At 37.0% G+C, this 57671-nt stretch carries 58 protein-coding genes (1 of these 58 cut by a window edge); 31 read left to right on the top strand and 27 right to left on the bottom strand.

The genetic code is table 11. The features are described 5' to 3' along the window. A protein-coding gene (locus SOM16_RS18760; RefSeq protein ID WP_320465532.1) for a fimbrillin family protein crosses the window boundary here: on the bottom strand, positions 1–224 show its beginning. It extends 1225 nt beyond the left edge of the window; only the first 224 of its 1449 coding nucleotides appear in the window; its start codon is at positions 222–224; its stop codon lies beyond the left edge, outside the window. Positions 225–243: 19 nt separating this feature from the next. After that, entirely contained in the window at positions 244–1896 is a 1653-nt protein-coding gene (locus tag SOM16_RS18755; RefSeq protein ID WP_320465531.1) for a fimbrillin family protein, read from the bottom strand. Between the two features lie 483 nt (positions 1897–2379). Here SOM16_RS18755 and SOM16_RS18750 point away from each other — a divergent pair, with 483 nt between their 5' ends. The 18 genes from SOM16_RS18750 (at position 2380) to SOM16_RS18665 (ending at position 23198) form a co-directional block, all read left to right on the top strand. Further along, positions 2380–3522: a clostripain-related cysteine peptidase gene (locus tag SOM16_RS18750; protein ID WP_320465530.1), complete on the top strand. Its 1143-nt coding sequence runs from the start codon at positions 2380–2382 to the stop codon at positions 3520–3522. A gap of 570 nt (positions 3523–4092) precedes the next feature. Next, entirely contained in the window at positions 4093–4983 is an 891-nt protein-coding gene (ilvE, locus tag SOM16_RS18745; RefSeq protein WP_320465529.1) for a branched-chain-amino-acid transaminase, read from the top strand. Positions 4984–5068: 85 nt separating this feature from the next. After that, a complete protein-coding gene (locus SOM16_RS18740) occupies positions 5069–5647 on the top strand; it encodes an O-methyltransferase (protein ID WP_320465528.1) in 579 nt (192 codons plus the stop codon). 37 nt (positions 5648–5684) lie between these two features. Then, entirely contained in the window at positions 5685–7367 is a 1683-nt protein-coding gene (gene ilvD, locus SOM16_RS18735; RefSeq protein ID WP_320465527.1) for a dihydroxy-acid dehydratase, read from the top strand. A gap of 77 nt (positions 7368–7444) precedes the next feature. After that, entirely contained in the window at positions 7445–8005 is a 561-nt protein-coding gene (locus SOM16_RS18730; protein ID WP_320465526.1) for an ORF6N domain-containing protein, read from the top strand. Positions 8006–8022: 17 nt separating this feature from the next. Continuing rightward, positions 8023–9774, top strand: coding sequence for a biosynthetic-type acetolactate synthase large subunit (gene ilvB, locus SOM16_RS18725; RefSeq protein ID WP_320465525.1), 1752 nt, complete (start codon positions 8023–8025; stop codon positions 9772–9774). An 83-nt stretch (positions 9775–9857) separates the two neighbouring features. Continuing rightward, positions 9858–10496, top strand: coding sequence for an acetolactate synthase small subunit (ilvN, locus tag SOM16_RS18720; RefSeq protein WP_316763511.1), 639 nt, complete (start codon positions 9858–9860; stop codon positions 10494–10496). A 90-nt stretch (positions 10497–10586) separates the two neighbouring features. Next, complete coding sequence (locus SOM16_RS18715; RefSeq protein ID WP_320465524.1) at positions 10587–11051, top strand: DinB family protein; 465 nt, start codon at positions 10587–10589, stop codon at positions 11049–11051. A 348-nt stretch (positions 11052–11399) separates the two neighbouring features. Beyond that, entirely contained in the window at positions 11400–12881 is a 1482-nt protein-coding gene (gene ilvC, locus SOM16_RS18710; protein ID WP_320465523.1) for a ketol-acid reductoisomerase, read from the top strand. Between the two features lie 85 nt (positions 12882–12966). After that, the gene (gene leuC / locus SOM16_RS18705) at positions 12967–14373 is read left to right on the top strand and encodes a 3-isopropylmalate dehydratase large subunit (RefSeq protein ID WP_320465522.1); all 1407 of its coding nucleotides are present in this window, start codon (positions 12967–12969) and stop codon (positions 14371–14373) included. Positions 14374–14440: 67 nt separating this feature from the next. Further along, positions 14441–14728, top strand: a complete 288-nt coding sequence (locus SOM16_RS18700; RefSeq protein ID WP_320465521.1) for an antibiotic biosynthesis monooxygenase — start codon at positions 14441–14443, stop codon at positions 14726–14728. 72 nt (positions 14729–14800) lie between these two features. Continuing rightward, the gene (locus SOM16_RS18695; protein ID WP_320465520.1) at positions 14801–15490 is read left to right on the top strand and encodes a class I SAM-dependent methyltransferase; all 690 of its coding nucleotides are present in this window, start codon (positions 14801–14803) and stop codon (positions 15488–15490) included. Between the two features lie 64 nt (positions 15491–15554). Next, positions 15555–16142: a 3-isopropylmalate dehydratase small subunit gene (gene leuD / locus SOM16_RS18690; protein ID WP_320465519.1), complete on the top strand. Its 588-nt coding sequence runs from the start codon at positions 15555–15557 to the stop codon at positions 16140–16142. Positions 16143–16223: 81 nt separating this feature from the next. Further along, a complete protein-coding gene (locus SOM16_RS18685) occupies positions 16224–17720 on the top strand; it encodes an ATP-binding cassette domain-containing protein (protein ID WP_320465518.1) in 1497 nt (498 codons plus the stop codon). 54 nt (positions 17721–17774) lie between these two features. After that, on the top strand, positions 17775–18875 hold the full coding sequence (gene leuB, locus SOM16_RS18680; RefSeq protein ID WP_320465517.1) for a 3-isopropylmalate dehydrogenase: 1101 nt from the start codon (positions 17775–17777) through the stop codon (positions 18873–18875). Then, the gene (locus SOM16_RS18675; protein WP_320465516.1) at positions 18875–20380 is read left to right on the top strand and encodes a 2-isopropylmalate synthase; all 1506 of its coding nucleotides are present in this window, start codon (positions 18875–18877) and stop codon (positions 20378–20380) included. Before leuB ends, SOM16_RS18675 begins: the two co-directional genes overlap by 1 nt. Before the next feature lie 1078 nt (positions 20381–21458). Next, the gene (gene ilvA, locus SOM16_RS18670; protein WP_320465515.1) at positions 21459–22709 is read left to right on the top strand and encodes a threonine ammonia-lyase IlvA; all 1251 of its coding nucleotides are present in this window, start codon (positions 21459–21461) and stop codon (positions 22707–22709) included. 138 nt (positions 22710–22847) lie between these two features. Then, complete coding sequence (locus tag SOM16_RS18665) at positions 22848–23198, top strand: cupin domain-containing protein (RefSeq protein ID WP_320465514.1); 351 nt, start codon at positions 22848–22850, stop codon at positions 23196–23198. Between the two features lie 245 nt (positions 23199–23443). Here the strand turns inward: SOM16_RS18665 and SOM16_RS18660 are convergent, their stop codons facing one another. Further along, a complete protein-coding gene (locus tag SOM16_RS18660; RefSeq protein ID WP_320465513.1) occupies positions 23444–24007 on the bottom strand; it encodes a DUF4230 domain-containing protein in 564 nt (187 codons plus the stop codon). Positions 24008–24139: 132 nt separating this feature from the next. Between SOM16_RS18660 and SOM16_RS18655 the strand changes: the two genes are divergently transcribed. After that, positions 24140–24550 carry a hypothetical protein gene (locus SOM16_RS18655; RefSeq protein ID WP_320465512.1) on the top strand — a complete coding sequence of 137 codons (411 nt, stop codon included), beginning with the start codon at positions 24140–24142 and terminating at the stop codon, positions 24548–24550. A 6-nt stretch (positions 24551–24556) separates the two neighbouring features. On the opposite strand, the gene SOM16_RS18650 is transcribed toward SOM16_RS18655, so the two are convergent. Continuing rightward, the gene (locus tag SOM16_RS18650; RefSeq protein WP_320465511.1) at positions 24557–25552 is read right to left on the bottom strand and encodes an ABC transporter ATP-binding protein; all 996 of its coding nucleotides are present in this window, start codon (positions 25550–25552) and stop codon (positions 24557–24559) included. Positions 25553–25697: 145 nt separating this feature from the next. Here SOM16_RS18650 and SOM16_RS18645 point away from each other — a divergent pair, with 145 nt between their 5' ends. Both SOM16_RS18645 and SOM16_RS18640 read left to right on the top strand, forming a co-directional pair. Next, on the top strand, positions 25698–25955 hold the full coding sequence (locus tag SOM16_RS18645; RefSeq protein ID WP_320465510.1) for a DUF6364 family protein: 258 nt from the start codon (positions 25698–25700) through the stop codon (positions 25953–25955). After that, the gene (locus SOM16_RS18640; RefSeq protein ID WP_320465509.1) at positions 25952–26368 is read left to right on the top strand and encodes a type II toxin-antitoxin system VapC family toxin; all 417 of its coding nucleotides are present in this window, start codon (positions 25952–25954) and stop codon (positions 26366–26368) included. The genes SOM16_RS18645 and SOM16_RS18640 overlap by 4 nt, the downstream gene beginning before the upstream one ends. 59 nt (positions 26369–26427) lie before the next feature. Here the strand turns inward: SOM16_RS18640 and SOM16_RS18635 are convergent, their stop codons facing one another. The 15 genes from SOM16_RS18635 to hemA form a co-directional block, all read right to left on the bottom strand. Continuing rightward, entirely contained in the window at positions 26428–27243 is an 816-nt protein-coding gene (locus SOM16_RS18635) for an outer membrane beta-barrel protein (protein WP_320465508.1), read from the bottom strand. 99 nt (positions 27244–27342) lie between these two features. Next, positions 27343–28095, bottom strand: coding sequence for a hypothetical protein (locus SOM16_RS18630; RefSeq protein WP_320465507.1), 753 nt, complete (start codon positions 28093–28095; stop codon positions 27343–27345). Then, positions 28076–28645: an RNA polymerase sigma factor gene (locus SOM16_RS18625; protein WP_320465506.1), complete on the bottom strand. Its 570-nt coding sequence runs from the start codon at positions 28643–28645 to the stop codon at positions 28076–28078. The genes SOM16_RS18630 and SOM16_RS18625 overlap by 20 nt, the downstream gene beginning before the upstream one ends. Before the next feature lie 301 nt (positions 28646–28946). Continuing rightward, a complete protein-coding gene (locus tag SOM16_RS18620) occupies positions 28947–30104 on the bottom strand; it encodes a hypothetical protein (protein ID WP_320465505.1) in 1158 nt (385 codons plus the stop codon). 147 nt (positions 30105–30251) lie between these two features. Next, positions 30252–30806 (bottom strand): CopD family protein, encoded by a 555-nt coding sequence (locus tag SOM16_RS18615; RefSeq protein ID WP_320465504.1) that lies wholly within the window; start codon positions 30804–30806, stop codon positions 30252–30254. A 24-nt stretch (positions 30807–30830) separates the two neighbouring features. Continuing rightward, positions 30831–31115, bottom strand: a complete 285-nt coding sequence (locus tag SOM16_RS18610) for a type II toxin-antitoxin system YafQ family toxin (RefSeq protein ID WP_320465503.1) — start codon at positions 31113–31115, stop codon at positions 30831–30833. Further along, positions 31116–31328: a hypothetical protein gene (locus SOM16_RS18605; RefSeq protein ID WP_320465502.1), complete on the bottom strand. Its 213-nt coding sequence runs from the start codon at positions 31326–31328 to the stop codon at positions 31116–31118. A 58-nt stretch (positions 31329–31386) separates the two neighbouring features. Continuing rightward, a complete protein-coding gene (gene hemE, locus SOM16_RS18600) occupies positions 31387–32412 on the bottom strand; it encodes a uroporphyrinogen decarboxylase (protein ID WP_320465501.1) in 1026 nt (341 codons plus the stop codon). A gap of 184 nt (positions 32413–32596) precedes the next feature. Further along, complete coding sequence (locus SOM16_RS18595) at positions 32597–33112, bottom strand: hypothetical protein (protein ID WP_320465500.1); 516 nt, start codon at positions 33110–33112, stop codon at positions 32597–32599. Further along, a complete protein-coding gene (locus tag SOM16_RS18590) occupies positions 33112–33816 on the bottom strand; it encodes a response regulator transcription factor (RefSeq protein WP_109926856.1) in 705 nt (234 codons plus the stop codon). Before SOM16_RS18590 ends, SOM16_RS18595 begins: the two co-directional genes overlap by 1 nt. Before the next feature lie 8 nt (positions 33817–33824). Next, positions 33825–34691 (bottom strand): sensor histidine kinase, encoded by an 867-nt coding sequence (locus SOM16_RS18585; protein WP_320465560.1) that lies wholly within the window; start codon positions 34689–34691, stop codon positions 33825–33827. Positions 34692–34818: 127 nt separating this feature from the next. Beyond that, the gene (gene hemL, locus SOM16_RS18580; RefSeq protein WP_320465499.1) at positions 34819–36189 is read right to left on the bottom strand and encodes a glutamate-1-semialdehyde 2,1-aminomutase; all 1371 of its coding nucleotides are present in this window, start codon (positions 36187–36189) and stop codon (positions 34819–34821) included. Between the two features lie 172 nt (positions 36190–36361). After that, positions 36362–37330: a porphobilinogen synthase gene (gene hemB / locus SOM16_RS18575; protein ID WP_320465498.1), complete on the bottom strand. Its 969-nt coding sequence runs from the start codon at positions 37328–37330 to the stop codon at positions 36362–36364. A 245-nt stretch (positions 37331–37575) separates the two neighbouring features. Next, positions 37576–39165: a hydroxymethylbilane synthase gene (gene hemC / locus SOM16_RS18570; protein WP_320465497.1), complete on the bottom strand. Its 1590-nt coding sequence runs from the start codon at positions 39163–39165 to the stop codon at positions 37576–37578. Positions 39166–39481: 316 nt separating this feature from the next. After that, positions 39482–40708: a glutamyl-tRNA reductase gene (gene hemA, locus SOM16_RS18565; protein ID WP_320465496.1), complete on the bottom strand. Its 1227-nt coding sequence runs from the start codon at positions 40706–40708 to the stop codon at positions 39482–39484. 104 nt (positions 40709–40812) lie between these two features. Between hemA and SOM16_RS18560 the strand changes: the two genes are divergently transcribed. Together SOM16_RS18560 and SOM16_RS18555 are read left to right on the top strand one after the other, a co-directional pair. After that, positions 40813–41211 carry a DoxX family protein gene (locus tag SOM16_RS18560; RefSeq protein WP_320465495.1) on the top strand — a complete coding sequence of 133 codons (399 nt, stop codon included), beginning with the start codon at positions 40813–40815 and terminating at the stop codon, positions 41209–41211. 101 nt (positions 41212–41312) lie between these two features. Then, positions 41313–42137, top strand: coding sequence for an alpha/beta hydrolase (locus tag SOM16_RS18555; protein WP_320465494.1), 825 nt, complete (start codon positions 41313–41315; stop codon positions 42135–42137). Between the two features lie 16 nt (positions 42138–42153). Here SOM16_RS18555 and SOM16_RS18550 read toward each other — a convergent pair whose 3' ends face one another. Both SOM16_RS18550 and ispG read right to left on the bottom strand, forming a co-directional pair. Beyond that, entirely contained in the window at positions 42154–43428 is a 1275-nt protein-coding gene (locus SOM16_RS18550; RefSeq protein ID WP_320465493.1) for a mechanosensitive ion channel family protein, read from the bottom strand. 51 nt (positions 43429–43479) lie between these two features. Further along, positions 43480–45465, bottom strand: coding sequence for a (E)-4-hydroxy-3-methylbut-2-enyl-diphosphate synthase (gene ispG, locus SOM16_RS18545; protein WP_320465492.1), 1986 nt, complete (start codon positions 45463–45465; stop codon positions 43480–43482). Between the two features lie 163 nt (positions 45466–45628). Between ispG and SOM16_RS18540 the strand changes: the two genes are divergently transcribed. After that, a complete protein-coding gene (locus SOM16_RS18540) occupies positions 45629–46825 on the top strand; it encodes an ATP-binding protein (RefSeq protein WP_320465491.1) in 1197 nt (398 codons plus the stop codon). A gap of 24 nt (positions 46826–46849) precedes the next feature. On the opposite strand, the gene SOM16_RS18535 is transcribed toward SOM16_RS18540, so the two are convergent. From SOM16_RS18535 to SOM16_RS18520, 4 genes are all read right to left on the bottom strand, one after another. Then, positions 46850–47458, bottom strand: a complete 609-nt coding sequence (locus SOM16_RS18535) for an RDD family protein (protein WP_320465490.1) — start codon at positions 47456–47458, stop codon at positions 46850–46852. Between the two features lie 86 nt (positions 47459–47544). Further along, positions 47545–48525 carry a LiaF transmembrane domain-containing protein gene (locus tag SOM16_RS18530; protein ID WP_320465489.1) on the bottom strand — a complete coding sequence of 327 codons (981 nt, stop codon included), beginning with the start codon at positions 48523–48525 and terminating at the stop codon, positions 47545–47547. Between the two features lie 5 nt (positions 48526–48530). Continuing rightward, positions 48531–49229: a PspC domain-containing protein gene (locus SOM16_RS18525; RefSeq protein WP_320465488.1), complete on the bottom strand. Its 699-nt coding sequence runs from the start codon at positions 49227–49229 to the stop codon at positions 48531–48533. 19 nt (positions 49230–49248) lie between these two features. Further along, positions 49249–49938 (bottom strand): SDR family oxidoreductase, encoded by a 690-nt coding sequence (locus tag SOM16_RS18520; protein ID WP_320465487.1) that lies wholly within the window; start codon positions 49936–49938, stop codon positions 49249–49251. Positions 49939–50083: 145 nt separating this feature from the next. Between SOM16_RS18520 and SOM16_RS18515 the strand changes: the two genes are divergently transcribed. The 7 genes from SOM16_RS18515 to SOM16_RS18485 all read left to right on the top strand — a co-directional run bounded on the left by SOM16_RS18515 (position 50084) and on the right by SOM16_RS18485 (position 55716). Further along, the gene (locus SOM16_RS18515; protein ID WP_029284070.1) at positions 50084–50818 is read left to right on the top strand and encodes an MlaE family ABC transporter permease; all 735 of its coding nucleotides are present in this window, start codon (positions 50084–50086) and stop codon (positions 50816–50818) included. Next, positions 50818–51570, top strand: a complete 753-nt coding sequence (locus SOM16_RS18510) for an ABC transporter ATP-binding protein (RefSeq protein ID WP_320465486.1) — start codon at positions 50818–50820, stop codon at positions 51568–51570. The genes SOM16_RS18515 and SOM16_RS18510 overlap by 1 nt, the downstream gene beginning before the upstream one ends. A gap of 21 nt (positions 51571–51591) precedes the next feature. Then, on the top strand, positions 51592–51837 hold the full coding sequence (locus SOM16_RS18505; protein WP_320465485.1) for a type II toxin-antitoxin system VapB family antitoxin: 246 nt from the start codon (positions 51592–51594) through the stop codon (positions 51835–51837). Then, positions 51838–52227: a type II toxin-antitoxin system VapC family toxin gene (locus SOM16_RS18500; protein ID WP_320465484.1), complete on the top strand. Its 390-nt coding sequence runs from the start codon at positions 51838–51840 to the stop codon at positions 52225–52227. It begins immediately after the preceding gene. Beyond that, entirely contained in the window at positions 52224–53105 is an 882-nt protein-coding gene (locus SOM16_RS18495; RefSeq protein ID WP_320465483.1) for a class I SAM-dependent methyltransferase, read from the top strand. Before SOM16_RS18500 ends, SOM16_RS18495 begins: the two co-directional genes overlap by 4 nt. A 95-nt stretch (positions 53106–53200) precedes the next feature. Continuing rightward, positions 53201–54247 carry a hypothetical protein gene (locus SOM16_RS18490; RefSeq protein ID WP_320465482.1) on the top strand — a complete coding sequence of 349 codons (1047 nt, stop codon included), beginning with the start codon at positions 53201–53203 and terminating at the stop codon, positions 54245–54247. A 65-nt stretch (positions 54248–54312) separates the two neighbouring features. Beyond that, positions 54313–55716 (top strand): hypothetical protein, encoded by a 1404-nt coding sequence (locus SOM16_RS18485; RefSeq protein ID WP_320465481.1) that lies wholly within the window; start codon positions 54313–54315, stop codon positions 55714–55716. 160 nt (positions 55717–55876) lie between these two features. Here the strand turns inward: SOM16_RS18485 and SOM16_RS18480 are convergent, their stop codons facing one another. Continuing rightward, entirely contained in the window at positions 55877–56965 is a 1089-nt protein-coding gene (locus SOM16_RS18480; protein WP_320465480.1) for an acyl-CoA dehydrogenase family protein, read from the bottom strand. Positions 56966–57034: 69 nt separating this feature from the next. Then, positions 57035–57655, bottom strand: coding sequence for a nicotinamide riboside transporter PnuC (gene pnuC / locus SOM16_RS18475; RefSeq protein ID WP_320465479.1), 621 nt, complete (start codon positions 57653–57655; stop codon positions 57035–57037). Positions 57656–57671: the final 16 nt, after the last annotated feature.

Below are 57671 nucleotides of genomic sequence, written 5' to 3'. Positions count from 1 at the left end.
TTGGATAAACCACTGCCAGTTTTCATAAAAACACCGATGGCATCATTGGCCTCCCAGGTATCGTTAACGGCCTTGGTTTTGATCTGACCATTTATACTCGAAGAAAATTTAACAGCGGTGCTGCTTTCAGGGTTTGTAGGTTCAGTTGGGCTGTCTTTTTTACAAGAGCTGCTCATTACAAACAGCGTGATTGCTGTTGCAAATAAAATGTTTTGATTTTTCATGTTCGTTATTTAGTAGATTTTATTTCCAGATATTGTTATCAATAGTGCCTTTAACTGTTTCAGATAGTTTAGGGAAAAAAGTATAGCCTGTTTCTTTTTCAATCTCGCTTACACTAATGCGATAAGAATTATAATTGGTTGATGAAGGAATAACCTGGTTATTAATTTTAAAAGCGATAGTATAATAGGTGTTGCCCTTTTTCATGGCAAGCGCTTTATAGTAATATTTTGGAATAGCCGATCCTTTTAAATAGGTAATATTTTGATCAGTAGCGGTAGTAATTCCTGCCCCTGTAACCACATAAAGCGTATCGCTTTGCGCAGTCCATGTTCTTACCTGTTGCTCCAGGTTATTCCAGATTCCCTGGTTCATAGAGGAAACCTGGGCAGTCATGTTAGAATAATAAAAAGTGGTTGCATTTAATTCTCTTGTAGCAGTACGGTCTCCACTTGGAATCTGGTGACCACGATCGTATCCATTCCCAAATGAACTACTTAAGTTTACCTGATCGCTGGAAGAAATTGCCGGATCAAATGCCCAGGCATCCGTACGACCAGAACTTCCAATATAAGAAGCATGCAGTGGATAAGCTACCCAATAGGCCATTTTATACCTTTTATCATATAACATCGAATAGTTTCTTACGCCAGTTCTACCTGGAAAGCCATGTGCAACATATAATGTGTTATTATCTGTGTTAACAATGGGTGTTTCCATATAACCATATTGTGCCGGCGGATTAATTACGGTTTCCTGATCAAGACTATATGAACCAGAAGGTACTGCATTCCAGTTCGTAATTACGGCTTTCAAGGCAGCTGCAATGCCTGTGCTTCCGCCTCCTTCACCTTTTAGTTCAATTTCATAACTGTATTTTTTTCCCTTTTCGAACTTAGTATTAGCAGGTAAACTCCAAGTAAAAGTTTTTGTGCCGATGGCAAATACCACCTTAGTGTTGGTTTCATCTGTGGTTGGAATCAAAATCGCTTCAGATACTACCGTGATATCTTTAATACCAGTTTTAGCTAAAATAGTAGTTTTCTGATCTTGCACGGCGATAACTCCACTGGCCAAATCGAAGTCGGCTTTAGATTTTACACCTGTAATGCTGGTAGAAAGTCCATTTAAATCTGTAACACCGGCACCATTTTTAACAGTGATTTCAATTTTCGATAATTGGTGCGAAAAAACAAGATTAGTATTGGTGCTGGTTTTGCTCAAGCCAGTTGCATTGTTGGCATACATTAAATCAATTGCACCTTGATTGCTTTGATTCTCAATATCTACAGCATAACTATTCGCTGAAACTGCTTGCTTAAATGGATAATAAGCGACAAAATCTACCGCACTTCCGTTTTCTGGATAAAATAAAGATTGATCTAATGCCGATGGTTTAAATTCACCATCTCCATTGGTAGTATAAGATTTGTTTGCCGAAACCACATTGGTAAAACCCGTTCCCGTTTTCATGAAAACACCAATTACATCATTGGCATCCCACTTATTATCGGTAGCCTTCGTTTTAATCTGTCCCTCAATAGAAGAAGAAAAACGAACTGCTGTTCGGTTATCAATTATTACCTCCGGATCTTTTGGGTTGTCTTTTTTACAAGCTGTTGCAAAAAGTACGAGCGCAACAATTGAAGCAAATTGTAAATTTTTAATTTTCATTAATTTGTGATTATGTTAAGGATTGATTGATTTGAAACTGGAAGTCTCCAAGATTTGCGGAGAGAAAGATTGCGTTAAGTGATTTTGGATGACTTGAACATCCCGGTAAGAAGATGATTTGTTAAATAATATCACAAAGAACGGTCTGTAAGAAAGGCTTTTGGTTAAGCTAAAAAGAAGAATTTGTTAAGGTTTTGGCTAAATAAAGTGAAACTATAATTATCAGTTAACATTGTAATTAGTAGACGCGAGCAGTACTATTTAAGTTAAAAACTGCCTTTAATGAGTCGAATAATTATACAATGTTCTCTACTGCAAACCTTTAATAATTTAAAGCCTTATCATGATTCAAATTTAAAGTCATCGTTTGTGGTGAAATCGTTAGCGAAAAAAATAAACAGCAAACGGAAAGTGAAAACTGAAAAGTAACCTTTAAGCACACGAAACAGAAAATTAATTAATTTGTGGCTGAAATAACCTGCCATGATTATCCATAAACGCTTGCTGCTCATCTTATCTTTCCTCATTGTTACCACCTTAAATTTTTCCTGCAAAAAACAGGAAGATCTCCCCTCTGAGAAAATAAAGGCAAAAAAAATGGTGCTTGTATATATGGAAGCAAATAACGATCTCCGTTATGAAGCCTTAACAAGCATCAACAGGATGGAAAAAGGTGCCAAAGATATTGATGGTGTATTATTGGTCTACATTAAAACAAGCAGTGTTCGATCATACTTATTAAAAATAAAATACGATCCGGATGAAAACAGAATTGTCAGCGATACAGTAAAAACTTATCAAAGTACTGCAACATCCGACCCGGAATTTCTAAAGGATGTGGTAAACGATGCACAAAACGAATATCCGGCAGAAACCTATGGATTAATTTTATGGTCTCATGCTACCTCTTGGGCACCTCCTGCAAATGCAATGATTAAAACAAAATCATTTGGACGAGATAACGGGCAGGAAATGGATATCATAGACTTAAAAAATGCATTACCAAACAACCTGGAATTTCTTATTTTCGACGCCTGTTCCATGGGTGGTGTAGAAGTGCTTTATGAGTTTAAAGATAAAGCCAAATATATTATCGCTTCGCCTGCCGAAACCATTGCCGAAAGTTTTCCTTACCAAAATATCACGCCTTACCTTTTTAAAGGTTCAGACCAGTTAAAGGATATTGCACAAGCTTATTACGATTATTATAATAGTTATACTGATGACAGGCAATCCGCGACAGTTGCATTAATCAATACCAGTGAGCTTACACAATTAGCTTTTGAGATGAAATCTGTCATGCTTAAAACCAAAGTTTATGGCGATCGGTTTAAAAGCGAAAATGTTCAGCGTTTGGATTTTACAGCAGGTTTCCCTGTTGCAAATTATGATTTCGGCGATTTTTTAAATCACAACTGGCAACCAGATCAGCTTAAAGATATTTACGCGCAATTAAATAAGGTTATTTTGTATAAGGCAAACACCTCAAATTTTCTTGGAAAACCGATCAAAGCATTTTCGGGGATTACTTGCTACATTCCTGATCTTAACGATCGCAATTTAACTTACTACAAAAGATTGCAATGGTACACCGCGAGCGGTTTTAGTATCCCTTTCGAAAAGTAGTATTATCAATTTGCCAAAATAATAAATGCCCATGCCGTAAGCTATTATTTATACGATCCCTGACTTAAATTTTTATTTCAAATTACCCGTTAATTTTCAAATTAATTTAGCGTAGAAACTAATTTTAGGCAGAAAACCATAATATTTGCAATGCAAGCATAACAAACATACCGTATACCGTTTTGATATTCAGTCTACACCCGTCGGCATTAAATCACTAAATCCACAAACAAGCAGAATAACATTGCGATGTAAGACTATATATTAAAATTATATTCTGATTTCATTTTTTTTCATTTTCCCTTGCATATTAATAAACCAAAAACTAAATTGGTTTTATAAACAATAAGGCAATAATGGCATTATCAAATAACACATTTACAATTAATTCTACTGCAAGCATTGTGGGAAGCATTGTGTTACTACCTGTCATTTTACTTAACCTCCTACTCCTAAATATTTTACTGGACAAGAAATAGGGTAGCTTATAAATAGAATTAAAAAACTAAAATATACTTAAAGCGTCCCGATACAAACGGGACGCTTTTTTTAAATAACAAAACAGGTATTATGAAATACTATAATTCTAATACGATTATTTACCTTGATGGGAAGTTTGAAAAAGCTGCCGATAGTAGCACTGACTTATACGGGCAGTCGTTACATTATGGTTATGCTGCTTTCGAGGGAATCAGAGCTTACAAAACGCACAATGGCAATCGCATTTTCAAAGCAGCCGCTCACTTTGATCGTTTAGAACGCTCTTGTAAATTGGCTAATATTCCTTTCCCGTGGGATAAACAAGAACTCATTAAAGAAACTTATAAATTACTTACACTGAACAAACTTAAAGACGCTTACATTCGTCCTTTGGTTTTTTGTCACCCTAATATGAAATTGAATGAGCCCACTGGTGTATCAATTTTCATTTGCGCCTGGGATTGGGATGCCTATTCAGGAAATAAATTATTAAAATTAACCATTTCAGATTACGAAAGACCCAATCCAAAATCAACGCCAATGGAGGCTAAACTGAGCGGAAATTATATCAACTCCATCTTAGCTACCACAGCCGCCAATATTAAAGGTTACGATGAGGCCTTACTCCTTGATATGAATGGATTTGTTGCCGAGGCATCCGGTGCAAATATATTTATTGAAAAAGATGGTAAAATTTACACTCCATCTGTAGGCAACATTTTACCAGGAATTACCAGAGCAACAGTTAAAGAACTCTGCACAGTTTTAGACATTGAATGCATTGAGAAAAATCTGACGGTAGAAGACTTGAAGAGTGCAGATAGCGCATTTTTGTGTGGAACAGCGACAGAGGTTGCAGGTATTGCTTCAATCGATGATATTGTTTTCCGCAGTTTGTGGAGAGAATCTATCGGTTACACCATACAACGGGCCTATAAAAATCTTGTATTGGAGAAAGTAAATTACGAGGTGATTATTTAGTGGCCAGGATCAACTAGCGGGTTTCAAGTAGCAAGACCTAAAAACACCATTGTAACTAACAGAAAAATAATATACATTTTAAACAATGAATCAAAAAGTCAATCAACAGTTTCCAAAATCTTATGATCAGATTGACGAAGCAACAAAAGCTTCTGGATTTGATATGGCTTCTGATGTGTTGACTTGTTCATTATTAAGAACGCTTGCTAGTTCAAAACCTAGTGGTAATTTTTTAGAATTAGGCACTGGCACTGGCTTGTCTACATCATGGATACTAGATGGAATGGATGAAAATTCAAAGTTGGTTTCGGTAGATAATAATGAAAAATACATAAATATTGCTAAAAGCTTTTTAGAAGCGGATAACCGTTTGACATTAGTTTCTTCTGATGGTGGTGAATGGATGGCAAAAAATAAAAAAAATAAATACGATTACATATTTGCTGATACCTGGCATGGAAAATATTTGCTTTTAGATGAAGCAATCGCGATGCTCAACAAAGGAGGACTTTATATCATAGACGATATGTTACCTCAACCCAATTGGCCACATGGTCATCAGGAAAAAGTAAATCAACTAATGAATGATTTAGAATCCAGAACAGATTTCCACATAACCACCCAGGCTTGGGCAAGTGGAATCGTAATCGGAGTAAAAAAATAGATCATAACTAACAGAACCAGAATATACATTTTGAACAATGAGCGAATTAAACAAGTACAGTAAAACATTTACACAAGATCCTACACAACCAGCAGCGCAGGCCATGCTTTATGGAATTGGCTTAACCGATGCTGATATGGCTAAAGCTCAGGTTGGTATTGCAAGCATGGGTTATGATGGTAACACCTGCAATATGCACCTTAACGACCTCGCGAAGGATGTAAAAGCAGGGGTCTGGAAAAATGATTTAGTGGGCTTGGTTTTTAATACCATTGGTGTAAGTGATGGGATGAGCAACGGAACTGATGGAATGCGTTACTCGTTGGTTAGTCGTGATGTAATTGCCGATAGTATTGAAACCATCTGTGGTGGTCAGTATTACGATGGGATTATTTCCATTCCAGGTTGTGATAAAAATATGCCTGGTGCTATTATGGCGATGGCACGTTTAGATCGTCCATCGATTATGGTTTATGGCGGTACAATTGCTCCGGGCCATTATAAGGGTGAAGAATTAAACATTGTTTCTGCATTCGAGGCCTTAGGTCAGAAAATATGCGGCAACTTATCGGACGAAGATTATCAGGGCATTATCAAACATACTTGCCCGGGTGCGGGTGCTTGTGGTGGCATGTATACTGCCAATACAATGGCATCGGCAATAGAAGCTTTAGGGATGAGTTTACCTTACTCTTCTTCGAATCCAGCCATTAGTCCAGAGAAAAAACAAGAATGTTTAGATACTGGAAAATACATCAAGGTTTTGCTGGAGAAAGATATTAAACCATCTGATATCATGACGAGAAAAGCATTTGAAAATGCCATTCGTTCCATTATCATTTTAGGTGGAAGTACGAACGCAGTGTTACACTTTATCGCAATGGGTAAAGCCATCGGTGTTGAAATTACACAGGATGATTTCCAGAAGATGAGTGATATAACTCCTGTATTGGCAGATTTTAAGCCAAGCGGAAAATATTTAATGCAAGATTTACATCAATATGGCGGGATCCCTGCCGTGTTGAAATACATGTTAGATGAAGGTTTACTGCACGGCGATTGCTTAACCGTAACTGGCAAAACAATGGCCGAAAATTTAGCTGATGTAAAATCGATTATGGATTATGATCAGAAGATTATTCAGAAATTAAATAACCCGATTAAAGCAACCGGTCACTTACAAATTCTTTATGGAAATTTAGCTGAAAAAGGATCTGTAGCAAAAATTTCGGGTAAAGAAGGTGAGAAGTTTGAAGGTCCGGCACGTGTATTTGATGGTGAACATGATTTAATTGCTGGTATTTCCAGTGGTCGCGTTCAACCTGGCGATGTGATTGTAATTAAAAATTCTGGTCCTGTAGGCGCTCCGGGTATGCCTGAAATGCTAAAACCAACTTCAGCAATTATTGGCGCTGGTTTAGGTAAATCTGTAGCTTTAATTACCGATGGTCGTTTCTCTGGCGGAACACATGGTTTCGTAGTGGGGCACATCACTCCAGAATCTTACAAAGGTGGTTTAATTGGCTTGGTAGAAGACAATGACCCAATTTTAATTGATGCTGTAAATAATATCATTAGTCTTCAGGTGAGCGAAGAAATTATCGCAGCGCGAAGAGCGAAATATGTTCAACCAGAATTAAAAGTAACAAAAGGTGTATTATTTAAGTATGCCAAAACAGTTTCAGATGCCGCAAGTGGCTGTGTAACTGATGAATATTAATTCCCTATCCTCCTGAAGGGGGAAGAGAAAGGCAAGAAGTCATCCCGACTATAAATTAATATTTAAATGAAAACGATATGCAAATTATTAAAAGCATAGAAAGTAGAATTTATGTAATTCGGGGTGAAAGAGTAATGCTAGATTTCGATTTAGCATCGCTTTATGAAGTTGAAACTAAAGTTTTAAATCAGGCAGTAAAACGAAATATCATGCGCTTTCCTGAAGATTTTATGTTTCAACTTACATCAAAAGAATGGGAAGGTATCCAGTCACAAATGGTGGTGATAAATAACCCCAACTTGAAGTCACAAATTGTGACTTCAAGTTGGGGCGGCACCCGAAAGATGCCTTATGCCTTTACAGAACAAGGTGTAGCCATGTTAAGTGGTGTTTTGAAAAGTGAAAAGGCAATTAATATGAATATTGCCATCATGAGAGTGTTTGTAGATGTTCGGAAAATTTTGCTGAAACAAAGTAGCATTAACGAGCAACTAACAGAAATTAAAGAACGGATAGGTGAACACGATGTTCAGTTAAATGAACTTTATAATGCAATGGAGAATTTAGTTGATGAAAAAATTGCTCAATTGAAGTGGAAAGACAGGGAGAAGATTGGGTTTAAGATTAAAGAAAAATAGAACCGTAAAAACATATTATGGAAACTGCACAAGATACAATACAACAAACTGAGGCTAAAGCAGAGGCCTCTAAATCCTTATTTAAAGGAACGGGCTCTCAGGTTTTGTTGAATGGATTAATTGAAGAAGGTGTTAGCACCATTTTCGGTTATCCTGGCGGAGCAATCATGCCCATTTACGATGCACTTTATGATTACGCTGATAAATTACAGCATATTTTGGTCCGTCATGAACAGGGTGGAATCCATGCGGCGCAAGGTTTTGCAAGAGCCAGCGGAGAAGTGGGTGTTGTTTTTGCCACCAGCGGACCGGGCGCAACGAATCTGGTTACCGGCTTGGCTGATGCACAAATTGACAGTACCCCCTTAGTTTGTATCACCGGACAAGTTTTTGCCCATCTTTTAGGGACTGATGCTTTCCAGGAAACGGATGTGATTAATATCACTACGCCAGTTACCAAATGGAATTATCAGGTTACTGATGCGAAAGAGATTCCTGAAGTTTTAGCTAAAGCTTTTTATATCGCTAAAAGTGGCAGACCAGGACCTGTATTAATTGATATTACGAAGAATGCACAGTTACAGGTTGAAGAATTTCCTGAATATGTGAAATGCAATCACATCCGCTCTTATCGACCGAAACCAAAGGTTCGCGTGGAATACATCGAACAGGCAGCAGCATTAATTAATGCTGCAAAAAAACCGTTTGTATTATTCGGACAAGGGGTAGTATTGGGAACTGCAGAGGGAGAATTCAAAGCCTTCATCGAGAAGACTGGAATTCCTGCCGCCTGGACAATCTTAGGTGAAAGTGCCATTCCAACTGCACATCCGCTAAATGTTGGAATGCTAGGTATGCACGGCAACTATGGTCCAAACGTTTTAACTAACGAATGCGATGTTTTAATCGCAATCGGCATGCGCTTCGATGACCGTGTAACAGGCCGTTTAGATAAATATGCGAAACAAGCCAAGATCATTCACCTCGATATTGATCCGGCAGAAATTGATAAAAACGTTAAAGCAGATGTAGGCGTATGGGGCGATTGCAAAGAAACCCTGCCCCTATTAACTAATTTAGTAGATGCAAAAAAACATGAAGACTGGCTTGCAAAATTTAGAGATTACAATCAGCAGGAAATAGACCAGGTGATTACGCCGGAACTGTATCCAACCAGTGATGAAATGACAATGGGCGAAGTATTGCGCAACATCAATGAAATTTGTGGTGGCGATGCCGTGATTGTGACCGATGTTGGTCAACACCAAATGGTGGCTTGCCGATACGCGAAATTTAATAATACCCGTAGCAATATCACTTCGGGTGGTTTAGGCACTATGGGCTTTGGCTTACCTGCAGCAATCGGTGCTAAATATGGTGCTCCTGATAAAACAGTAATTGCGATTATAGGCGATGGCGGTTTTCAGATGACGCCTCAGGAATTAGGTACCATTATGCAATTCGGTGCCGCAGTTAAGATTTTGATTTTGAATAATCGCTTTTTAGGAATGGTTCGCCAATGGCAACAGCTATTTCACGATAAACGCTATTCCTTTGTGAACATCACCAGTCCTGATTTCGTGGCTTTAGCTAAAGCTTATTACATTGAGGCTGATAAAGTTGAAGAGCGTGCAAACTTAAGACAAGCACTGGAGACGATGATTAACCACGAAGGCTCTTACTTATTAGAGGTAATGGTTGGAAGAGAAAATAATGTTTTCCCAATGGTTCCGCAAGGAATGAGCGTAAGTGAAATTAGATTGAAGTAATTAAGAACAAAGATAAAAGAACAAAGAATAATGATTTTACCCAGGTCTTTAGTCTTTGCGCCTCCATCCTTAATCCAACAAAAATGAGTACTGAAAACACCATAGAACATAAAATAGATAAAGCCGATATCGAAGGCAAGCAAGAATATACCATCACGGTTTATGCCGAAAATAGGATCGGTTTATTAAATAGGATTGCGATCATTTTCTCTAAAAGAAAAATAAATATTGAAAGTTTAAACACCTCGCCATCAGAAATTGATGGTATTCACCGTTTTAACATAGTAATAACAGAAAGTTATGAGGTAGTTAGAAAGCTTGCTCGTCAAATTGAGAAGCAAATAGAAGTGTTGAAGGTTTATTTCAATACCAATGAAGAAATTATCTGGCAGGAACTGGCTTTATACAAAGTTTCTACGGATGAAATTGCAGAAAAAGTTACCGTGGAGCGATTGCTTAGACAATACGGCGCAAGTGCGGTAGTAATTCGTAAAGATTATACGGTTTTCGCCGTAACTGGTCACCGGGAAGAAACCGATGCACTGGTAAAAGCATTAGAACCTTATGAACTGATCGAATTTGTACGCTCAGCGAGAGTAGCCATTATTAAAGATAGTGCTGGCTTCCACGAGAAATTGAAAGAATTTGAAGCTTTCGAACCTGGAGAAGAATTGGTAGAAAATGAGTTCTTAGACAAAGGGGAAAAGATTTTCACCATGTAATACTGAGGTGGAGGTTAGAAAGGTTGAAGGTGAAGCATAATGCTTAGCATTCTTCGAGAAAACTTTGTAGTCTTTGCGGTTAAATAAAAAATGATGAACGAAATATTTGAATTTATAATCAACTCCAGAAAGTCTTTTATTGATTTAATAGACGGGTTAACACTTGAGCAACTGAACAAAATTCCTGATGGATTTAACAATAACATCATCTGGAATTTCGGACATATTGTAGTGAGCACACAAACCCTTTGTTACGTTCGAACAGGTATCTTACAAGATGCTGCTTCAGTGAGATTCAATGAATATTATAAAAAGGATACAAAGCCATCCTATGCGGTAACAGAAGAAGAAGTCGCAGAATTGAAGGCCATCGCAATAAAAAGCATTGAAAAAATAAAAGAAGATTATGCAAACGGAAAATTTGCAGACATCACTCCTTTTACAACCGCTACCTATGGCGTGCAGATGAACAGCATAGAAGAAGTACTGATCACTACGATTGGTCATGATAATTTGCATTACGGCTATGCATGGGCACAAAAAAATAAAATTTAAAATTGGAGACGAACGATACGATCTGTGAAATCATCCCGAAGGAAAAAATGAAAGATACTAGATAAAACATTAAATCTGTGAAATCAATCCATCTGTGAAATCAATCCGAAGGAAAAAATGAAAGATACTAGACAAAACATTAAATCTGTGAAATCAATCCATCTGTGAAATCAATCCGAAGGAAAAAATGAAAGATACTAGACAAAACATTAAATCTGTGAAATCAATCCATCTGTGAAATCAATCCGAAGGAAAAAATGAAAGATCCTAGATAACATAAAATCCGCGAAATCAACCCGAAGGAATATATATAACCCGATAAATAAATAGAAATTAACCAATAAAACGATGTCAAATTATTTTAACACATTACCTCTTAGAGAAAAATTAAACCAATTAGGTGTTTGCGATTTCATGGACAGTTCTGAATTCTTGGACGGCGTAAGCGCACTAAAAGGCAAGAAATTAGTGATTGTTGGTTGTGGCGCACAAGGCCTGAACCAAGGTTTAAATTTGAGAGATAGTGGTTTAGATGTAAGCTACACGTTGCGCAAGGAGGCTATTGAAGGCAAGAGAGATTCGTGGAAAAATGCAACTGAAAACAACTTCACTGTTGGCACTTACGAAGAATTAATCCCAAATGCTGATGTGGTAATTAACCTTACGCCAGATAAACAACATACAGCAGTTGTGAATGCAATTATGCCTTTAATGAAAGAAGGCGCTACATTGTCTTATTCTCACGGCTTCAACATTGTAGAAGAGGGAATGCAGATCCGTAAAGATTTAACCGTAATTATGGTAGCACCTAAATGCCCGGGTAGCGAGGTTAGAGCAGAATATGTTCGTGGTTTCGGTGTGCCAACATTAATCGCTGTTCACCCGGAAAATGATCCTCAGGGAAAAGGCCTGGCACAAGCTAAAGCTTATGCGGTAGGTACAGGCGGCCACAGGGCTGGTGTGTTAAAATCATCATTTGTAGCTGAGGTTAAATCTGATTTAATGGGCGAGCAAACGATTCTTTGCGGTTTATTACAAACAGGCTCTATCTTATCTTTTGATAAAATGGTAGAAAAAGGAATTGATGCTGGTTATGCATCTAAACTGGTTCAATATGGAGTAGAAGTAATTACAGAAGCATTAAAGCAAGGTGGTATCACAGCAATGATGGATCGCTTGAGCAATGTAGCTAAAGTGAAAGCTTTCGAAATTTCAGAAGAATTGAAAGATATTATGCGTCCGTTGTTCCAGAAACACCAGGATGATATTATGAGCGGCGAATTTAGTCGCATCATGATGGAAGACTGGGCTGCTGGCGATAAAAATTTATTAGCCTGGAGAGCGGAAACTGGTGAAACTGCTTTTGAAAAAACACCTGCAGGCGACGTTAAAATCAATGAGCAGGAATATTTTGACAACTATACTTTAATGGTTGCATTTGTTCGTGCAGGTGTTGAATTGGCTTTCGAAACCATGGTTCAGGCAGGTATCAAACCAGAATCTGCTTATTACGAATCTTTACACGAAACACCATTGATTGCAAATACCATTGCACGTAAAAAATTGTTCGAAATGAACCGAGTAATTTCTGATACGGCTGAATACGGTTGTTACTTGTTCGATCAGGCTTGTAAACCTTTATTAGCTGACTTCATGAAAAAAGTTGATACTGATTTAGTAGGTAAAAACTTCAATGAAGGCAAAGATGGTGGTGTAGATAACAGAAAATTAATTGATGTTAACGAAGCCATCCGTTCTCACGAAGTGGAAAAAATTGGTGCCACGTTACGTAAAGCAATGACTGCCATGAAGGCAATTAAAACTGCATAACACCTAATCTCTCAAAGGAGAAATTTAAATAAAAACCAAATTACGCAGGTTTATACAAATCTGCGTGATTTAAAAAACCAAGAAAATGTCGAAAACATTAGTTGAAAAAATTTGGGACGCACACGTTGTAAAAAGTGAAGAAGGATTTCCTGATATTTTATACATTGATACACATTTAATTCATGAGGTAACTTCTCCTCAGGCGTTTGATGGCTTGCGCAAAAGAGGTTTACCTGTTTTGCGCCCGAAACAAACAGTGGCCACTGCAGATCATAATGTACCCACATTAAATCAATTAATGCCAATTAAAGAAGAACTATCCCGTTATCAGGTGGATATGCTGACTAAAAATTGTGCAGAATTTGGGATCGAACTTTATGGCCTGGGTCACCCTTTTCAAGGGATTGTTCACGTCATTGGCCCTGAATTAGGCATTACTTTGCCAGGTAAAACAATGGTTTGCGGTGACAGCCATACTTCTACACATGGCGCATTTGGTGCAATTGCTTTTGGTATTGGCACCTCGCAGGTGGAACAGGTTTTTGCTACTCAGTGCTTATTGCAATCGAAGCCTAAAACGATGAAAATCGAAGTAAACGGCACGCTTGAAAAAGGTGTTGGGGCTAAAGATATCATCTTATACATCATTGCTCAGATTTCTGCCGCCGGCGGAACCGGATACTTTATTGAGTATGCAGGTTCGGCAATTGAGGCTTTAAGTATGGAAGCGAGGATGACGATTTGCAACATGAGTATCGAAATGGGTGCCAGAGGTGGATTAATTGCACCCGATCAAACTACCTTCGATTACATTAAAGGAAGAGAATTTGCTCCCGCAGGTGCGGAATGGGATAAGGCTCTCGCCTATTGGCAAACATTATACAGTGATGCCGATGCAAAATTTGATAGTGTATTAACTTTCGATGCAGCAGATATTGCACCCATGATTACCTATGGAACTAATCCTGGAATGGGCATGGGCATCCAGGAAAATATCCCTGCTACAAATGCTCAGCCCGAAAAGGAAAAACTTTCCTACCAGAAAGCCCTGGATTACATGGGATTTGATGACGATGCATCTTTGATTGGTAAACCTGTAGATTATGTTTTCATCGGAAGCTGTACTAACTCTCGCATTGAAGATTTACGTGAAGTTGCAGATTTTGTAAAGGATAAACGCAAAGCAGATAATGTTACGGTTTGGATTGTTCCAGGCTCAAAACAAGTGGAGCAACAAGCTAAAAACGAAGGTTTGGATAAAATTTTTGAAGCCGCTGGGTTTCAATTGCGCGAGCCAGGGTGCAGTGCCTGTTTAGGAATGAATGAAGATAAAATTCCTGCTGGCAAATATTGTGTATCTACATCGAACAGAAACTTTGAGGGTAGACAAGGGCAGAATGCACGTACTTTATTGGCAAGCCCACTTACTGCTGCAGCAGCTGCCGTTACAGGTGTAATTACGGATGTGAGGCAAATGCTTGAAGAAGCATAAAGCAAAAAGACTTAAACGAAGGCTGACACTTAATCGTTATTGCGAAGCAGTGACGAAAACTTAAAAGATGATTTTAGAACTCGCCATATTAAATATAAAACCGGGTTTATCAGCTGATTTTGAAAAAGCTTTTAGCGAAGCTCAAAAAATCATTTCTTCAATGGGCGGCTACATATCTCATCAATTAAAAAAGTGTATTGAAGAGGCTGATAAATATCTGCTGATTGTTAACTGGAAAACTTTAGAGGCTCACACCGAAGGTTTCAGAAATTCGGCTGAATATCAGAAATGGAAAGAGTTATTACATCATTTTTATGAGCCATTTCCAACAGTTGAACATTACATAGAGGTTTAGATTAAAGCAAAAAAATTAAGTAATACGTGCAGTTCTCTTAGGTGGTAAAAAACACTAATAAGCTTTAAAACAATGGAAACACTACAGGAAATACAGAATCAATTTAATGCAGTCTCAGAAAAGTACGATAAGCAAAGGCGTTTTCTGATTCCTTGTTTTGAAGATTTTTATAATACAGCTTTAAACCTGTCTGAAGAAGTTACACGGGTAAAAAGTATCCTCGATGTTGGAGCTGGTACTGGTTTAATGAGTGCTTTTTTTCACGAAAAATATCCTGCCGCGAAAATCACCCTGGTAGATATTTCTCAGGATATGCTTAAAAAAGCACAAGAACGTTTTGAAGGAAATGAGAATATTAGCTTTTTGAATGCCGATTTCGCGACAGTTGACTTTCCGGAAAATCATTTTGACCTGGTTGTTTCCGGATTGGCTATTCACCATTTACCGAATGAATTAAAACAGCATCTTTTTGTAAAAATAGCAAAAACGCTAAAAGCAGGAGGCTGGTTTGTCAATGCCGATCAGGTATTGGGTGCAACGGCAATGGCCGAAAAAGTTTATACTGAAAGCTGGAAAAATCATGTCCAGCAAAGTCCAAATCTAACAGAAGATGAAAAGCAAAGTGCTTTCGATCGAATTAAAGTTGATATTATGGCACCATTAAACGACCAGTTAAAATGGTTGGAGGAAGCAGGGTTACAAAATGCGAATTGCTATTATCAATACCACAATTTCGTAGTATTTGCTGCTAATAAACAATAAGAAATTAATGAGTGAAATCACTTAATCAGTGAAATCATTTTAATCTGTGTAATCATTATTAAAAATGAAAAAGTTCACAAAATTAACATCGGCCACCGTGCCCTTAAACATAGAAAACATTGATACCGACCAGATAATCCCTGCCCGGTTTTTGAAAGCAACAACCCGCGAAGGCTTCGGTGAAAACTTATTCCGCGATTGGCGTTATGAAAATGATAACCAACCAAAAGCTGATTTCGTATTGAATAACCCAACCTATAGCGGGAAAATTTTAGTTGCAGGTAAAAACTTTGGTTGTGGTAGTAGTCGTGAGCATGCAGCCTGGGCCATTCAGGATGCTGGTTTTGACGTTGTTATCAGCAGTTTCTTTGCTGATATCTTTAAAGGAAATGCCTTAAACAACGGCTTACTTCCTATTCAGGTAAGCGAAGATTTTCTGACATCGATTTTTAAAGCTGTTGATGGCAATGCAACCTCGCCATTAGAAGTTGATTTGGAGAACCAGACGGTTACCATTATCGAAACTCATGCTCAGGAATCTTTTGAAATTAATCCTTACAAAAAGTCGTGCCTGATTAATGGATATGATGATATCGATTTCATACTCGCTCAAAAACATTTGGTAGAAGAGTTTGAAAAAGATAAAGTGTAGAAAGTTGAAGGCTTAAGGCTTTTAAGCAAAAGATCAATTTAAGTACACGTGGGTTTCTAAGTGCGGTAAAATAACAATTAAATGAAAGAGCGTTTCGTCAATATTCAAAATTTAAACTTAAAATACCAGCAGAAGCAGGTTTTAAAGGATTTGAATTGGACAATAAATTATGGCGAAAATTATGTTTTATACGGTGAGAGCGGTAGTGGAAAAACAGCGCTGGCAAAAATAATAGCTGGTTTAGAAAACGCTATTGGAGAAACAGAAATCAACTTTAACGCAGAAAGCCCGCTTTCAGCAGAAGTGTTATTTGTAGAAAGCTGGTATCAATTTAAAAACCTGGAAGGCGTTGCAAACTTTTATTATCAACAGCGATACACAAGTCAACAGGCTAAAGATACATTAACTGTACATGCAGAATTGGTACATTATGGCAAAGAAAAAGGCCTTCATTTGGATCAGGTTGAACGCATTTTAGAAGCCTTAAATTTTTCTTCATTTGCCAGTTCACAGTTGATTGAATTATCAAGCGGAGAGCATAAGAAGTTACAATTGGTTAAAGCTTTATGGCTGAAGCCACAGTTGTTAATTATTGACCAACCTTATACAGGATTGGATGCTGCATCGCGTAAAAACCTAAATGTTGAGCTAGATAAGCTGTCATCAGATGGCGTTCAGTTACTTTTAATTTCCAACGATTCGGAATACCCTGCATCAATTAATCGTTTTGCGAAAATAATTGATGGGCAAATTGCAGTTTTTAATTCAAAAGAAATATCACCTGTTTCAAATGAGAAAAGCACTAAAAAGATTCCGGATTTTTTAAAGGAATCACCTGTTTTCTCTTCAGATACCATTGTAAAAATGGTTAATGTGAATATCAGTTATGGCGAAAAGCAAGTTTTAAAAAATATCAACTGGGAAGTTAAAGCTGGTGAGAAATGGTTATTACAGGGCCACAATGGTTCTGGAAAATCAACTTTGCTGAGCTTGGTAAATGGCGATCATCCGCAATCTTACGCCAATGAACTTTATTTATTCGGCAACAGACGTGGAAGTGGTGAAAGCGTTTGGGACATTAAACAACACATCGGTTTAATTTCTCCAGAATTTCATTGGTATTTTGATGCCAGTTCAACGGTTTGGCAAAGCATTGCTTCAGGCTTTTATGATACGGTAGGTTTATTTCAACAATTACCCTATACAAAGAGTGCACAAGTAGATGAACTGGTAGAATATTTCGGATTGTCTACATCAAAAAATGAATTATTAAGCACACTTCCCTTAGGTAAACAACGACTGGTTTTATTAGCCAGAACCATTATTAAAAATCCTGAATTACTGATCCTGGATGAGCCATGTCAAGGCCTGGATCAAGCACAAACACAGCATTTTAACCAATTAGTTGATGAGTTGTGCAGCAACGGAATGACTTTAATTTACGTTGGTCATTTCGAATCGCAGCTGCCCACCTCGATAGAGAAAAGAATATTATTAGAAAAAGGCGAGGTAAAAGTCGTCGAAAGTTTACATACCAAAACTCGTCCTTTGCAAGATACGAAGCAATCTTTTGCGTAGTACGCGCTGAATGAAATTGCTTTATACCTTGCAATGACGACAATACATAATATAATGAAGAAGAACATTTTAGTAATACCTGGAGATGGTATCGGCCCCGAAGTAACCACATGGGGAAAAGCAGCATTAGAAAAAATTGCTGAAATTTTCGGCCATGAATTCACGTTTGATGAGGCTTTAATGGGCCATGCAGCTATTGAAGTGACGGGTGAACCACTGCCAGACGAAACTTTAGAAAAAGCCAGAAATAGTGATGCCATTCTATTTGGTGCAATTGGCCATGCTAAATATGATAACGACCCGAGTTTAAAGGTTAGACCTGAGCAAGGCTTATTAAAAATCCGTAAGGAACTTGGCTTATTCGCAAACCTCCGTCCAATATTACTATTTGATGAACTTCTTCAGGCATCGAGCATTAAACCAGAAATTTTAAGGGGAACAGATATTTTATTTTTTCGTGAATTAACCGGAGACGTTTACTTCGGCGAAAAAACACGCTCAGAAGACAGGAATACAGCTTCTGATTTAATGATTTATCACCGCTACGAAGTAGAACGGATTGCACACAAAGCGTATCAGGCCGCACAACAGCGAAGCAAAAGATTATGTTCTGTAGATAAGGCTAATGTTTTAGAAAGTTCACGCTTATGGCGCGAAACCGTTCAGGAAATTGCAAAACAATATCCAGATGTAGAAACAGAACACATGTTTATTGATAATGCGGCGATGCAAATGATCAAAAATCCTAAGAAATTTGATGTGGTTTTAACTGCAAATTTATTTGGAGATATCTTAACTGATGAGGCTTCGCAAATTGCTGGTTCTATGGGCATGCTGGCTTCTGCATCAGTTGGTGAAAGCACGGGTTTCTTTGAGCCTATTCATGGTTCTGCACACGATATTACGGGTAAAGATCTGGCTAATCCACTGGCTTCTATCCTATCGGCAGCACTCATGCTCGAAATTGGCTTTGGCTTAAAAGATGAAGCTAAATTGTTGGTTGATACTATCGATGAAGTTTTGAAAGAAGGTTTCAGAACCCATGATATTGCCGATCAAAACACCAATCGATTCAAAGTTTTAGGCACTGCCGAAATGGGAAAATTGGTATTGAAATTCTTATCCCAGAAGTTAAACCAAACAACAAACCACTAATGATACACGATCCAAATAAAGTATATATTTTCGATACCACGTTACGCGATGGAGAACAGGTTCCAGGCTGCCAATTAGATACCAATCAAAAAATTGAAATTGCCAAAGCACTGGAATTACTTGGCGTTGATGTTATCGAAGCTGGTTTCCCGATTTCTAGCCCTGGCGATTTTCAAAGTGTTGTAGAATTATCAAAAGCCATTAAAAACCCGACCATCTGCGCACTAACCAGGGCCATTAAGGGAGATATTGATGTGGCTGCAGAATCTTTAAAGTTTGCAAAACACCCACGTATTCATACTGGGATTGGTTCTTCTGATATGCACATTAAATACAAATTTAACAGCACCAGGGAAAAGATTTTAGAAAGAGCAGTTGAAGCTGTTAAATATGCCAAAAAATTTGTAGAAGATATTGAGTTTTATGCGGAAGATGCTGGAAGGGCTGACAATGAATTTTTAGCGCAAATGATTGAAGCAGTAATTGCTGCCGGCGCAACGGTAGTTAATATTCCTGATACGAATGGTTACTGTTTGCCGGATCAATATGGCGCTAAAATTCTTTATTTAAAAGAAAATGTTAAAAACATAGACCAGGCTATCATTTCGGTACATTGTCACAATGATTTAGGCTTGGCAACGGCGAATAGTATTGCAGGTGTGGTTAACGGCGCCCGTCAGATTGAGTGTACCATAAACGGAATTGGTGAAAGAGCTGGTAATACCGCTTTGGAAGAAGTTTCGATGATTTTAAAAACACACAGTTTGGGTCTACATACCGGAATCAACAGTAAACATTTTACGGAAATTAGTGGAATGGTGAGCAGAATGATGCATATGCCTGTACAGCCAAATAAAGCAATTGTGGGTAAAAATGCGTTTGCACATAGCTCAGGTATCCATCAGGATGGATTCTTAAAGCACCGTGAAAACTATGAAATTATTAACCCTGAAGACGTTGGCTTAAACAGCGCTGATATTATTTTAACAGCCCGTAGCGGTCGCCATGCTTTAAAACATCATTTAGAGCGCTTAGATTACGATATTGAGAAAATTAATATCGATGATGTTTATGAACGTTTCTTGGTTTTAGCCGACGAGAAAAAAGATATCAGTGATGATGATTTATTATTCTTAATGAGTGATGGTGAAACAGAATCGTACAAAAACGGCTATAAATTAAACTTGCTTCAGGTGGTTTGCGGCGACCAGGAAAAACCTACTGCAAACATTAAATTGCAGTATGATGGCGTTGAAAAAGAAGCAAAAGCTGAAGGTAATGGTCCTGTAGATGCTACGATTAATGCTATTGTAAGCATTATTGATAAAGACATTACACTTAAAGAATTTACCATTCAAGCGATGCACGGTGGAAGCGATGACGTAAGTAAAGTGAATATGAAAGTAGATTTTGAAGGGAGATCTTTTGTGGGTTTTGGCTTTAGCACAGATATCGTAAAAGCATCTGCAAATGCGTATTTAGATGCGATTAATAAATTTTTGTAAGGGAGGTACTCGTTAGTCAGGAAATATTTTCCTGACTGTATGAGCTGAGGATTTTAAATCCTCAATAGCAAAGAAGGGATTACAAATCCCGACTATCAGAGGAAAGCTAATACACTCGTTAGTAAGGAAATGCTTTCCTGACTATAGGATCTGAGGAAATTAAATCCTCAATTAGTAAAGACGGGATTACGAATCCCGACTAACAGAGAAAAGCTAATACACTTGTTAGTCAGGAAATGTTTTCCTGACTGCATGATCTGAGGATTTTTAATCCTCTATTAGCAAAGAAGGGATTACAAATCCCGACTAACAGAGAAAAGCTAATACACTTGTTAGTCAGGAAATGTTTTCCTGACTATATGATCTGAGGATTTTAAATCCTCAATTAACAAAGACGAGATTACAAATCCCGACTAACAGAGAAAAGCGAATACACTCGTTAGTCAGGAAATGTTTTCCTGACTATAGGATCTGAGGATTTTTAATCCTTAATTGGCAAAGACTGGATTACAAATCCCGACTGGCATAGAAAAGCGAATACACTCGTTAGTCAGGAAATATTTTCCTGACTATAGGAACTGAGGATTTTTAATCCTCAATTAGCAAAGACGGGATTACAAATCCCGACTAGCACAGAAAAGCGAATACATTCGTTAGTCAGGAAATGTTTTCCTGACTATAGGATCTGAGGATTTTAAATCTTCAATTAGCAAAGACGGGATTACAAATTCCGACTAGTAGGGAAAGCTAATACACTCGTTATTCAGGAAATATTTTCCTGACTATATGAGCTGAGGATTTTAAATCCTCAATTAGCAAAGAAGGGATTACAAATCCCGACTAACAAAGAAAAGCGAATACACTCGTTAGTCAGGAAATATTTTCCTGACTATAGGATCTGAGGATTTTAAATCCTCAACTAGCAAAGAAGGGATTACAAATCCCGACTAACTAATTGCAAAAAAAAGCTACAATAACCGAAAAGCAACAAACTGTTTTTCAAAAAAAATAACGCAGAGAGATTTGCATATTATACACCAGATAATAAAAACCACCTTTGGGGTTTAGAATTAAAAAGATGAATGATACAATAAAAAATACTTTCGATTTTGAAAATGCTTTTAAAACATTAGAAGGTATTGTAAAACGTACTCCGCTTGAGTTTAATGCCGGATTATCGTTAAAATACAATGCAAATATTTATCTTAAAAGAGAAGATTTACAAATTGTACGTTCCTATAAATTGCGTGGTGCTTATAACAAGATAAGTGCCTTGGATATAAATGCTTTAGAAAATGGCATTGTATGTGCCAGCGCAGGCAATCATGCGCAGGGTGTAGCTTATTCTTGCAAAAAGTTAAACATTAAAGGCGTAATTTTTATGCCCGAAATAACTCCTAAGCAAAAAATCAAACAGGTAAATATGTTTGGTGGCGACAACATTGAAATTATTTTAGTCGGCGACACCTTTGATGACTGCTTAAAAGAAGCCTTAATTTATTGTGAAGAAAAATCATCAACATTTATTCCTCCTTTTGATGATGAAAAAATAATTGAAGGGCAGGCCACTGTTGCGATGGAAATTTTTCAAGACTTACCTGAGTTAGATGCCATCATTGTACCTGTTGGTGGCGGTGGTCTGGCTGCTGGAGTTAGTGCCTACCTGCAAACTGTAAAACCTGCTGTGAAAATTTTCGGTGTAGAACCCATGGGCGCACCCTCATTAAGCGAGGCACTTAAAAATGGCGGACCTATAACCGTCGAAAATATAGAACGATTTGTAGATGGAGCAGCAGTAAAGAGAATGGGTTGGATTACTTATAAATATTGTAAAGAACTACTCAGTTCTACCTACCTAATTCCCGAAGGACAAATTTGCACCACAATTTTAAAGCTTTATAATGAAGATGCCATTGTTGTTGAACCAGCAGGTGCATTATCTATCGCTGCTTTAGAGCAGGTAAAAGATCAAATTGCAGGCAAAAATATAGTGTGCGTAATTAGTGGTGGTAACAATGATATTGAGCGGATGCAGGAAATTAAGGAGAAATCTTTACTTTTTGAAGGCTTAAAACATTATTTTATCGTTCGCTTTCCTCAAAGACCAGGTGCTTTAAAATTATTTGTGAATGAGGTTCTAGGTCCGCATGATGATATTACCCGTTTCGAATTTATTAAAAAGACAAATAAAGAAAACGGACCTGCATTGGTAGGAATTGAACTGACGAATAAAGATGACTATGCCAGTTTATTACAACGCATGGAAGATTTTAAATTTGAGATTATTGAACTGAACCAAGACCAGACCTTATTTGAATATTTAGTTTAACTATTTAACTGCAAAGAACACAGCGTATTTCGCAAGGGACGCAAAGTGTTGTTGATTTAAAAAAATTAACCACCTCAGATATATAAGAAAATATGACTTTAATGTTCTTGTATCTTTAAGGTGGTAAAAAAATATAATATGAATTTCAAAGATTTAGCTAACAAAACATTAATTACCGACAGCGAGTTAGACTGGCAGGAATTAGGCGCTGGAGTGAAGCGCAAAGTAATGCCTTTCGATGAAAACCTGATGTTGGTTAAAGTGGATTTTGAGAAAGGTGCAGTGGGAACGATCCATAATCACCCACATCTGCAATTAAGCTATGTGGCGAAAGGAAGTTTCGAAGTAACCATGGGCGATGATAAAAAGGTCTTGAATGAAGGTGATGTTTTCTTCGCGCCTTCAATGGTTTTTCATGGAGTAGTTTGCCTGGAAGCAGGTTTACTTGTTGATATTTTTAATCCTCAACGCGAAGATTTCTTAAAATAATGATCACACCACTTCAGACACTTGAAAGGATTCTATATTAAATGCCTTGATGTTCTTAGGTTTTTTCACACCTACCATTGTAATTCATGTCATGGTTGGTTTGGAAGCAGGATCATTCGTGAATGTTCTTAATCGCCACCTTGAAGTTTTGTAAAATAATGATCACACCACCTCAGACACCTTAGGGGATTCTATATTAAATGCCTTGAGGTTCTAAGGTTCCTAAGGTGGTAAAACATAATTAGTTAATCAAAAGTCAGTCTCACATTTTTGTACCCCAAACCCTCAATGATTGGTTTAAGTACATTAGTTGCATTCGTTTTGGTTTGTGCTAAAATATTTGATTTCTTCACTTCTGCAGTAACGTGTTTTTCGGCAGCTTTGTACGCCTCATCTACTAATCCAGCTTCGCGGAAGAAAGCCATTTTAGTATCGTAAACCCTCGAGTTTTTGTGGTCAATTTTTACATAACAAATCTCTGGCTGTGGTAAATTTACTACAGCAGTATCGGCAGTAACTTCAATATCTTCGCGAGTAATTTTGGTGAGGTCTATACAGCCAACCGCTTCTGCTTTAACAATAAGCAGCACACTGGCTTCAGGTAAAAAATCTGTTTTATTTTTATGCTCCAGTACATCACTAATTTGGTAACGAACCAGCTCCAGTTTCCCAATAGCCTCTATTTTCTCTACTAAAAGCTGATGTTTACTTTCAACAGAGGTACTAATGCTAAACTTTTTAGAGATAAAAAAGTAACCTGCCACCAGTAAAATTAACCAGGGTAAAACTCTTAAAAATAGTCTCATCATGAAGGAATTAATTCAATTTTCATTGTTGTGTAACATCGGATAAACAATTATTAATCCAGATTGTGTTCGTCAGCATTTTTGGCAGTTGTTTTGCAATAGGCAAAGTACACACACAAATAAAAACCAATTAATATGAAAAAATTTACCATTTTGATGCTTTGCATTGTCACACTAGGTTTGGCATCTTGCAAGAAAGAAACTATTGTTAATCAGGCCTTAGGGAAGACTTATAATAGATACATTGAACCAAACCAGTGGGTTCAAAATTCTAATGGAACCTATTCTTTTACTTGGAATAAAGCAGAATTTGATGGAGTGACATTAGACGATGAAGGTGTACTTGTTTATTTCACCCACCCTACAAATGACAATAGTGATGTTCAACTACCTTATACTTTCAATTACACAGTTTATAGCTATGAACTTTTTAATGGAGGTATTACTTTTGATGTTCAGGATAGCCGCAATCTATCAAGTTCAGTAAGACCGAATTATCGCATACTTGTAAAAGTTGTAGTCATCCCTTCTGAATTTGCAAACTAACCAAGCTTAATGAAACTCTAAAAAACGACTAATGTTCAATTGAACGTGGTCGTTTTTTTTATGTTCTCCCCTATTCAATTGCAGTGCTCTTACCGTTACGCCATTGCGCTCCAATAGCAATTCGTCATAAAAACCTTTATAATAAACATCCTTTACTTCGAAGCGTCTACTACTCCAGTTGCTATTAATTTCTGCCCATTCCGGATAAAAAACAACATTTGCAGAAAAGGTTTTTAAACCAATTTTTTCTGCATCTCCCCTCGACAATACTACAGCATTGCCTAAAATCTGTGCCGTATAAATGTGTTTTGGATGTTGATAGATTTCGGATGGCTTACCAGTTTGTAAAAGTTCGCCATTGCGCACAATCAATAGCTGATCAGCCAGGAATAATCCATCAGCGGGATCATGAGAAACCAAGATCACTGTAACCCCAGTTTCTGCCGCGACCCGTTTAATATCCGCCCTCAGTTGATTTTTCAATAAGGCATCAACCTGACTGAAAGGTTCATCCAATAACAAAACTTTCGTATCAGCTACCATTGCTTTAGCAATAGCTACGCGTTGCTGTTCGCCACCGCTTAACTCTATAATTTTTTTATTTTGTAATGGAAGAATCCGCAGATGTTCCATAATGGCTAAAGTTTTATCAGCCTTCGATTTAAGATCAGTATTAGATAATTGTGAAGCAATATTATCATAAACCTTGGCGTATATATTCAAAGAAAAATCCTGGGTAACCATTTTCATTTGCTTATGACCAGGAATTAACTCTTCATCAGGCCCCTTTACCTTGTCATTTTCGAAAAAGATTTCGCCTTCGTCAACCTTTAATAAACCATAGATAGATTTTAACAAGGTTGATTTTCCACTTCCGCTTTCCCCGATAATAGCCACAACATCACCTTTAGTAATATCGAAGCTGATATTTTTTATTCCACCTGATTGTTCTGCGTGGTATTGTTTGGTTAAATTTTTAACGCTGATGATAGTGTCGCTCACAAGGCAAAGATAAAGCTTAAAGCAGAAAGACTCTAGTTTAAAACAAAAAGAATATCACACGTGTGTTTTGATAAAAGTTTGCACGTATAAATATATCAATGTATCTTTACAATCAATCCGTAGTGAAGCCAATAATTAGAAGATTATGAATACTAAGTTAACATTAACCATAGATGATTCTGTTATTAAGCAGGCAAAAGCTTATGCCGAAAAGCAAGGGAGAAGTTTATCTGCTGTTGTTGAAAACTATCTTAAAGCTGTTACTAAAAGGGAGGAAGTAGTGAGTAGAGAAGAGGAGCTTTCTCCTATTGTAAAACGACTTACAGGTTCAATTAATCTACCCAATGATTTCGATTATAAAACAGCTCTTTCTGATTCAATAAATGAAAAGTATTCTCAATGAAAAATCTATTTGTCGACACAAATGTCATCATTGATATTATAAGTTACAGAATACCTTTTTATGAAGATAGTGCTAAAATCTTAGATTTTGCTGCGAAAGGTCGGGTAAAGTTGTTTATTTCAGCACTTTCCTACGCCAACATCTACTATATTGCAAGAAAAAGCACTTCCCACCAAGATTGCATTACAATAATGAAGGATTTATCTTCATTACTCACAACTATAGATGTAACAAAAAAAATTATAGATTTATCTATCGCATCATCTTTTAAAGATTTTGAAGATGCAATACAGTACTTTTCGGCAGTATCTCAACAGAATATTGATGCGATCATTACTAGAAACCCTAAAGATTTTAAGTTAAGCGAAATTCCTCTTCTCTTTCCAAAAGATGTTTTGGTAGCTGTAAAATAAAAAATCCTGTTCCGCCTAACCGAAACAGGATCTTATTCTATTTGTGTGTTTTATTATCTTTAATTAAGGCCAAAGGTTACGCCAAAGCTCATGTTTTTCAAACCAGCTTGTGCAGGTGTATTAAACATATCGTTGAAATAGTATTTGGTGAATAATCCAAATCCACCGTAACCAAGTCTGAAACTACCTCCGTAACGTACTGATTGAAAGTGATAATTATCATATTGTTTCTCTTTGCCTCGCTCATCGCTAATCTGTTTCACTTTTCCATTAAGTAAGAAGCTTACCTCTGGACCTAAGATGAAGTAGAATCTTTTTCCCTTTCTGCTTTCATTTGTACGGAATTCAAAGTTTAATGGAATATGTACGTAACTACTCGAGAAACGATTTTTAGAGAACAATATCGGTTCATCGATATAAGTTAGCGTAGGTTGATTTTTTTGAATTGTAATATTATCTCTTAATCGAATTAAAGTCCAGTCGAAACCACCAGCCACGTAAACTTTAAAATTAGAGTTAAAACGATAGCCAAACTGTAAGATGTCAAAAGAAAAAGTACTTGTTTTACCTCCCTTGTAATCCAGGAAATCATTAGTTGGAGATAAGTTGAAACTTCCATTATCAATTAATCTGGAGAAGCCTAAATCAACTCTGGTAAAGGTAATTCCCCCAACAAAGCGTCCCTTTTTAACCTTGTCTAAAGAGTCAGAATTTTTGGTGATTAAAGTTCCCCCACCAATCCTAACTGTATATTTTGCCTTTTTTTTGATCACAACTGTATCATTAACTACAGTGTCTTGTTGTGCAAAAGCACTTGGAGCCATAACACCGGCAAGTCCGCTTACCAAAAGTGTTGTAAAAATTAGATGTTTCATATTGAGTGTGTTGTGTTTTTAACGAATGTTGAGTGAACGACTAATTAATTGAATGCATGATGGCTGAATCTATCAAATCTTATCATCCTCTCATCTGAATTATTTTCTGCTTTTCTTTCCTATTCTAAAAGGGCCAATGTTTACTACGGAAATAGATGAATCATCATCATCTGTTCTGAACTGAATCACTTTATCTTTTCTCTTATCCATTGTGTTAACAATCAGGTTTACTACATCACCAACATTACGGATTCCTTTTCTCTCTGCAGGATAACTACTGTCGATAACTTCATCTGCAATTACTTCATTTAGATTGGCGGCTAAAACAGTTTCTTCCTTAGTTTTGAAAACGGCCTCTTCAATTTTAGTTTTGATATCCTTTTTAGGTTCCTCCACTTTTGCAATCATGGTTTCCTGCTTTTGTATGTCAGGTATAGAAATGATTTTTTGCTTCTCAATTGGTTTAGCATTTTCTTTTACTGCTGTTTGCACAAGAGTTGTTGAAGGTTTAACGTGCGCAGGGAGAGCTTTGTCAACATCCTTAGTTAGCTCAGTATTTGAAACTAAAGAATCTTTTACTTGCGGCTTAACAATAACCGGGTTCATGTTAGTTGCAACATTATTGGCGTATTGTTTAGGCGCAACATCCTGTTGCTGATAAACCATAATGCCCACTGTAGCAATTATTAAAATTGCGGCTGCAGATAACCAGTAGATAGGGATGATCCTTTTTTTCTTTGGTTCTATTTCGCTTTCAATGCTACTCCATAAATCTCTTGATGGTGTAATTTCCGCATCTTCAAAACGGTCTTTAAATAATTGATCAAAATCTTTATCCTGTATAGGTTGCATACCCAAATCCCTCCATTTTTGTAATTTCTTCTTTTAATATTGCTCTGGCTCTCGAAAGTTGAGATTTACTGGCCCCTTCAGAAATACCCAGCGTTTCGCCAATTTCCTTGTGCGAATAGCCTTCTATCACATACATATTGAAAACCATTCTATATCCATCAGCCAACTTTTGAATCACTTTCATCAAATCCTGCATGCCTAATGTTCCAAAATCAAAGCCGGTAGATGGTTGCTCATAAGCTTCATCAATCTCTACCACATTTAAGCTGCGTAAATTTTTGCGGTAACTTTCAATTGCTGTGTTCACCATTACCCTTCTAATCCAACCTTCAAAAGAGCCTTCCCCTCTGTATTCTTTTATTTTTTGAAAGATTTTGATATACCCCATCTGCAATACATCCTCAGCTTCCATTCTATCTTTGGCGTAACGCATACAAACGACTAACATTTTAGATGAAGTTTGCCTGTACAGCAGCTCCTGCATCTTCCGGTCGCCAGCTTTGCAGCCCTCCATCAAATCGTTTATCGTATAGCTTCGCGTCAATTTCATTGTGTGTTTGTATAGAGTAGATGGCAGATTACAAACAATGGTTGCATGAGAGGAGGAAAAAAGTTAAATAAAGTTAAATTTATTAAAAATAACCTGATTATCAGACCGATAAAATTTAAATAAATTCTAAAAAGATGTGGGTTTTGAATTGAGGAAGCAAAAGTAGGGGGTAATTATGAAGTTTTTTTTAGTCCTAAGAAGAATATAGGCTTAATGCAGACTTTTACAGGATGGCTAAAGTAAAGTGCACCTTAGCCAGTCACATTCCAGACTTCATTCTTATGCTGAATCTTTCTATCCTCTATCTTTCATCCTTTTTCACCTTAAATAACTTAAAGTCCTGTTTGTAAGTCAAGAAGAATGAGTGGTTAAACTGCAGTTGTTTATCTGTATGATCGAGGTCAATGTGCGGCTCGAAGCGAACATCAAGGTATAAATGAGGAATCAATTCTTTTTGGTACGCATAGCGTAGCGATACAATATTTCTACTGCTTTGCTTTAAGCCGTTGGTATATAAGTTGCTAGAAACAGACTCATACAAAGGCATTCCTTTAATAGAAATGAAGTTATTACCTTTCCAGTACGACGCCACTAAACTACCCCATTTACTTTCTACACCGGCATTTAACCATAATCCAAAGCCGCCTTCATAAGCCCTTCTTTTGGTAGGTGAAAAATCTTTGTAAACAGCAATGTAATTATCGGTATAAACCTGCTTAATATTGGTATTGATTTCTTTATGTAACTTCAATCCGGTAGCACCGTTAAAAACCGTACTGATTGGAATTTCTTTTAAAACGTCAATTTGACCGCCTTGATGAAAAGCTAAAAACTGTGCGGGGAAACTGAATTTCCAGCCATTATTTTCTGCTATTGTGGTTTCTGTTGAAAGACCCCCTATTATTTCTTCTTTTGCTGCTTCGCCAGAGTAAATCATTTTCTGCCATGCAATCCAGGCATCAAGGGTAAATTTTTTGCGTTCAACCAACAATTGCGTTCCATATTCTATTGGTGTAGTAATTGTACGTTCAAAGTTGTAAAGCGGCTCAATATATTTATGCTGAATACCACCTTCTAAACTCCCAAAAATCAGGGTTAAATTTCTTTTATGGTATTTCAGGCTGAATAATGGCTTTGCATCCGTTATGCCATTCCGTCCGAAATCTTTGCGAATAAATGCCCCAGCTGTAATGGCAAGATTTGGATGAGCGTAATAAACGATTTGTGGCTGCAATTGCGTTCCATACAAAGTATAACCATCATGAAAATCATTTGTATATTCATAGTTACGAACATAATTCAAATTATAGAAATTGAAATGAACTTCGTTGGTTAAACTACTGTCAGGTCGAATTCTATTCTCAAAAGCCGATTGATTAAACTGTGCAGATGCAAAATAGGAAGTAAATAAAAAGGCAAAAACGAGTAAGTTTTTTTTCGAACCGGCAATTGTAAACATGAGTGTGGGTTTATTGCCCAAATTTAGAATAGTTTTTCGTAAAGTATAAAGTAGCGAGTATCAAGTATCAAAAATTGGATACAAGTTTACGAAAAGCAAACAAAGAACATGATTCGGCTTTTGCTTTCAGCTTTATTGTTTTTAAGATTATTTACGCAAACGATAATTTTTATAGAGTTTAACGGCAATCATAATCGCCATTGCAACACCCATAATTCCAATCAAACCGTAAACCCAGTTTACAGCACTTTTAAGGATGACCACAAACACAATCGCGATCATAAAAATAGTTGCCAGCTCACGCCATAACCTTAATTGAAAACTGGTTAACGTAAATTGACCAGACTTCAATTTCTTAGCTATATTCCGGCAAATGAAATGATAAATCAGCAAGCCAAATACAAAACCAAGTTTAACCTGCATCCAATCTGCTTGTAACAATCCAGGACGTAAAGTAAGCATGGAAGCACCAGCAAGCACTGTAATCACCATCGCGGGAGCACAGATGATTTTCCATAAAGTGGTTTCCATCTTTACAAATTGGTTCAAAAGGATACTCTTTTCAGGCTCCAATTTTTCGTTTGCCTCCGTATGATAGATAAAGAGGCTCAGGATATAAAACAAGCCAGCCATCCAGCTGATTACAAATACAATATGTACGGAGAGAAAATATGGATAATATGGCTGTAAGGTTTCTATCATAGAATTTCTGAAGGAATAACACTTTTATTTAAATAAATCAGAATGAGTTCCAACTCTCAACAGAATTATTTCTTTTTCTTCGGTTATTTCAAACCATATGATCAATAAATCAGGCTTAATATGGGCTTCCCAATTGTCTTTATAGTTTCCAACTAATTTATGAGGATGATGCTTTTTATCAATTCCGCTGGCACCATCAATTTCTAATTTAAATAAGAAATCTTTAATGAGGTTTATGTTCTTCAAAGAACGTTTCTTCATTAGCTTAACATCTTTATCAAATTGATTAGTTGGCTTTAGAACAAACATCTATAAGGAGCTGATATATGATGTTACATCTTTAATTGGTTCCCCTATCCCAATACCTTTTTGTGCATCATCAATAGTTCTTTGTGTAACCGAATTGGGAACATGTGATGATTTGTCAGTACGTTCCTTTCTAAAAGTAACACCAAGTTCCTTTAAAAGCTGTTTCACCAATTCGCTTTTTTTTTCAGGAATGTTTATAATAAGTGTTTCCATACCCAAATATAACGTTTTACACTAACCATTCAAAGTTCCCCTTTGGGGATTTATCCCCTTAATACCTAAACTCCTTTACCACTTCGATAGCATATTTTACATGATCAAATGGAATATCAGGCATAATACCATGACCTAAATTAAAGATGAATCCTTCTGTTCCACGCATACGTTCAAACAGCTTATGGATTTGCGCTTTAATTACTGATTTATCTGCATATAAAATATGTGGATCCAAATTGCCTTGAACCGCAATACCCGCAGGCAAAGCATTTTTAATGTTCAATAAATCTGCATTCCAGTCAACAGATATTACATCAGGTTTCGCCTCTGCCATAATCGGTGCGAAAACAGAACTTCCTTTACAAAAAGAAATTACCGGAATATCTTTTCTATTTAAGTTCGAGATGATTTGCTGAATATAACGATGAGAAAATTCCTGATAATCATTCCATGATAAAGCAAGTGCCCAACTATCAAAAATCTGAACAGCGTTAACACCTGCAGCAATCTGAAGGTTTAGATAATCAGCAGTTACTTTAGCAATTTTAGCCAAAAGTTTGTGTGCCAATTCAGGCTGGTTGTGGATAAAAAGCTTGGTTAACTTAAAATCTTTGGAAGAACCACCTTCAATTAAATAACTCATTACGGTAAAAGGTGCCCCGGCAAATCCAATTAGCGGAATACTTCCATTTAAACGTTGCTGGATTACTTTAATCGCATCAGCCACATATTGCAACTCATCTAAGCAATCTACATTTAGGTTTTCAATATCTTGTGCATTCCTTACCGGGTTTGCAAACTTAGGACCAATGCCTTGAGTAAAACTCAAATCACCACCCATGGCCTCGCCAGTTACTAATATATCACAGAATAAAATTGCGGCATCAATATCTAATAAATCTACAGGTAACATGGTCACATCAGCTGCAATTTCTGGGGTTTTACACATCTCTAAGAAAGAGTATTTGTTTTTGATTTCCCAATACTGCGGCATAAAACGACCAGCCTGACGCATCATCCATACTGGTGGACGTTCGGTTTGTTTTGAAAATGCAGCGTCTAAAAATAAGTTATTCTTCATGTTTATATTTGATATCGCAGGATCGTTAGCCTGAATTTATTTCAGCATTTAGCTCACCCCATAATTAAGGACAGCATGATAAATGCCTAAAATTTTAATGATGCAAAGCTATAAATAAATAAAAAAACGAAGCACCTTTTTATTCCTAAACCGGTCTTCGTTATTCAAAATGACAATAGTAATATTATAATTTACTTATTTCCTTTTCAATCTTGGTAATAATTTCTTTTGAGCGGGCTGTTTCTGCAAGTTCTTTTGCTAATTTTGTATAAGCTTCAGCTTTTTCCTTATCCTTTTTTCTCAAAGCCAAATTTGCCAAATGGATTAATACATAACCCTTTTGCGTTTTGCCTCCTACCGGAAAACGACTTGCCAATTGAAAATGGTATTCTGCTTTATCAAAATCTTCCTCTTTCAAAGCCATATTGCCCTGCATAAATTCATAATATCCCCTTCGGTTTTTTGAAAGCCTTTCGGGATTTGGAACTTCAGCCAGCATTAATCTCGCTTTAGTAAAATCATTGTTCTTAAAATATTTGGAAGCCATTAAAACAGAACTGTGCCTAAAGTGGCTCCAAATCACAAATAGAAAAAGAAAACCGGCAACTGCTGCCAATTCGTATTGGATAAAATAGATACAAACCAATGCTGCCAGCAAGAAAACGGCCATCAGCACGTAACGGCCAAGACTGTTATACATTAATGAATATCAGTAAATTTATAGCCTACACCACGAATAGAGTGGAAATAAACCGGGTTTTTCTGATCTGGCTCGAAATACTTACGGAACGTTAAAATAAAGTTATCAATCGTCCTGGTTGATGGATAAACATCGTAATTCCAAACTGTTTCTAAAATCTGCTCTCTGGATACTGCATCGTTTTTACGCTCAATTAAAAGCTTTAACAACATAGTTTCTTTTTTAGTAAGCGGTGTAATGGTACCATCATCATGTTTCAATTCGAAAGAGTTGAAATAGATTGTTTTATCGCCGATTTTGTAAGAATTTAATTCTTTTAAATCATCAGATTTTAAGCTGCGTTTAACCAAGATTCCAACACGAAGAATTAATTCTTCTAAATTGAAAGGCTTAACTAAATAATCATCAGCTCCTTTTTTCAAGCCTAAAACACGGTCTTCCGATGTATTCTTAGCAGTTAAAAACATGATAGGAACTTCAGCATTTTCCAAGCGAATGGTTTCACAAACCTGGAAGCCATCCATTTCAGGAAGCATTACATCTAAAATAATCAGGTTGAAGCGTTCTTCTTTAAAAATTTTAAGAGCGGTTTTGCCATCCTTAACGGCGTGAACTTTATAACCCTCAAGTTCGAGGTTTAATTTGATAGCATCTAACAAGTGATCCTCGTCTTCTACCAATAGAATTCTTAATTTTTGTGACATAATTGAGATTAACTAAATGTTACTTCAAAAATACTTCCTTGAGGCAAATTGTCTTTTACTGTAATATCTGCATCATGGTATTGTAAAACCTCTTTCACAATAAACAAGCCTAAACCTGTTCCTCTCGCTTTCCTGACATTCTCATTACCAACACGGTAAAACTTATCAAATATCAACATTTTTTCGGCATCTGAAATACCCGGACCTTTATCAATTACACTTAACCTTAAATGCCCTTCGAGCTTATCCAGAACCACATTTATCTCGTCACAAGGACTCGAATATTTAACTGCATTTTCAATCAAATTTGTCACTACTGACGATAAGGCAAATTTGTCACCCATAATCTGCAAATTTGGCTGAATTTGAGCATTAATCAACTGTTCATTACCACAAGAGTGAACCTGAAGGCGATCAGTGATTTTATAAACCAACTCTGAAAAGTTAAATTCCTCTTTCGGAAAGGTGTAGGAGCGATTTTCAATTTTTGTGGCCAGTAGCATATTTTCGACTAAATCATCCAGCCGTTCTATGTCTTTTAATGAATTATTCAATAAAGAAACCTGACGGACTTTATCTAAATCTCTTTTAATAATGGTTTGAATGGAAAGTTTTATAGCTGCTAACGGTGATTTTAATTCGTGTGTAATCGACATTAAAAAGTTTTGCTGTTGTTCTCTTAACTTATCTTCCCGCTTTAGCGATTGATGAAGAAAATATCCGCCAATACAAAGCAGAAACAAAAATACAGAGCCTTCGCCCATAATCATTGTCATTCGACTTGGCTGTAAACGCACCACCAGCGTACCCCAGGAAATAAGTTGAATTAGGGCGTAAAGTAGTAATGCGTAAAAGATAATTATAGATTTCTTCATTTCCTTCGGTTTTATTTCACTCATTTTTAGATTACACAGATTACTTATTGTCCTTCATAGCTTAATTTTCCAAACCTCTTTGTTCTCTGCGAACACCCAATGTCCACTGTGGTTAATTAAATCAGCCTTACTTCTTAAATACTAGATCTAAAGCTTCAAATATAGCACGCTTTGCTTTCTCTAATTCAATTTTCGTGTGCGCTGAAGATACAAACCCAACTTCATATCCCGATGGGCCTAAATAAATTCCTCTATTTAGCAACTCCCGGTGCATCACCTTAAATTTCTCCATGCTGCCTGCATCAATATCATCAGCTGTCTGAATTTTATCTTTATCGGTAAAGGCAAACCAAAAAATAGAGCCAACGGTAAAAACTTTGAATTTATAATTTCTAGCCGTAGCAAATCGTTGAATACTTTCAACAAACCCGAGTGTTTTAGCGTTTAAATCCTTATAAAAACTTGATTTATTTAGCTCGGTAAGTGTAGCAATACCTGCAGCCATGGCTACTGGATTGCCAGATAAAGTACCCGCCTGATAAACACCTCCATCGGGGGAGATATGTGCCATAATAGCTGATGATGCACCGTACATTCCTACTGGTAAACCACCGCCAATGATTTTTCCATAGGTTACAATATCTGGTGTGATGCCATAATAAGCAGCAGCACCTTCAAAACCTACACGAAAACCAGTAATTACTTCATCAAAAATTAATAATGAGCCATTATCTGTGCAAATTTTACGCAAAAACTTAATGTACTCCTCATCCTGAATAATAAGTCCATTATTAGCTGGAATTCCCTCAATAATTACCGCAGCAACCTGATCTTTGAACTGTGCAAATGCTTGTTCAATGGCATGGGTATCATTTAAAGGAATTACAATAGTTTCTTCAGCAAATGATTTTGGCACCCCGGCAGAAGAAGTTTCGCCAAAAGTGACTAAACCAGAACCTGCTTTAACTAAAAGGGAATCGCTATGACCATGATAACAACCTTCAAATTTGATGATTTTATCCCTCCTGGTGAAACCTCTTGCCAAACGGATTGCTGACATTACTGCTTCAGTACCAGAACTGGTAAAACGAATTTTTTCTACAAAACGATTATTCTTAATAATCAGTTCTGCCAATTCATTTTCCAAAGCTGTTGGTGCACCGAAGCTCATCCCGTTTTGCATCACCTCAGTAACTTTTTCTCTAATTTTTGGATTATTGTGTCCTAAAATCAAAGGGCCCCAACTTCCGCAAAAATCAATAAACTGGTTTCCATCAGCATCCCAAATATAGCAACCATCACCCTTCTCAATAAAAAGAGGTGTACCATAAACTGATTTGAATGCCCTAACAGGAGAGTTTACACCACCTGGGAAATACGTTTTTGATTTCTCATATAACTCTGCAGATTTAACTCTGGAAATATCAGGTTTGCTTCCGGTATTTACAGGAATATCGTCTTCGTTGCCTGAAAACATCTTTTTTAATGAATCTAACATTTTTATTAAGGTTGAAGGCTGAAAGGTAGAAGGTGTAAAGCTTTGGGTGCATAACCCGCAACCAATAAACCCTCAACTTTTTTCCTAATATTTTATAGATTTTATCAACTGAATAGCTTTGGATTAGATTACGGATATAAACCCTCAACCTTAAACCTTCCGCCATCCACCTCTAAAGCCAGTTGTTATTTAAAATATCTTTAATATGGTAAGTGGTAATGATACTTGCTCCTGCCCTTGCAAAAGCATGCATGGTTTCCATTACTACTTTTTGTTCATCTATCCACCCACGCTCTGCGGCTGCTTTAACCATTGAATATTCACCGGAAACGTTGTAAACAGCGATTGGCAAATTGATATCTTGTTTTAAACGCTGAATGATGTCTAAATATGCTAATCCTGGCTTCACCATTAACACATCTGCACCTTCCTGCTCATCTAACTGTGCTTCACGCAAAGCTTCCAGGGGATTTCTGAAATCCATTTGATAGGCTTTTCTATCACCTTTACTTGGTGCACAATCTGCGGCCTCTCTAAAAGGACCGTAATAAGCTGAAGCAAATTTTGTAGCATGGCTCATAATAGCCGCATTTTCAAAACCATTTTTATCCAGCAAATTGCGCATTGTTTCAATTCTCCCGTCCATCATGTCTGACGGAGCAAACATATCTGCGCCAGCCTGTGCATGGGTTAATGCCATTTTAGCAATTACTTCAGCCGTTTTATCATTTTGAACATAGTCGTTCTCCATAATACCACAATGACCATGAGTGGTATAAGAACACACACAAACATCGGTAATCACGTATAAATCTTCACCAAACTGTTTCTTCAGTTCGCGCACTGCAGTAGGTACTAACGAATGATCATGATAAGCAGATTTTGCATCGGCAGATTTTTCATCGCCAACGCCAAAAAGCATTATTTTATTTAATCCTTTTTTCAACCCCGCTTCCACATCACTAACCAAAGTATCAACAGAATAATGGTTTACACCTGGCATGGCATCAATGGCATGCGTAACATTCGTTCCTGGCACCACAAAATAAGGGTAAACAAACATATCTTTCGATAGTCGGGTTTCGGCTACCATCTCTCTAACCAACGGGTTCTTCCTCAATCTTCTCGGACGATGTAACATATTATTTTATTAGTATCAAGTATTTAGTATCAAGTATATTGACTTGAAGTTTCATTATTTTTAATTTTTGTCATTATAAGTAACAAAGAATCTGTTTCATCATTTGCAGATGCTTTGTACTTCTACCAGGCAGCAAGATTCAAGGTTGTGGTAAAATGACTAAATGAGACACTAAAATTGCTTATCACGCAGAACAAAGATTCTAACTTGCTTTCGCTTTAGATCACTTAGTCTTCCAGCTTAAACTACTTGATCTCTATTCCAAAAACTGCCTCTGTTAGGCCGATTTCATCAGGCGAATATGGCAAGGCGTACTTCACACCCATTTCATCAAACTTTTTACCTGTAGAATTCCCGATAGCAATCACCTGTTGACCAGGCTCCAGCAAGTTATCTACAAAATAAGCGTCAACATTTGATGGGCTGGTAAAGATTAACACATCGGCATAGCTTTGATCAATGTCTTCTTCGATTACTGTTTCGTAAATTGGTAAATCAATAATTTTGGCATCGGCCGGTAAAGATTTTTGAATAGACTGCAAAGAATCCTGCGCCCGTGGAAATAAGATATTCTTTCCGGAAACTAGTTTTGCAAAATCTTCTGCAACTTCGGTAATATCGCCGCTTTCACCAACAAAATCAGCAAAATGGCCAAATTTACGTAAAGCATCTTCTGAACCTCTACCTACTACCCCAAACTGTGTTTTTTTAGGCAGCATTGGTTTAAGATTGAAGAAATAGTCAACGCTATTACGGCTGCTGAAGAAAACCCAATCAATATTTTTAAGGATAAATTGATCTAAAACCGTCACGATTGGGAACGTACGGATTAAGGAACGTCCTTCAATTTCGATGCCTTTACTTTCCAGAGCTTTTCTGAAATAACTATGCTCACCAATTTCACGCGAGATGAAGACTTTGGTTGGTTTCTTTCTTTCCTTGCTAAATTTGGCAACAATTTTTTCTGCTAAACCAGCTGAAGTTTCCGAACGTAAAAACAGGCGTTCCGGAAAATCGTCTGCTGTTTCAGCTTTTGATGTCCATACTTCGAAAACACCATCTTCTTTTTTGCAATAACAACCTAAAGGCATGTGACAACCACCTTCGAAAAGATTTAAAACTTTACGTTCTACGCCAACTTGTTCAGCAGTTTCAGGATCATGAAGTTTTTGAAGGGCTGCAAAGAGTTCGCTGTCATTTTCTCTGATCTGAATGGCTAAAGCACCCTGAGCGGGTGCAGGAACGAATTCTGTTGGTGCTAATTCTTCTACATGAAACTCACTCACGTCTAAACCTAAACGTTTGATTCCAGCTTTAGCCAACATAATGGCATCATAACTCTCATCTCTAAGCTTCTGGATCCTTGTGGGTACATTACCACGTAAATCTTCAATTTCCAAATCAGAACGCAACCCTAATAACTGGGCTTTCCTGCGGTTTGAAGACGTACCCACCATCGCACCTTTTTTCAAAGATAACTTCTGTGATACATCAACACAATCCTTCAAAATCAGCAAACATTCTGTTGCCTCTTCACGGGGAGGAATAGCAGCAATGGTTAATCCGGCAGGATGATTGGTAGGTAAATCTTTTAAACAATGTACTGCCAGATCAATTGTTCCAGCTAAAAGTTCTTCTTCCAATTCTTTGGTAAAAAAACCTTTTCCTTCCAATTTATCCAATCTCAAATTCAGGATTTTATCGCCCTGCGTTTTGATAATTTTAATTTCTGCCTCAATTCCGATTGCAGCTAATTCATTTTGAATATGGTTAGCCTGCCACAAAGCTAGTTCGCTACCGCGTGTTCCGATGGTTAATTTCTTCACTATAAACATTTAATCAACTGCAAATTTAAGGTAAATTTGCTTTATACCATGATTTGTTTAAAAATGAGACAGTGAGGTTACAGAGAAGGGAGATTGATATGAAAGTACTGTAATTTCATAGTCTACACCTGAAAGATTTCTTTAAACTAATTAGTTTATTACAGCCGAGATATAAAATGCAAAAGTATAGTGAAAACTAATTGTTGATTCAACTCTATAAATTATAGAAGAAAATATAGGCTTAATTGGCATGTTTACGCCTAACGTATGCAGTCTTTGTAGCAAGAAGTAACTTTGCTTTCTTTGCGGTTAAACCACGAAATAACTAGGATTGTTTAACCAGAATTTCTTTAGCCATTACCATTGGCACACTGATACATTTTTTCTCCATGTAATTCATCACCCGTTCTAACACTTCACGAGATGTTTCATCCATTTGACTAATTTCATCAGCAAACACACCATTTAAGGCTGTATTTTTAATTTCTTTGATTTTCCGGGGTACTTCCTGCATTGCCAACTCGATCCGACGTTGCTTTAATACCATTAAAAACTCAGTGATATTTGCACTAATGATATCTTCAGCATGAACCAATTCGTTATAACGCTCCTGAATATTTTTACGCGCAACCTCTTTTAAAGATTCTACTTCAATATAATAAACAGGGTTATTGTGAATTACAGAAGGCGCAACATCATTGGGAATGGCAAGATCTACAATTACCTTTTTCGTCTTATCGCCATTAAGTAATTTAGCATAAAGCGCTTCATTAATAATTGGCTCAGTAGAACCCGTACAAGTAATAATGACATCAAAGCCTTCAGTAAAATTTTCTAAAGCCAACAAGGGATAAGCTTTTCCATTAAGTTCTTCTGCAAGAGATTCTGCCTTTGAAAGCGTACGATTAAATACAGAAAAATTAGAAAATTTATGTTTGCTTAGGTATTTGGCAAGATTCAGATTGGTTTCTCCGGCGCCAATAATTAATACTCGTGGATTAGGAGAGACATTAAGCTCCTTAAGCTTACGGTAAGCTAAAGAAACCACAGAAACAGGATTTTTAGAGATGTTAGTGTGGGTATAAACTTCTTTCGCAGTTTTAACTACACGCTCCATAATCATTCTCATATAGTCGCCTGTAAAACCTGCATCGCGACAGTTTTCATAAGCTTTACGAATTTGCGGAAGAATTTCTTTTTCGCCAACCACCAAACTTTCTAAAGAGCAAGAGGTTCTTAACAAGTGATTAAAAGCTTCTTCATTTTCATAAACAGTAACATTATCAAGGAAGCGCTCCATAAATTCAGGAGGCAAGCCCATATCTAAAACTGTAAGAAATCTGGTTACAAACTCTTTATCTGTTTTCTCTTTAGTAAGAAAAACAAATTCTACCCGGTTACAAGTACCGATATAGAAAATTTCACTAACAGGAAGTTCATTTTGAATATTCTTCAATCTACCATCTAAACTCTGGTCACAAATAACTAATTTCCCTAAAGATTTCAGGTCGATGTGATGATGCGTGAATGCTATTACTTTTAAATATTCCAAGTTGTTCCGTTGTTAACTACTGTCGGGATACAAAAGTAGCACGGTTGCCTGATGTCATCGTCATTCATCTGTAATTTACATCAATTTAGAACGGTTTTAAATAAATGCATAACACTGACAATTGTTCCCGGATTTATAAATTCTTTTTATGGATTTATGCTTTGTTTTATATCCTGGCGGGGATAAATCATTTTAGATCAACAGCTGGTTATTCTGAGATAATGCCAGATTGGATCCCTGTACACCAGTTTTTAATTTACCTATCTGGCTTTTTAGAGCTAATTTTAGGCACATTGTTACTCTTTAAACAAACCCGGAAAGCGGCAGCATGGCTAATTATTTTAATGCTTTTGGCATTCATGCCTGCACATATTTATATGATTCAGAAAGCACCATTCCTGCTTGGAAAAATCGAAATTACACCTTTAATAGCTTGGATTAGAATCCCCTTTCAGGTATTTTTTATCTGGTGGGCCTGGATTTATACCAGGAAAAAGATTTAAACATATGGCAACCAATATTGAAGCAATCGGCAAATGCTTTCCTATAAATCACAACAAAATCTGACTAAGCTGGTTTATTCTTTACACCAATACCTTAAAAGATGATTATACAAAATGAATTTAGCCTTACTGGCGCTGACGGAAAATTAATTATTGGCGACATCACTTTTGAAGACAAAAATCCAAATACGCCAATTTTACTTTTTGTTCACGGTTTTAAAGGCTTTAAAGATTGGGGTGCACATAATTTTGTTGCCCGTTATTTCGCGGCGAATGGCTACCGTTATATCAAATTCAATCTTTCCCATAACGGTGTAACTGCCGAAAACCCTAAAGATGTAACTGATCTGGAAGCATTCGCCAATAACACAGTTTCTAAAGAGCTTTTCGATATCAACGCCGTGCTTGATTTTATCGAAAAAGCTTATGGAAAAGAGACCGAAGTCAACTTAATTGGCCATAGTCGTGGCGGGGGTTTAGCCATTATTGAAGCTGCAAATGATGTAAGAATTAAAAAACTGATTACCTGGAGTGCAATCTCCAGCTTTGATAGCCTTTGGAAAAAGGAGCAGGAGGCAGAATGGAAAAAAACAGGAAAAATCCATGTAACCAACGCCAGAACGAAAGAGCAAATGCCACTGAATGTAACACTACTGGAAGATTTAGAAGAAAATGCAGAGACATTAAATATCGTTGAAGCGGCAAAGCGGATTAACATTCCCTGGCTTATCGTTCACGGTGATGACGACGTAAATGTACCTTTTGAACACGCTCAGCTTATAGCAGATGCCAATCCAAATAGTATAATAATCAAAATTGAAGGTGCCAACCACGTTTATGGAGCAAGTCATCCTTTTAAAAATGAAACGCTTCCTCCGCAGTTATTTAAAGTGTGCGAGAAGTGTTTAACCTTTTTGGGAGAATAGATCTTTGGGAGGGGATTTAATCATCTCCTCTCTTCACAAAACCACGCATATCACTTCCACTCGGGCTTTGGAAAATTTCTAAATCAAAGTATGGTACCGCAGCTAATAAGTGATCAAAAATATCTGCAGCTACTTCCTCAAACTTCTTTAGTGCTTTTTCTTTCGAGAAGACATAAATTTCTATCGGCAATCCATTTTCAGTGGCTTGTAATTGCCTCACCATAAACGTTAAGTCGGTATTGATGGATGGATTACTTTCTAAATATTTCTCAGCATAAACCCTGAAGGTACCGATGTTAGTCATGTGGCGACCATTTACCAGATTATTAGGGTTCACCGTATTTTCTGCATTAAACTGCTCAATTTGCAATTGTGTTTCTTTCAAATAATCTTTTAAAAAATCGATGCTTTGCAGACGGCCAATCAGCTCTTCATCACAAAACTTAATGCTTGAGATTTTAATATTGATGTGCCGTTTAATTCTCCGTCCTTCACTTTCCTCCATGGCCCGCCAGTTTTTAAAAGACTCACTCACAATGGCGTAACTTGGTACAATAGTGACCGTTTTATCCCAGTTCCTAACCTTAATCGTGGTTAAGTTAATCTCGGTCACTTCCCCATCGGCACCATATTTTTCTACGGTAATCCAATCACCAACACGCACTAAATCTATAGCACTCATTTGTACGGAAGCTACAAAACCTAAAATAGGATCGCGAAAAACCAGAATAAAAACGGCGGTTACCGCACCAAAACCTCCAAATATATAGACCAAAGATTGATTGAGAATGATGGATAAAATCAATACAAACCCAAAAATATAAATAACGATTTTAGCTACCTGCTTATAACTTCTGATGGGTTTGTCGGCATATTTTCGCGATGATTCCATGATGGAAACCAATGCATTTAAAAATGCATTAATGGCAAATAAGGTAGCGAGTACGACATAGATTTTAGAAAAAATCAATGCGTAGAAAAACCAGTTTTTGAAATCAATAAATAAATAAGGAACTGCGTTATAAATAATATATGCGCCAAAGATTAAAGCAAATGCCCTAAAAACCCTGAATTCATACAAAGCCTGCTGCCAGTCTGATTTTGTTTTGGCACTTTTTACTACACCGATAAATACTTGCCGGGTAACAAAAATAGTGATGAATAAAAACAGTGTGACACTTATTGATCCGATAAGGAAATAGCTATAAATTAGTGCTCCGCCTGTTAATCCCTGTTCAATTAAGAGTTTTCTTAATTCATTAAAAATGGATTCAAACTCCAATAGGTTCATGAGCACAATTTAGATTTTATTCGTGGAAGGATAAATAAACTTAAGAAGTGATTAAACTTTCTCTACCCAATTACCGTCATTTTTGATAATATCAATCAACTCATCTAAGGCGAAGGCAGTAGTTACGTTTTTCTTTACTACTTCCTGACCGCGATAAAGGGTAATTTTATCCGGGCCAGTACCTACGTAACCATAATCAGCATCAGCCATTTCACCGGGGCCATTTACGATACAACCCATAATCCCGATTTTAAGTCCTTTCAAATGATCGGTACGAGAGCGGATAAGTTGTGTAGTTTCCTGTAAATCAAAAAGTGTTCTGCCACAACTTGGACAAGAGATGTATTCCGTTTTACTAATACGTGTACGCGTAGCTTGTAAAATCCCAAAACTAGTTGCATTGATTAAGGCTAAATTCTGGCCTTGCGCATCAATCCAGATTCCATCACCAAAACCATCAGTAAATAAAGCGCCTAAATCTGTAGCTGCGTAAAGCATTAAAGTATCTGCATCCAAATCCTGATAGCTTCTTTTGATAATTACCGGGATCTGGATATTCTTTTCCTGCAAGCCAATAAAAAAGGCTCGCTGTTCAGCCATCCCATGATGAGCTGAGGTGTTTAAGATTAACACCACAGATTTGTCTAACTGCTGAATGGCCTCAATGTCTGCATGGTTGGCATCCACTTCAATAAAATTCAAAAATTCATCTTTAGTATCAGCTTTGCTAAATCCATCTAAAGAAAACAGCGGATGACAGTTATTTTTATCCCTTAGCTTTAACCAGGTTTGATGATTATAAACTTGTTTCAGGTTTCCGGGGAAAGAAAAAGATGGCAGATTATCACCAAGAAAAGCTAAATCACACGCCTGATCGGCCAGGTTATACTTATCTAATCCGGCGCTGTAATTATATCCTACAGCATTTAAGAAATAAGGATCTTTTAGATTTTCTTTTGAAACATCGATCATTACCACCGGGTGATGATGATCACCAATGTGTTGAACAGATTGCGTAATTCTTCGGGAATAGGAATATGGGGAATAAGTCTGGAGTCCAAAATCGGGAGTCCGAGGTGTTGCTGCGCCATCAATCTTCTGACTTCCGACCTCCGTCTTCTGACTTCTTAAAGCGTACCGATCTGCCAAAGCTTTTGCAACTGGAGCTTCAAACTCTGGATCTTCTGTTAAGGAAACGCGAATGGTATCGCCAAGTCCATCTTCCAGCAAAGTTCCAATTCCTACCGCAGATTTAATCCGTCCATCTTCTCCATCGCCAGCCTCTGTTACGCCAAGGTGCAAAGGATAATTCATTCCTTCTTTAACCATGGTTTCTACCAGCAAACGATAAGCCTGAACCATCACTTGCGTGTTACTTGCTTTCATGGAAATCACCAGATTATAATAGTTTTCTGCCTCACACATGCGCATAAACTCCATTGCTGATTCTACCATGCCACGCGGTGTATCGCCGTAATGGCTCATAATCCGGTCTGACAGCGAACCATGATTGGTTCCGATTCGCATTGCAGTCCCGTATTCTTTACAGATTTTAATGAGTGGTATAAATTTTTTATTGATTCTTTCTAATTCAGCCGTGTAAGCATCCTGAGTGTATTCCAGATTTTCAAATTTCTTTTTATCGGCATAATTTCCTGGATTTACGCGTACTTTTTCCACTATTCGAGCCGCCATTTCAGCAGCATTAGGGGTAAAATGGATATCAGCAATTAATGGTACATCATATCCGCGGAAGCGCAATTCTTTTTTGATATTGGATAGGTTTTCGGCTTCCTTTATACTTGGTGCTGTAATCCGAACGTAGTCACATCCAGATTCCACCATGCGGATCGTCTGTTCAACTGTTCCGATGGTATCCATAGTATCGGTAGTCGTCATCGATTGAATCCGAATTGGGTTATGGCCTCCCAGGGCGATATCTCCAATTTTAACTTCGCGAGTTAAAAACCTGGAATACTGCGTTAAACTGTTGCAATACCCTCCACCTAACTCATGCTTTACCAATAAATTTTCCATGCGACTGCAAAGATAAGCTAAATGTTTAATTGTTAAATTGATAGATTGTTAAAATAATAATGATAGCAAATACCTCATTTTGCTATATTTTTAGAGCAATTTTATTGTTTTTTGCTATTTATTTATAGCAATTTTAAGTAATTTTGCTTCAGATTAATAGCAAATGGAAAATTTAAAGATAAAATCCAACCTAATTGTTCAGCAACAAACAATGGATATTGTTAGGCCATTATCAACAAACATAGATTGGAGCAACAGACTTATCAGTATTTTAGGTGCAAGGGGAACAGGTAAAACCACCTTAATTCTACAACACATTAAAGCAACCTACGGACTAAGTAACGAGGCGATGTATATTACCATGGATGATATTTATTTTTCAGACAATCAATTATCTGATTTTGCAAATCTATTCAGACAGAGCGGAGGGAAAATACTATTTATAGATGAGGTGCATAAATATCCAAATTGGGCAAGAGAAATAAAAAATATATACGATTTCTATAAAGATTTAAAAATTGTTTTTACAGGCTCATCTATTATTAACATTGAAAGGCAAAATGCAGATTTAAGCCGAAGAGCGGTACAATATGAATTAACCGGGTTGTCTTACAGGGAATTTTTAAGTTTTATTGGCGTTGCGAACATAGATGTCATATCAATTGATAATTTACTGGAAAATCATGTTCAGATTGCCAATGAATTAATTTCAAAGTTTAAACCATTACAATACTTTAATGAATATTTAAAACATGGTTACTATCCTTTTTTCTTAGAGAACTTAAATACTTATCATTTGCGTTTGGAGAAAGTTGTCCGGTTAATTATCGAAGAAGATTTACAATTTATAGCTGGTTTCAATCCGCATCACTCTCGGAAAATTTATCAACTACTTTATATTTTATCAACTAATGTTCCTTTTAAACCTAACATTACCAATTTAAGCGAAAAAACAGGAATCAGCAGAAACATGGTTGTGGAATACTTGTATTACCTGAATAACGCTAAATTAATTAATTCACTTTCTGCAGCAGGTAAAAGTATTAGTACTTTACAAAAACCGGATAAAATTTTTCTGGAAAACACTAATTTATCGTTTGCGTTGAGTCCAAACAATACAGAGAAAGGTTCTCTTCGAGAGGCTTTTTTTATGAATCAAATTAAAAATTCAGCGTATGAAATTAGTTTACCATTAAAAGGCGATTTTTTTGTTGATGACAAATTTACTTTTGAAATTGGAGGCAAGGGAAAATCAACAAAACAGCTTACTGGCGTTGAGCACGCTTATCTTGCTGTTGATGATATGGAAGCTGGAATAGGCAATAAAATTCCTTTATGGATGTTTGGTTTACTTTATTGATTAGAAATTGATGCTAGCCGTTTCCTAAATCAACCTATCTTTTATGACCAATGTTTCAGCAGTAATATCATGCCAGCACTGGTTTTTCTTGTTCAGAAAACTATAGAGGTATCCAAAGAAAACCGGAACTACTGATAATATTTTAGAAAAATTACGACCTAATGAACGTCCGAGAGAAACACGGGTACCCTCCATATCTGTAACCTTTATATTTAACATTCGTTTACCAATGGTGGCTTGAGTTGTAGATGCTTCTGCGAAGACTCCGTAGATTAACTTCACAATGAAGATTATGGGGAATGGCATCAAAAAAGCCTGTATTCGCTCATCTTTCCCCTCAATAAAAATGTAGCTAGTTAGGATGATGACGGTATAGATGCCGAAGATGATGAAATGATCAATAACGGAGGCTAATAGCCTTTGATCGAAAGCTGCAAAATATTGAGGCGCGGTCTTTTGATATTTAAAACCAAGAAGCTCACGCAATTCAGGAATTGCATGAGCTTCTTTATAATCATCCATTCCAGGCTTGCGAATAAATGTATTTGGTGTGATGTTCAGATCGGATAACTGAGATAAACTATATGGCCCTTGAGGCTTACCATTCATCACAACTGTATATTCAGAATTCATTAGAATTTGGCGTTAGGATTAAAGATAGAAAAAGGTTAAGCTATATAGAGCCTCAAACCTTTCGCCTTTAAGCCCTCTACCTAATTTTAATATCTACTTACCTCAAAGTTACTTAATCCGCCATCTAAATTGATGAAAATTTTATGGGTAGATGTTTTATAATTCGATGTTTCGTAGAGTCCTTCGTTAACTTTTTCAAAGCCTTCGAAATCTTTTGCAGATAAGCCAGTTTGTGTTTTTATTCTACAGCCAGAATTTGTTGGAACTTTAATTTTAACGTCTGCCACACCAGATTTGACAACAACATCTGTTATAGGTAAAAGGTCACCAAATTTTATATCAAGGGCAGCGGCACCACCATCAAATCTAAAAGTTCTCACCTTATAATCTTGGAAATCCATATTAGCAGCGCCAGCACCAAGTTTCATTAAGACATCCCAATTGGCTTCTTTATTTAGGTTAAAATCAACATCGTTTGATCCATTATTGAAATTCCATTTTTTACGCTTATCTTCTAACTGAAACGTTAATACCGTAGCGCTATCAGTAACTGCCTTCTTCAATGAAAAAATACCATTTTTCCCTTTCACACTGGCATCTATTAACGCTGATGTTTCCCCGTTTAAATTGAACGAAATGCCTCCTCCGGAAATATTTAAGACCGTTTTCTTTGTATTATCTGTTGCAACAAAGGGCTCTGATAGTTTAAATTCTTTGACTGCTACGCTATCGCCATCATTGTCATCGTCTTCATCATTATCTCCGTTGATATTAATATCTACATCTTTTTTGAAATTTCTACCCCACCACGAGCCGTGCTCCGGAACTTGTTGTCCTTTTACAAACAAGAATGACAATGCTACCACTAAAACAGCAATAGAAATGATACTGCCAGTTTGCGAACTATCTTTGTTAAATAAAATATTCAGACCGCCTATAATTAAGAATATTGGCCAAAAGCCCCAGACGTTACGCCAGTAGAAATCTATTATTCCAAAGTTTTCGAGTAGAAGTACACCGCCAATAAAAAGCAGTAAAATACCCCAAATTAATCTATCTAATTTCATAATACTTATAGTTGAGGGTTATTTGTTGTTGAATTATTTGTTTGATCAGGATGAACTGTAGGCTCACTTTCTACCACAACTCCAGAAAAATCTGCTTTCTTTTCTTCTTCAGCAGCTTGCTGTTGTTTAAAAGCCTGCCAATCATTCTTTCTTTTCGATTTTGCGATGATACTAATACCTAATGCAATAAAAATCAGTGGCCACATAAACTTAAAGAAGTTCCTGATGGTGAACCAATCCGGGATAAAATCCATCTCCCGCATTAAAAAGAAACAGCCAATAACAAGTAATACTAAACCAGTAACCGTTCGTCCGGTATCATTAGGTTTATTAAACCTACTAAAATCAGGTTGAGTTTCAAAAGGCGTTTTTTGTGCATTTTCATTAACGGGCTGTGTCCAGTTTGCATTTCCAGAACCTACTGGCCCGGTAAATGGCGGGGGATTACCGAATGGTGCACTGTTTGGATTGTTTTTATTAAAATAATCATTAAACTTTGAAAATCTAAAAGCGGGATCATTGTTAACCGGAACAATTGCCCACATAATAATATAGGCGATCAGGCCGGCCCCAGCCATAAAAATAGTAGATAATACAAATAATAATCTGATTATGGTAACCTCTACCTGCATATAATCTGCAAGTCCTGAAGCTACCCCGGCAATCATCTTATCGTGTTCGTTTCTAAAAAGCTTCTTTTCCATAACGCGGTTCATTTTGTGTTTAAAAATTGAGCGGAGTGATTAAAACCTCATCAACGTTTACCCCTTTACTTAAGTTTAAAATGGCATAAAGCGTATCTGCAATATCAGCCGGTTGTACAAATTTCTCATCAGGAATTGTTGTTCCTTCCCATGATGCTGTTTTTGTGGAGCCGGGCAAAAAAGCAGTTACCTTAACATTGTGTGGTGCTAACTCTTGCCGCAATACATGATTAAGACTAAACATCGCTGCCTTTGTTACACTATAACTGCCACCATTTTCTACAGGACTTTTGCTTGCCACCGAACAGATATTAAAAATATGACCTTGCTGACGCAAACGCATCTCTTTCCCGAAAAACTTACTGATGTAGTAGGTTGCATTTACATTCAGATCCTGTTGCTTTTCAAATGCTTCATCTTCTTCATCCAATAAACTTCCTGGCATAAATGCACCCACGTTATTCACCAAGACATCTATAAAGCCGAATTCATTTTTTACTTTATTCAGGAATTGATAAACTTCTTCTTTTATGCTACAATCAACAGGGTAAGTAAGGATTGTTCTATCAGGAGCAGTAAGTTCTTTTTGGAGTTGCTTTAAATCTTCAGCGCTTCTGGCGATCAACACTAAATCATATCCTTCTTTCCAAAGTTTAGTGGCTACTGCCCGGCCAATGCCTTTTGTTGCGCCAGTGATTAAAGCTTTCATTTTTTATGGTTTAATTTTTGTTGACAAAAAACCATATTTATATTCGAAACCACGAATATTTTTGTAATTATCAAAGCGCTCCAACTTTTTTATCGTTTCTTTGTAGTAATATAATTGATCATTTAAATTAAGCAACATATACGGAATGAATTTTACCAATTTCGGGAGATACATCCTGCTGCTCAAATCTGTATTCAGAAGGCCGGAAAAACTAAAAATATATTTAAAGGAAATTGCCAAACAAATGGATTATGTTGGTGTGGGCTCTTTGGGCCTTATCGCCATCATTTCTACTTTTATTGGTGCGGTAATGACTTTACAAATTGCTTTCCAGTTGGTAAGTGATTTTATTCCTAAAACCATTATCGGGTCTGTAAACCGGGATTCCAGTATTCTGGAGTTAAGCCCAACCATCAGTGCGATTGTTTTGGCTGGTAAAATTGGTTCAGCGATTTCCTCTGAAATTGGTTCGATGCGTGTAACCGAACAAATTGATGCCCTGGAAATTATGGGAATTAATGCGCCTGGCTATTTAATCCTTCCAAAAATCATTTCAGGAATTACGATGGTACCCATGTTGGTAATCATTTCTATGTTTTTAAGCATTTCTGGTGGTTATTTAGGTGGTTCATTATCTGGCGCGGTTACTCCAGCAGAATATCTTCAAGGCATTACGACTGATTTTAATCCTTACACCATCGTTGTTGCCTTGGTAAAAGCTTTTGTTTTTGGTTTTATTATTACATCGGTGCCGGCATACGAAGGTTTTTACGTTCGTGGTGGCGCTTTAGAGGTTTCACAAGCAAGTACCAGAGCGGTTGTTATTAGCTGTATCTCTATCCTTGTTTGCGATTATTTAGTTACCCAATTGTTATTGTAATGATCGAAGTTAAAGACATATATAAATCATTCTCTGGAAACGAAGTTTTAAAAGGCATCTCTGGTAAGTTTGAAGAAGGAGTTACTAATTTAATTATTGGTGGCTCAGGCTCAGGTAAAACTACCTTATTAAAATGCATGGTTGGTTTACATCAGCCAGATTCGGGGTCCGTTTTGTACGATGGGCGTGATTTTACGCCAATGACATACGAGCAAAGGATTGAGGTTCGTAAAGAAATTGGAATGCTTTTTCAGGGATCTGCTTTATTTGACAGTATGACGGTAGAGGATAACATTATGTTTCCACTCAATATGTTTACTGATCAAACAAGAAAAGAAAAGCTGGAGCGTGTTAATTTTTGCCTGGAGCGTGTAAATCTTGCCGGTAAAAATAAATTATTCCCGGCAGAACTTTCCGGCGGGATGAAAAAACGTGTAGGGATTGCCCGTGCCATTTCTATGAACCCAAAATACCTTTTTTGTGATGAGCCTAATTCTGGCTTGGATCCTAAAACATCGATCGTTATTGATGAGTTGATCCAGGAGTTAACAGAAGAGTTCAAAACCACAACGATTGTAGTTACCCACGATATGAACTCTGTGATGGGGATTGGGGATTATATTTTATTCCTGCACGAAGGAAAAAAATTCTGGGAAGGCAGCAACAAGGAAATCGCACATACCGAAATCAAGGAATTAAATGACTTCGTTTTTGCAAGTCGCTTTATGAAAGCTGCAAAAGATAAGTTTTAAGAAAATTCTTATATTTGTTTAATGACTACGGCTACAAAAAACATCATTCACAAATTAGAAACCTTACCTGAAAAGATGGTAAATGAGGTAGAAGATTTTATTGATTTTTTAAAGGCTAAACACTCGAAGAGTTTTTATAAAGAAGGCACAGATCAGCATCAAATTGTTGAGGAGCCAAAAAGCTTATACGGTGCTGCGAGGGGAACTATACTTTATATTTCTGAAGATTTCAATGAGCCGTTAGATGATCTTAAAGAATACATGTAAATGCGTTTCTTATTAGACACACATATATTTTTGTACTTTATCAATGGCGATCCACAAATTCCTCAGAAAACGATCAATCTCGTTAACAATCAGAATCTGAAAAAGTATTTTAGTATGGTGAGTATCTGGGAAATTGTTATTAAAATCAACATTGGCAAACTTAAATTAAGAGATGATATTACCTCAATTTATGCTTTGCTTATTCGACACAATATTGAATTTCTTCAGCCAGGTGAGCATGACTTCAAAGTGTACTCAAAGCTTCCATTAATCCATAAACACCCATTTGATCGGCTGATTATCTCACAAGCAATTGCTAACGATCTAACAGTTATTTCTGATGATCAATACATCAGAAATTATCCAAATTTAAAGTTACTTAATACATGATACAATTATTGGCCCCAACGCACTGGAAAGATTATGAACTGATTGACTGCGGGGATTTTGAAAAATTAGAACGTTTTGGAAATGTGATCTTAATCCGTCCTGAACCACAGGCCGTTTGGAAGAAAACATTATCAGAGCAGGAATGGAAAAAAACAGCCAACATTACTTTCAGAGGCCGTTCGGCAACTTCTGGCGAATGGGTAAAGAAAAATCAATCTATTCCTGATCGTTGGCATGTGGAATATAAAAACGACGAAGTGGCCATTAAACTTCGTTTAGGTTTAACTTCGTTTAAACACGTTGGCGTTTTTCCTGAACAAGCCGTAAACTGGGATTTCATCTCCTCATCTATAAAAAAGTTTAAAACTCCGCAACCAAAGGTGCTTAATCTTTTTGCCTATACAGGTGCTGCATCATTAATTGCGAACGCAGCTGGTGCCGAAACCACTCATGTTGATTCAATTAAACAAGTGGTTACGTGGGCAAATGAAAACCAAGAATTATCTGGTCTGAAAAATACACGATGGATGGTCGAAGATGCCTTGAAGTTTGTTAAAAAAGAACTTAAAAGAGGTAAAAAATACAATGGTATTATTTTAGACCCACCGGCATATGGTCATGGCCCAAATGGGGAGAAATGGAAACTGGAAGATCATATTCAGGAGATGATGCAAGATGTAGTGCAACTCTTAGATGAGCAGGAACATTTTCTGATTCTGAATACTTATTCGCTGGGTTTTTCTTCTGTAATTGTCGAAAATTTAATCCGTACCTCTTATCCAAAAGTAAAAAATTTAGAAGTAGGTGAATTATATTTACAGGCAACTGCAGGCATTAAATTACCATTAGGTGTTTTTGGCAAATTCTGCAATGTGTAAGTTTATTTAGTTTGATTCACCAAATTTACATACCTTTTCAGCGTAAAAGCAGATACATAAAAAAGCGTATACCTTAATCACTATTAATAATATCTATGAAATTTCCCCATTTAGCTGGCACAATTATGCTCGGTTTTGCCGCAATCAGTTTGTTTGCCAACTGTAATTCAGAAGGCAAAAGCGGTAACGGAGTGAGCCAGTCATCATCAGACACCACTAAAAAGAAAACGGATTCAGCAGCAAACGTAATGAAACCTGTTGATCCAAAACTATATGATTCTTTAGTAAAAAAATTAGCTAATGGCGATACCACGGGCAAATGGCCGGTAAAAAACCAGCCAACTCCATTAGCCGGAGCAATCCTTCCATTTAAACGTATTGTTGTTTATTATGGAAACCTGCACTCAAAAAAGATGGGTGCCTTAGGCGAATATGCGCCAAAAGAAATGTGGCAACATTTAAATACAGAAGTTAAGCGTTGGGAGAAAGCAGATCCATCTACTCCTGTGCAGGTTGGCTTACATTACATTGCTGCTGTAGCCAGCGGAACTCCTGGAAAAGATAAAAAATATATCAACCGTATGGGAAATAAACAGATTGATTCTGTTTTAACCATTGCGAAGATGCAACCAAACACCATTGTTTTTCTTGATTTACAGGTTGCCTTGAGTACAATAAAAGCAGAACTTCCCCATATCGAAAAATACCTGCAGATGCCGAACGTTCACCTGGGGATAGATCCAGAATTTTCAATGAAAGATGGCTCACTTCCAGGAAAGAGAATTGGAACTTATGATGCGGTAGATATTAATTATGTAACCGGTTATCTTGCTGATCTGGTAAAAAAGTACAATTTGCCTCCAAAGGTTTTTGTACTTCACCGTTTCACAAAAAAAATGGTAACGAATGCTGATAAGATCAAATTGCGCCCTGAAGTACAAGTAGTAGTTCATATGGATGGATGGGGCGAGCCAGAACTGAAAAAAGGTACTTACCGTCACTTTGTTTACGGAGAACCCGTTCAGTTTACCGGATTTAAACTTTTTTATAAGAACGATTTAAAGAAAGAACCTAAACGACTATTAACTCCGGAAGAGTTATTGAAACTCACTCCGAAACCAATATATATTCAGTATCAATAATATTTTAAGCCTGCAACTTCAGATTGCAGGCTTTTTTTTGCATCTTTATTTAACCCTCATCAACCATGAAAACAATCTTTTCCATCATTGCTTTATTCATTTCGCTTTCAGGTTTTGCTCAAGACCTAAAATCATCGAAGTCTTTACGCACAGCGCTTTCACAATCTGCAGAAACCGATAAACCTGTATTGCTGATCGTTAATACGCCTAAGCTAGCATCCCAGAAAGACCTAACAGCAAATGCGAAAGTTTTCAAATCTGCATTAACTGAAAAAGATGTCATTGAGAAAATTGAACAAAATTTCAAGGTGTATGAAACAACGATGATGGATACAAGCATAAGGTCTATAATCCGTTCAGGCAATATCAAACGTTTTCCGGCCTATATTTTTTTAAGGCAGAGTAAGGAAATTTTCTTCAGTGATTTTGGCAATTCGACAGATAAAAAGAAATACCTATTAATGGTGGATAATGCCTTGGCAGCTTACAAAGAAGAGCCTATAGCAGAACTGGAAAAAGATATCGAAGCAGATGGAAGCAATATTAGCCTTATCAAAAAACTGATCGATTCGAGAAAGAAAATTGGGATCACTAACAATGCAGATTTAATTGAAAAATACGTTAACAATTTAAAAATCAGCGATTTTGATAGTTATGACAATATCCGCTATATTTTAGAATCTGGCCCTTACGCGGATGGCAAGGCTTATAGATTGATTTACAACAATAAAAAGCTGGTTGATAGTTTTTATAAAAATGAGCCTTTGCAAAAAAGAGTAGCGGTTAATAATGCGATTATTTCTAACACCATGATTGCGGCAGCGAAAGAGAAAAACGCGGCCAGAGCCATGGCGGGTGCGAATTTCGCACGTTCTTCCTGGACCAGAGATTACAGGGCGGGAGATAAAGCTTATAACAATCAAATGCTTTGGTACTATTATACGGTAAAAGACACGGCCAGTTATATGAGATCAGCCCTATATTTCTATGATAATCATTATATGAATGTTAGCGCCGATAGTATTAAAAAAATTGAAGCAAGAAATCATAAAGCTACCATGCCAAGTCCATTTCCTGACAAGCAGGTAAAGATGGTATCTAAAGAGAAAATGGATAGCTTAATGAGACTTCCTGGGGCAAAAAATGTAACCACACAGTCTATTTTTTCTGTTACCTCTTCATCCAGCAACTATGCAATGGAATTAAACAATGCAGCGTGGAAGTTTTACGAAATTGGAACAAAAAATATCAACAACCTTTCAAAAGCAATGCTCTGGAGTCGCCGATCAATAGAGCTGGCTCCATTATCAGGATATTATGATACATTGGCACACATTCTCTATCGAATGGGTTATTATGAGGAAGCTGTTAAAACACAGGAAACAGCTATTGAAAAAGGCAAGCAAGAAAAAATGTCGGTTACTAATTTACAATCAGAGTTAAAGAAAATAAAATCCAAATCACTCTAAATCAAAACACTCGCTAAATCTATTCCCAAATATTTAATAGATACTAAAAAAGTACCATTTGCGAAAACTACCAAGCCGTTTTGCACCTTTGTGATTCCGCCTAAATTAGAGAAGCTTCATCACAGATTGTAGAACGAACCTGAAATCAACATAACATGTATCAGCTTTCGAAAGTTAGCAAGGCATGTTGACTGGCGGTATGAAGATCTCGCCAAACCCGGTTTATTTCTGATTCTTTCCTGGCAGCCTCCAACCCGCAATAAGGGAATAGTGTGTCTGCCGCTCGCCTGCAGGCATGCGCAAGTTTCCTGCTCACTTTACTTACGGCATCCAGTTGCTCATCGGCTATTGAACTTTTTTGAATCAACTGATCCCAGGATTGATCAAAGTTCTTATAGAATGCTTCTTTTAGTGAACTAACTTCTGTTTTGCATTTTCCCAATTCAGACTTAAAGAAAGCAATCTGGTTGTCGTTGTATCTGCGAAGGCCTGTACGGGCGTAAAAAGAATCTTCCACTAACCTGATAAAGTGTTGCGCCATCCCGAGGCTATTTACCGCCAGTGTTGTTTCTGCCAATTGCAAAAACGGATAATCAAAACCCTCATCTGCAACCGCTATATCATTGTTAATTTTAAAAGCCCTGTTTTTTGGAACCTGCAAATTATCTACTTCAAAGGCATGGCTCCCTGTAGCAATAAGGCCGAAGTAAGACCAGCCAGAAAGAATTGTTACTTCATCTCTTTTTAGAATGAACGACATGATTTCAGGATTCCCTTCCTCATCCAGGATATCGGTTCCATCTCCATTTTTCAAGATACAATTGGCAGTAAATATAGTAGCATGTAACGCACCACTGGCATATTTCCAATGTCCAGTGATTAGATAGCCATTTTCAGTTTCTATTGCGACCCCACCAACAGCACCACTCCCTGCGAAGCAAGCTTTTTCATCTTCAAAAATTTCTTCTGCCAGTTCCGGATTTAAAAAACCGGCGAACCATCCGGCACCGGCACAAAGTGTAACCGTCCACCCTAAGCTCCCATCAGCTTCTGCCAGCTCCTCTTCCAATCTTAAAATTTCAGGGAGTTTTTTCCCTGCCCCGCCGTAAATTTCAGGCACAAAAAGTTTAAACCAGTTTTCCTGATAAGCAAGTTCTAAAATTTCAGGATGCAGCTCACCCATCTCTTCAGATTGTGCCGCAAATTTGCTTACTTTTTCTTGCCAGGTTTGTATTAGTGTATTTTGCATGTTCTCTTTATGTGTTCCCGATGGAGACTTTTTACCCCTCAACATTGTTGTCTATTCTACAGAAGCTGTTTAGACTGTTCTTAGTTTCCGCTTGCCAATAATATTTTTCCAATCTAAAAAGCCAAAGATGGCCACGATAAATAGAAATGTAGTTAAACAGGCCACAAGCGGCAGTTTTTTATGAAATAGTAATGGGATGGCCACGATATTTGAAATGTTCAGGAAAATCCAGTTTTCAATTTTACGCTTAGCTAAAAGCCACATGCCGGCCCAGGCAGTTGATGAAACAAAAGCATCCAGCAAGGGCACATCAGAATCAGTATGGTTTTTTAACACAAAAAATAGCACAAAAAACCCTACAACCGAAATAAGTATCGCAGTTAACAACTCACTATTCGTACTCCACGAAACTTGGTTTTCGCCATCTATCTTGCGCTTTTTCCAAATAATCCATCCATAAACACTCATTACCAGGTAATAAATACTCAAAAGCATTTCGGCATAAAGCTTCACATTCAATAAGAGGAACATGGATAAGAGGATTGAAATGATCCCTGTTGGGTAAAGCCAGATATTATTCTTTTTGGCTAACAATACTTCAGAAACGCCAAAGCCGACAGCCAGCCACTCCACAAAGGAAGTATGTAAAATTTGTTCGTAAAAAAGCCTGAACCACTCTTGAAAATTCATTTCAAATAATTTTGCC

Source organism: Pedobacter sp. CFBP9032 (assembly GCF_034045265.1).
Classification (GTDB): domain Bacteria; phylum Bacteroidota; class Bacteroidia; order Sphingobacteriales; family Sphingobacteriaceae; genus Pedobacter.
This window is presented reverse-complemented; position numbering and strand designations above follow the sequence as displayed.

Coding starts and splice junctions, on each gene's coding strand:
- SOM16_RS18755 (WP_320465531.1), bottom strand. CDS start 1,896: ATGAAAATTAAAAATTTACAATTTGCTTCAATTGTTGCGCTCGTACTT.
- SOM16_RS18750 (WP_320465530.1), top strand. CDS start 2,380: ATGATTATCCATAAACGCTTGCTGCTCATCTTATCTTTCCTCATTGTT.
- ilvE (WP_320465529.1), top strand. CDS start 4,093: ATGAAATACTATAATTCTAATACGATTATTTACCTTGATGGGAAGTTT.
- SOM16_RS18740 (WP_320465528.1), top strand. CDS start 5,069: ATGAATCAAAAAGTCAATCAACAGTTTCCAAAATCTTATGATCAGATT.
- ilvD (WP_320465527.1), top strand. CDS start 5,685: ATGAGCGAATTAAACAAGTACAGTAAAACATTTACACAAGATCCTACA.
- SOM16_RS18730 (WP_320465526.1), top strand. CDS start 7,445: ATGCAAATTATTAAAAGCATAGAAAGTAGAATTTATGTAATTCGGGGT.
- ilvB (WP_320465525.1), top strand. CDS start 8,023: ATGGAAACTGCACAAGATACAATACAACAAACTGAGGCTAAAGCAGAG.
- ilvN (WP_316763511.1), top strand. CDS start 9,858: ATGAGTACTGAAAACACCATAGAACATAAAATAGATAAAGCCGATATC.
- SOM16_RS18715 (WP_320465524.1), top strand. CDS start 10,587: ATGATGAACGAAATATTTGAATTTATAATCAACTCCAGAAAGTCTTTT.
- ilvC (WP_320465523.1), top strand. CDS start 11,400: ATGTCAAATTATTTTAACACATTACCTCTTAGAGAAAAATTAAACCAA.
- leuC (WP_320465522.1), top strand. CDS start 12,967: ATGTCGAAAACATTAGTTGAAAAAATTTGGGACGCACACGTTGTAAAA.
- SOM16_RS18700 (WP_320465521.1), top strand. CDS start 14,441: ATGATTTTAGAACTCGCCATATTAAATATAAAACCGGGTTTATCAGCT.
- SOM16_RS18695 (WP_320465520.1), top strand. CDS start 14,801: ATGGAAACACTACAGGAAATACAGAATCAATTTAATGCAGTCTCAGAA.
- leuD (WP_320465519.1), top strand. CDS start 15,555: ATGAAAAAGTTCACAAAATTAACATCGGCCACCGTGCCCTTAAACATA.
- SOM16_RS18685 (WP_320465518.1), top strand. CDS start 16,224: ATGAAAGAGCGTTTCGTCAATATTCAAAATTTAAACTTAAAATACCAG.
- leuB (WP_320465517.1), top strand. CDS start 17,775: ATGAAGAAGAACATTTTAGTAATACCTGGAGATGGTATCGGCCCCGAA.
- SOM16_RS18675 (WP_320465516.1), top strand. CDS start 18,875: ATGATACACGATCCAAATAAAGTATATATTTTCGATACCACGTTACGC.
- ilvA (WP_320465515.1), top strand. CDS start 21,459: ATGAATGATACAATAAAAAATACTTTCGATTTTGAAAATGCTTTTAAA.
- SOM16_RS18665 (WP_320465514.1), top strand. CDS start 22,848: ATGAATTTCAAAGATTTAGCTAACAAAACATTAATTACCGACAGCGAG.
- SOM16_RS18660 (WP_320465513.1), bottom strand. CDS start 24,007: ATGATGAGACTATTTTTAAGAGTTTTACCCTGGTTAATTTTACTGGTG.
- SOM16_RS18655 (WP_320465512.1), top strand. CDS start 24,140: ATGAAAAAATTTACCATTTTGATGCTTTGCATTGTCACACTAGGTTTG.
- SOM16_RS18645 (WP_320465510.1), top strand. CDS start 25,698: ATGAATACTAAGTTAACATTAACCATAGATGATTCTGTTATTAAGCAG.
- SOM16_RS18640 (WP_320465509.1), top strand. CDS start 25,952: ATGAAAAATCTATTTGTCGACACAAATGTCATCATTGATATTATAAGT.
- SOM16_RS18635 (WP_320465508.1), bottom strand. CDS start 27,243: ATGAAACATCTAATTTTTACAACACTTTTGGTAAGCGGACTTGCCGGT.
- SOM16_RS18630 (WP_320465507.1), bottom strand. CDS start 28,095: ATGCAACCTATACAGGATAAAGATTTTGATCAATTATTTAAAGACCGT.
- SOM16_RS18625 (WP_320465506.1), bottom strand. CDS start 28,645: ATGAAATTGACGCGAAGCTATACGATAAACGATTTGATGGAGGGCTGC.
- SOM16_RS18620 (WP_320465505.1), bottom strand. CDS start 30,104: ATGTTTACAATTGCCGGTTCGAAAAAAAACTTACTCGTTTTTGCCTTT.
- SOM16_RS18615 (WP_320465504.1), bottom strand. CDS start 30,806: ATGATAGAAACCTTACAGCCATATTATCCATATTTTCTCTCCGTACAT.
- SOM16_RS18610 (WP_320465503.1), bottom strand. CDS start 31,115: ATGTTTGTTCTAAAGCCAACTAATCAATTTGATAAAGATGTTAAGCTA.
- SOM16_RS18605 (WP_320465502.1), bottom strand. CDS start 31,328: ATGGAAACACTTATTATAAACATTCCTGAAAAAAAAAGCGAATTGGTG.
- hemE (WP_320465501.1), bottom strand. CDS start 32,412: ATGAAGAATAACTTATTTTTAGACGCTGCATTTTCAAAACAAACCGAA.
- SOM16_RS18595 (WP_320465500.1), bottom strand. CDS start 33,112: ATGTATAACAGTCTTGGCCGTTACGTGCTGATGGCCGTTTTCTTGCTG.
- SOM16_RS18590 (WP_109926856.1), bottom strand. CDS start 33,816: ATGTCACAAAAATTAAGAATTCTATTGGTAGAAGACGAGGATCACTTG.
- SOM16_RS18585 (WP_320465560.1), bottom strand. CDS start 34,691: ATGAAGAAATCTATAATTATCTTTTACGCATTACTACTTTACGCCCTA.
- hemL (WP_320465499.1), bottom strand. CDS start 36,189: ATGTTAGATTCATTAAAAAAGATGTTTTCAGGCAACGAAGACGATATT.
- hemB (WP_320465498.1), bottom strand. CDS start 37,330: ATGTTACATCGTCCGAGAAGATTGAGGAAGAACCCGTTGGTTAGAGAG.
- hemC (WP_320465497.1), bottom strand. CDS start 39,165: ATGTTTATAGTGAAGAAATTAACCATCGGAACACGCGGTAGCGAACTA.
- SOM16_RS18560 (WP_320465495.1), top strand. CDS start 40,813: ATGCATAACACTGACAATTGTTCCCGGATTTATAAATTCTTTTTATGG.
- SOM16_RS18555 (WP_320465494.1), top strand. CDS start 41,313: ATGATTATACAAAATGAATTTAGCCTTACTGGCGCTGACGGAAAATTA.
- SOM16_RS18550 (WP_320465493.1), bottom strand. CDS start 43,428: ATGAACCTATTGGAGTTTGAATCCATTTTTAATGAATTAAGAAAACTC.
- ispG (WP_320465492.1), bottom strand. CDS start 45,465: ATGGAAAATTTATTGGTAAAGCATGAGTTAGGTGGAGGGTATTGCAAC.
- SOM16_RS18540 (WP_320465491.1), top strand. CDS start 45,629: ATGGAAAATTTAAAGATAAAATCCAACCTAATTGTTCAGCAACAAACA.
- SOM16_RS18535 (WP_320465490.1), bottom strand. CDS start 47,458: ATGAATTCTGAATATACAGTTGTGATGAATGGTAAGCCTCAAGGGCCA.
- SOM16_RS18530 (WP_320465489.1), bottom strand. CDS start 48,525: ATGAAATTAGATAGATTAATTTGGGGTATTTTACTGCTTTTTATTGGC.
- SOM16_RS18525 (WP_320465488.1), bottom strand. CDS start 49,229: ATGGAAAAGAAGCTTTTTAGAAACGAACACGATAAGATGATTGCCGGG.
- SOM16_RS18520 (WP_320465487.1), bottom strand. CDS start 49,938: ATGAAAGCTTTAATCACTGGCGCAACAAAAGGCATTGGCCGGGCAGTA.
- SOM16_RS18515 (WP_029284070.1), top strand. CDS start 50,084: ATGAATTTTACCAATTTCGGGAGATACATCCTGCTGCTCAAATCTGTA.
- SOM16_RS18510 (WP_320465486.1), top strand. CDS start 50,818: ATGATCGAAGTTAAAGACATATATAAATCATTCTCTGGAAACGAAGTT.
- SOM16_RS18505 (WP_320465485.1), top strand. CDS start 51,592: ATGACTACGGCTACAAAAAACATCATTCACAAATTAGAAACCTTACCT.
- SOM16_RS18500 (WP_320465484.1), top strand. CDS start 51,838: ATGCGTTTCTTATTAGACACACATATATTTTTGTACTTTATCAATGGC.
- SOM16_RS18495 (WP_320465483.1), top strand. CDS start 52,224: ATGATACAATTATTGGCCCCAACGCACTGGAAAGATTATGAACTGATT.
- SOM16_RS18490 (WP_320465482.1), top strand. CDS start 53,201: ATGAAATTTCCCCATTTAGCTGGCACAATTATGCTCGGTTTTGCCGCA.
- SOM16_RS18485 (WP_320465481.1), top strand. CDS start 54,313: ATGAAAACAATCTTTTCCATCATTGCTTTATTCATTTCGCTTTCAGGT.
- SOM16_RS18480 (WP_320465480.1), bottom strand. CDS start 56,965: ATGCAAAATACACTAATACAAACCTGGCAAGAAAAAGTAAGCAAATTT.
- pnuC (WP_320465479.1), bottom strand. CDS start 57,655: ATGAATTTTCAAGAGTGGTTCAGGCTTTTTTACGAACAAATTTTACAT.